Genomic DNA, 54,457 nt, shown 5'->3' on the forward strand with positions numbered 1-54,457 from the left:
TGGCGGTGATCGCGGTCGCGCTGCTTGCCTGGAAACTGCTCCGGCCAACATCGGAACCCGTCGCGGCTTCGGCCCCGACCGAGACAGCGGCGTCTGCCGAAAATGTCGAGGCCGCCCCCGCGTCGGCAACATCAAACCCGGCCGAAGCCTTCACACTCGCCGCGGTGATCGACGATCCCGACGGCTTCACCAATATCCGCGCGGGGCAGGGGACGCATACGCCGATTGTCGGCAAGGTACTCGAGGGCGAGAAGTTTTTGACCTACAAGCAGCCCGGGCAGTGGTGGCGCGTGCGCAAGGCCGACGGCACGACGGGATATATGTTCCACAAATATATCCGACTGGTCGAAGGTGGGGTGGCGTCGGCATCCGAAGGCTATGAAGGGAAGCTGGATGGGCCAGTGGTTATCGCCGACTCCTCGACACGCGAGCTGACGCCTGCGGACGTTGCGCCGCTGACGAAGCAACAAGCCCGTCTGGCGCGGAACGAAATCTTTGCACGAAAGGGGCTTCGTTTCAAAGACCCCGAGCTACGGGAGGTCTTTGGTCGCTACGCCTGGTACAAGCCGACCTCCGATGTGGTCGAACTGTCACCGATCGAGAAGGCCAATGTCGCGCTGCTGAAATCGGTCGAAGACGCGGCGCAATGACCGACCGCGCCGCTGTCGAGGCGGAAGTCGCGTACCGCCTTGGGCAGGGCGATGCGCTTAGCGCCTTCGATTGCGCGGCTGCAGCGCGCCGCGAAGGCGTCGATAGTCCGCGCCTCCGTTACCTGATGGTCCGCGCGCTCGCGGCGTCGGGCGACAGCCTCGGCGCGATGCATCTTTACGAGCAACTCGACCTGGCGGCGACGGGCGACGTCGACAGTCTCGCGCTCGCCGGGCGCATCTGGAAGGATGAGGCGTTCGATCATGAGGGCGCCGAACGGGCGTTGTTTCTTCGCAAGGCCGCAGCGGCTTACGAGAATGCGTTCAAGACGTCGGGCGCCGACTTTCCGGCGATCAATGCCGCAAGCCTTTATGCGATGCTCGGCGAACGCGATCGCGCGGCGGCGCTCGCGGGTCCGATCGCGGCCAATGGCGCGTCCGACAATTATTGGGATCAGGCGACGCTCGTCGAGGCGCTGTTGCTGCTCGGCCGCGGCGAGGAAGCGCTCGCCCATGCCGCCGCCGCCGCGCAGGCGACTGCGCGAGCTGGGGATCGCGCTTCGACCTGCCGCCAGATCGCGCGGCTCGCGGCAAGCGGTGCGATCGACGCCGCCCGCGCGGCGGCAATCGTCGCCTTGCTGCGCCCGCCGCCCGTCGGCGTCTATTGCGGACGTATGTTCCGCGCGGGCGGCGAAGGCGAGGCGCGTGCCGCGCGCGCAATCGCCGAAGCGCTCGATACGCAGCCGCTCTCTGCGCTGATCGGCCCGCTCGCGTGCGGGGCCGACATATTGTTCGCCGAAGCGGCGCTCGATCGCGGTATCGACCTCACCATCGTGCTCCCCTTTGCAGAGGATGATTTCATCGCCCAATCGGTGCAGTCGGGGGGCGAGGCGTGGGTGCCGCGCTATCTTCGCTGCCGCCAGAGAGCAGCGATGGTCCATTTCGCGAGCAACGCGCGCTATGTCAGCGACGATTGCCAGTTCATCCTCGGCTCGCACACTGCGATGGGTCTCACGAAGCTCCGCGCGCGCGAACTCGAAACCGAGGCGATCCAGCTCGCCGTGGTCGATCCCGAATTCGCCGCGCGATCGGGGGCCGAGATTGCCGGGACCAACGCCGATATCGCGCTGTGGCGGGGCAGGGGCGAGCGGACGCTGGCCATCCCGGTCGGCAATCTTGACCGCAATCTCGACTTTCCTCCGGCCCCCAAACCACCCGAAGGGACGCAGCGCGGCCTTTACGCGATTCTCTTTGCGGACTTCGCCGGCTTCTCGAAACTCGGCGAGGCCGAGCTTCCGGTCTTCGCGGCCGAGGTGATGGGCGGGATCGGGCGAATCCTCGACGATTTCGGCGACGCGGTACTGTTCCGCAACACCTGGGGCGACGCGGTTTACGCGGTAATCGACAATCCCGCGACCGCCGCGCGAATCGCGCTCGCGATGCAGGAACGGCTCGACGTCCTGCCGCCCGGCCTCGGCCTCGAAGGGCACAAGGCCGGGATGCGGACCGGCATCCACTTCGGCCCGATCTATCGCGGCGTCGATCCCGTCGTCGGCAACGAGCTGTGGTACGGAACCGAAGTCACGCGCACCGCGCGGATCGAGCCCGTCACGCTGGTCGGGCAGGTCTATTGCACCCAGCCGCTCGCGGCGATGCTGGCGCTTGAAAATGCGCGCGATTTCGACTGCGACTATGTCGGCAAGGTCCGCCTGGCCAAGGATTATGGCGAGCTGGCGCTCTATCGCCTCTCGCGCCGCTCAGCTTGACGGCGCGCGCAGGCGGGCCGCGAAAAAGCCGTCGAGCCCGCCAACATGGGCCAGCATCCCCGGAAGGGTGCGGATGAAGCCGTTCGGGTCGGGAACGATGCCGCCGGGAAGTTCGTGGGCGAGGGCAGGGGCCACGGCCCAGCCCGGATGATCGGCGAGGAAGGCGGCGATCCGCTCTTCCCCCTCGGCGCGTTCAAGCGAGCAGGTCGCATAGACGAGTGTGCCGCCTGGCCTCAACCAGCGCGCCGCGCGGTCCAGCAGCGCGGCCTGCAGCTCCGCCATGTCTGTAATCTGGCGAGCTTCGATCCGATGCAGCACGTCGGGATGGCGACGGAAAATTCCGGTGGCGGAGCAAGGCGCGTCGAGCAGGATCGCATCGGCGGGCGCCGATGGCTCCCAGACGCGGATGTCGCCCTGCACGACCTGCGCCGTCAGGCCGGTCCGGTCAAGATTGTCGGAAAGCCGCCCAAGCCGCTTCGCGCTCGCATCGACCGCGACGACGTCCCAGCCCGCTGCGGCAAGCTGCATAGTCTTGCCGCCCGGCGCGGCGCAGAGGTCGAGGACACGGCGGCCATCGCCCGTTCCCAGCAGGCGCGCGGGAAGGCTGGCCGCGAGATCCTGCACCCACCAGCCGCCTTCGCGATAGCCGGGGAGACTTTCGACCGCCTGTCCGCGCGCAAGGCGAACATGACGCGGCGCGAGCGCAACGCCATCGGTCCATTCGCCAGACACGGGGTCGGCCGCGAAGCTGAGATCGACGGGCGGCGGCACGCTCCACGCCTTCGCCGCCGCGTCGGCTACGCCATCACCCCATTGCGCCGCCCAGCGCTCGGCAGCGTCGTGCGGCAGGCTTGCCTGGTCCGGCAGCGCCCATTCTTCCTGCTGCGCGCGCGACAGCAGCGCGTGTACCAGCCGCCGCGGCCCACCGGCGACGAGCGGCAGCGCGGTCGAAACCACCGCGTGCGGTGGGCTCTTCAACACGAGCAGCTGTGCAAGCGCGATGCGAAGCACCGCGCGGGATTTCACGTCGCCGGGCAGTTGCTGCGCCGTCGCGCTATCGATCAGCGCATCGATAGCGACCATCCAGCGCAGCGTTTCGGACACGATCGCGATCGCAAAGGCACGATCGGCACTGCCCAGCCCCTGCGTCGCAGCATGGGCTGCGAGGTCGAGCGGATCGCCGCGGCGCAGGATCGCATCGATCAGGCGTAGCGCGGCGCGGCGCGGTGCCGTGCCGGGCGGGTCGGGTTCATTTGCGCCGCGCCGGCGGTTTGGACGCCGTTCAGCCATGCGGGCGATCACTCTTCTGGTTGGCGGCGGACATATCAAGGCCTATGTTGCGGCGATCATGGCCGACAATAGCAAATCGATGATGGGCGGTACGCCGCGCGCGACGAAACGCCCCGCGCATGTGAAGCCGCCCGAAGGCTGGACGAACGAGCCCGTTCCCGCGCCCGAACCCTTGCTTGAGGACAAGGCCGAGGACCAGCCCGGCGGACGCAATCCGGTGCGCTACGGCGATTGGGAACTCAAGGGACTTGCCATCGATTTCTGAATCGCAGGCTGTAAAGATCAAAAGGGATTCATCCGCGAAAGAAGCCGGTCACGGTCGATGAACTGATGCTTCAGCGCCGCCGCGATATGCAGGACGACCAGCGCCAGCATGGTCAGCCCAAGCATTTCGTGCCGTTCATGAAGAACATCGGCGACCTGCTTGTCGGGCCCGACGATGGAGGGAATGGCGAACAGTCCGAAGAAATCGATCGGACGATCCGCCGCCGACATCCAGACCCAACCCGAAAGCGGCAGCAGGATCAGCAGCACATAGAAAAGGAAGTGCGCGAAGCGGCTGGCCCGGCGTTCCCACGCGCGCATCGTTTCGGGTGGCGGCGGCGCCTTGTTGACCAGGCGCCACAGGATGCGGATCAGCGTCAGCGCCAATATCGCCATGCCCAGCGCCTTGTGGGCGTTCATCGCGGCGCGATGGGCGTCGCGGGGCAAACCTTCGGTCAGCATGGCGAGGCAGATGTTCGCGATCACTGCCAGGCCGATGAGCCAGTGAAGCCCTATGGCCACCCTCGAATAGCGCGATCGGGCGTTGTCGATGGTGGCCATGGAAATATGCTCCTTAGACGGCAGGAACCTGGATCAGTTCCGGAACCTTACCCGAGCGGACCTGCTCGGCAAAGATTTCGCGCATCAGCTGCAGCGAGAAGAGGTGGGCAAAGATCAGCGCGAGAATGCCGTTCTGCATCATCTTGCGAAGCACGTCACCGCGCAGCTCGCGCAGCTTGTTCTCGTCGACCATCTGGAAGCCGCGATAGATGAATGGCTTGTCGTTTCCTTCGGGCTGGATCGCCACTTCGCCGTCCATCAACAGGTCGGCCTTTTTCAGTTCTTCGACGAACATGCTGGTGCGCTGACCCGCTTCCTCGAAGGTGCGGCAGAATTCGAGCACCGAATTCACCGGCTCGGTCGGCTGGCCATCGGCGAACAGAGCGTCGCCTTCCTCGAACTTGCCGATCGCGGGCGAGGTCGGGTCGAAGCACAGCGACAGATCCTCGCTGTCGGGGTTGAGCCGCGCGAGCATGAAGGGATAGCGGCGGACATAGGCCGGGACATAGACCGGATTGATCAGCTTGCCCTGGTCGTCGACGAAGACGTTGACGCCCTCGTTCAGGCCCATCAGCGCCAGCGGGACCGGGTTTTCGCCGGACGAGAAGACGATGGGGAAATAGCGGCCGGCCGACACGAACTCGTCCGACGTCAGCGGAATGGCGTGCTGGCCGACCAGGAACTCCGCAGTGTCGAGGCTACGTGCGTGATAATCGGCGTGATCGACGCTCGAGAGCGGAACGAGATCCTTGTAGAAAAGCGGCAGGTTGTTTGCGGGCGCAGTGGCCATGATCGAACTCCGGCTACATGCCCCGGACCGTTCGGGGCAATGAATAATGGCGCGCCTTATTGGCCCGCGCCGCGCGGCGCAAGGGCGTTTGCACGGGATGCCCCGGCTATCAGCCGATCAGTTTCCCGGGATTGAACAGGCCGGCCGGGTCGAGACCCGCCTTGACGGCCCTTAGCGCATGCAACCGCGCCGGACTGTCGAGCTCGGCCAAAATGTCGCGTTTCATCTGTCCGATCCCGTGTTCGGCGGAAATCGACCCGCCGAGCTCGATGACATGCGAATAGACGGCGCGGCTGAGCGCCGCGCCATGCTGCGCGAGCCACGCCTGGCCGTCGACGCCGGCGGGCGGCTGGACATGATGGTGGATATTGCCGTCGCCGAGATGGCCGAACGACGTCGTGCGAACCCCGGGGAACTCGGCGGCAAGGCGCGCCGGATTGTCGGCGATGAAGCGCGGCATGAGGTCAACCGGAACGCTGACGTCATGCTGGAGCGCCGGTCCTTCCGCACGTTCGGCCTCCGAGATGGAATCGCGGAGCTTCCAGAAATCTTCGCTTTCGCGCTCGTTCTTCGCGAGGGCGACGTCGTCGATCAGGCCGGCGTCGAGCGCGGCCGCCAAAGTCGCCTCGAGCGGAACCGCAAGCGCCCCTTCATCGTCGCCCGCCAATTCGATCAGCGCATTCCAGGGCGCCGGATTGGCGAGCGGCGCACGGGTCTGCGGAATGTGGCGCAGCACGGCGTCCAGGCTGCTTTTCGGCACGATCTCGAACCCTTCGAGCGCGTCGCCAACGCCGTCGTCGAGTTTGCGCAGCAGCGCCAGCGCGGCCTCGGGCGATTTGAGTCCGACCCACGCGGTCTGGCGCGCCGCGTTGGCGGGAATGAGATGCAGGCAAGCCGCGGTAACGATCCCCAAGGTCCCCTCGGCCCCGCAAAGCAGGTGGCGCAGGTCATAGCCGCGATTGTCCTTCTTCAGCGGCGCCAGTCCGTCGAAGATGCTGCCTTCGGGCAGGACGGCCTCGATCCCCGCGACAAGCGCGCGCATCGTGCCGTGGCGCAGGACCTGCGTGCCGCCGGCGTTGGTCGACACGAGCCCGCCGATCGTCGCCGATCCCTTGCCGCCGAGCGTCAACGGGAAGCGCAGACCGACGTCGAGCGCCGCATGATGAAAATTCTCCAGAACCACGCCCGCTTCGGCGACGGCCGTCCGCGCCGCTGCATCAATCGAACGGATGCGGTTCATGCGCCGGAGGCTCAGCAGCAACTGATGTCCGCTGGCATCGGGCGTCGCGCCGCCCACCATGCCGCTGTTGCCGCCCTGCGGAACGATCGCGGCGCCCTCGGCGGCGCAGAGACGGACGATTTCGGCCACTTCGTCGGTCGATACCGGCGACAGCATCGCCGCAGCCTGTCCATGATATTTGCCGCGCCAGTCGGTAAGCCAGGGCGCCATGGCATCGGCATCGACGCTGAATCCCTTCGGTCCCAGCAGATCGGCCAGGGCTTGAAGCAATCGGGGGGAGGGTGGGTGGCTCACTTGCGCATATTTCCCGAAAAACGCCGTCCGACCGCCGGTCGGGGTCGACAGCAATTCATTTGATGTTCAATCATGGGCGCTAAAGGGGCGATGGACGAAGAAAGGCTTTTCGTCCAGCATCGATGCGGGAGACGCGGGTGAATGACAGCTTCGATCGGGGCGCCGGAAGGGCGGCAGTACGTTCGTGCTGACCCTTGCCGCCCTGTGGACGATGATGATGGCGCCCGTCGCCGAAGCCCCGGGACCGGGGCCCGAGCCCCTCTCGGTCGTCGCGATGCCGTCACCGGAAGATTCGACCGCGTCCTTCTGGCAGATGGTGATCGAACAGCAGATCATCATCCGCGTTCCGGCGCAGCGATCTTCGCTCAACAATTTCTCGGCGCCCCCCGCCCCCGAAATGCGGCTGCGGCAGGCGCCCGTCGAGTGGAAGGAAAAGAAAGCGCCCAAATGCGTCGCGATGCGCAACATCCTCGGGATGCAGGGGGCGCAGCGTGACAGCATCGACCTGATCACGAGGCAGAAACAGCGGCTTCGCGCGCAGCTTAACCGCGGTTGCCGTGCGCTGGACTTCTATGCCGGCTTTTACATGCAAGGCTCGAAAGACGGGCAGCTCTGCGAGGATCGCGACCAGATTCATGCCCGCACGGGCGCCAAGTGCGAGATCGACAAGTTTCGCCTGATGGTCCCCGTCGCGAAAAACGACGACTGATCAGCCGAATTGTCGGCCTTTTCTTGACTTTTCGCTGCTGTTTCCCCATTGGCCCCGCAGGATCGGCTGGCGTGGGACGCCGTGCTGAAACATTTTTCCGGACAGTTTGACCCTATGAAATTTGCCGACCTCGGCCTTTCCGATGAACTTTTGCGCGCCGTGACCGAGTCCGGCTACGACGAACCTACCGCGATTCAGGCGGGCGCGATCCCGTCGGTTCTGATGATGCGCGACATGATCGGCATCGCCCAGACGGGCACGGGCAAGACCGCGTCCTTCGTGCTGCCGATGATCGACATCCTGGCGCACGGCCGCGCGCGCGCACTGATGCCGCGCTCGCTGATCCTCGAGCCGACGCGCGAGCTCGCCGCGCAGGTCGCGGAAAACTTTGAAAAATACGGCAAGTACCACAAGCTGTCGATGGCGCTGCTGATCGGCGGCGTCCAGATGGGCGACCAGATCAAGGCACTCGAAAAGGGCGTCGATGTCCTGATCGCAACGCCGGGCCGCCTGATGGACCTGTTCGAGCGCGGCAAGATCTTGCTCACCGGCTGCAACCTGCTGGTGATCGACGAAGCCGACCGGATGCTCGACATGGGTTTCATTCCGGACATCGAGAATATCTGCACGAAGCTGCCCGCGAATCGGCAGACTCTGCTTTTCTCGGCGACGATGCCGCCGCCGATCAAGAAGCTCGCCGACAAATTCCTGTCCAACCCGAAGACGATCGAGGTCGCTCGTCCTGCGAGCCGGAACGAGAATATCGAGCAGTTCGTCGTCAAGACGTCCGAACGCGGCAAGCGCGATGCGCTCCGCGGCCTGATCGAGTCGGAGGACATCGGCACTGCGATCATCTTCTGCAATCGCAAGACGACGGTGCGCGAACTCGCCAAGTCGCTTCAGCGTCACGGCTACAAGGCCGGAGAAATCCATGGCGACATGGACCAGTCGAGCCGCATCGCCGAGCTCGACCGCTTCAAGGCCGGGACGATCAACATCCTCGTCGCGTCGGACGTCGCCGCGCGCGGTCTCGACGTGAAGGGCGTCAGCCACGTCTTCAACTTCGACGCGCCCTGGCATCCGGACGATTATGTCCACCGTATCGGCCGCACGGGCCGCGCCGGGGCGAAGGGGCGGGCATTCACGCTGATCACGCCGTCGGACGACGAGGCGATCGACAATATCCAGAAGCTGACCGGCTATCAGATCCCGGTTCACGATACGGGCGCGCCTGAGGCCAGACCGGAACGGAACGCCGAAGAGCGCGAGCCGCGCCGCGGCCGTTCGGAACGCGGCGGGCGCCGCCCGGCAAAAGCCGACAAGGAACCCGCGCGCAGCGAAGAGAAGCGTGCGGCGCCGAAGAAGGAAGCAAGCCGGAAGCCCGCGCCCGCGTCGCGTCAGGATGACGATGGCCCCGACGACGGCTGGAACGGGCCGATGCCGGGCTTCCTGTCGGTGGGTTTCGGTAGCTGATCCGCACGCCGAGCGGCAACCTGCCGCTTTTTCGGTGGATTCGTCCGACTGACCTGGATTTCAAAGTTCAGGAAAGTTCAGCCTCTTGCAGGTCCGACTTGCCTTGCTTCACGGACGCGTCGCGCCGGCCCCTGCACATCTGCGTAGACCGGGCTGCGATCGCGGCGTCCACATAGTCAAACAGCTGAGAGAAAAGCTGACACAGCGGGATAATGTAGGACAGCGTTTTTTTTGCGCCGCGAATGTCCGTTTCGGGGTGGCAAGTAGACGACTCACGCCCTAAGCTGAGATCATGGTCAAACAGGACCCGGAATACCTAAAAAATCAAAGCCGCCGAGGGCATGCGAAGTATCGCTGGTATCGTGCGTGTCTTAATGCGATCGCCGCCCTATGGGCGGGGTTATTCATTGTCCTATTCCTCGTCGCACTTGTCGATAAGGTGGCTACCTATGATTGGGGATTCGCCACTCACATGTGGAGCTTCTTGGGCTTTCTGACCATCGGAGTTTGCTTGTGGGCCGTTCAAAGGCTCATTTTAAAGCTTATGCTGGCCTACATTCGGCACACCTACGGCGCAGAGCCGACCAGCTAGCGCCGACAGCTTCCGGCCGTTTCCGGACACAGGAACCTACAGCCGGACCAACATCTTGCCGATATTCGCGCCCGAGAAGAGTCCGAGGAAAGCCTCCGGTGCCGCTTCGATTCCGTCGTGCACGGTCTCGCGGATCGTCACTGCGCCGCTGGCGATCAGCCCGCCCATGTCGGCGTAGAATTCCTCCATGCATTCGATGAACTGGTCGGTGTAGATGAAGCCTTCCATGCGGATACGCGCGGGGATCGAGCGGATGATGTACTTCATCTCCTGCGGTTTGCCGTCATTATAGACGTCGATCATCCCGCAGATCGCGAAGCGTGCGAAATCATTGGCGACCGCAAAGGCCGCGTCGAGATGCTCGCCGCCGACATTGTCGAAATAGACGTCGATCCCCGGCTTTCCGAGCTTTTCTAGTGCCGCTGCGAGTTGGGGCAGCACTGGCCCCGCCTTGTAGTCGATCACGGCATCGGCGCCGAGATTCGACACCCATGCGCATTTCTGCGCGCCGCCCGCCGAGCCGATCACCGTCATTTCACGCGCCTTGGCGATCTGCACCACGGCCGAGCCCACCGCGCCTGCCGCGGCGGACACGAAAACCGTATCGCCCGGCTTCGCGGCTGCAACGCGGAGCAGGCCGATCCAGGCGGTGCCGCCGGTGAGGCCCATGTTGTGCAGGAAGGTCTGCGGCGACATGCCGCCCGCCAGCAACTCTGCGGGCAATTTGTTGGGCATCATGTCGAGCCCGATGATCCCGCCGTCGCGCCAGCCGCCCATGTGGAGGATCAGGTCGCCGGGCACGAAGCCGTCCATCGTGCTTTCCAGCACCTCGCCGATTGCGCCGCCGGTCATCGGCTGATCGATCTGGAAACTCGCGGCATAGCTTTTGGCGTCGTTCATTCGCCCGCGCATATAGGGGTCGACCGACAGCCACAGGTTGCGGACGCGCAGCTGGTCGGCATCGAGCGGACCGTCGGGCAGCGCGCGGAGCGCGAAATTGTCCAGCGTCGGCAGCCCAATCGGACGACTGCTCAAATGCCATGCCCTGTTCATTGGAAATTCCCCAATTCCCCAATTTCATTCACGCCATGCGGGCAATCGTCAGAAAAGCCGTTGCCACTGTCAAGTCATGCCGTTAAGAGCCGCCCGTCGCGGGGCCGTAGCTCAGATGGGAGAGCGCTGCAATCGCACTGCAGAGGTCAGGGGTTCGATTCCCCTCGGCTCCACCAGCGACCCTTTCCCCCGTCATTCGTCCTCCCTTGCCGCACCGACGGACGTCGCTCGCGCCTCACGCTCCTTGCCATGCGCGAAGGAAGCAGATCGCGGCGAGCGATCGCCCGCCCTGCGGTCAACCGGCGGGTGGAGCCGATGATTCGGTCCGCCTGGCATTCGCGCGCATCTGCTGACGCACCGCGGTCATGAAGCGGCTGCGCCAGAAGGCCAGGGCCAGGGCGAAGAGGATGCCCCAGGGGAGAATCGCCGCGCCCAGCGTCAGGACGAAGGTGAGGGCGGTGCTGCCGCTCCGCATCAGCGTCTCGCCCGCATTGGCAAAGGGATTTTCGTGGCCGATACCCGGCAGCCCGCCGTCGCTGACATAGTTGAATGCAACGCTCGTCCACGCAATGCGGGCCTCGCCGGTGCGGCGGCTCTGGCGTTCGTCGCCGATCTGGCCGCGTAGCTCGCTGATCTGCGCAAGGATTTCGGCGCGCTCGGCCTTGCCAAGACCGCCCGCTTTCAGTCGCTCCTCCAGGCGGGAAATTTCAGATTCGGAGCCTGCACTGCGCTGCTGGGAGGCGAGAATTTCGGTGCCGACGTCCTCGCCCGCGACGCTGGCATCGGCGAGGACGCCCTCGGCCTTTTCGACGCTGGCGATCGCATCGGCGCCAAATTTGCGCGCAATGCCGGGTTCCAGCTTGAACCGGGTTTGCGCCTCGACGAGCTTTTCATCGCTGAGCTGGTATCGCACGTCGACGATACGGCAGCGCTGGACCCCGAGCGTCTCGCAGGCGGCGGCATGCTCTTCCTGAACTTTCGAGATGGATTTGTCGGCAAGGCGGAAGGTGTAGGTGTAGTCGAATGCGACCCCGGGCGCGGCTTCGACGCCGATACGGGGGGTGCTGGCGGCGTCGGCGGAACCGCCTTCTGCGACGACGCTTTCGGCGGCGGGGCTGTCCGTCGTGGCGGCATTTTCGGCAGCCTCTTGAGAACAGCCGGCCAGGGCGAGCGCCATCGCGCCCGCTAAGAGCTTATTTCGCATGCAAATTCTCCCAAAACGCGACTCGTTGATCGCAGGAGATGGCATATCATAACTGATAAAGTTGACAATAGAATTCAGGCTGCGCGGACGAAGCCGTCGAGAACCTTTTTGCTGCCTGCCTGGTCGAATTCGACGTCGAGCTTGTTGCCTTCGATGTCGACGATCTCGCCATAGCCGAATTTCTCGTGGAACACGCGCATGCCGATCGCGAGGTCCGAGCGCGGTTTGGCGCCGACCGAAGCGGCGGGCCCCTTTTCGCTCGGGGCAGGGGCGCGCGTGATGGTCGATGACGACGCGACGGCGCGTTGCCACGCGGGGCCGCGCGTCATCGTCCGTGCGGGATTGCGGTCTGCAACATGCGCGAAGGGATCACCCTGCGCCGACCAGTTGGCACGCCACAGGCTTTGTCCGCCGCCGAAGCTGTTCTCGCTTTCGACATGTTCGGGGGGGATTTCGGCGATGAAACGGCTGGGGATGCTGCTCATCCACTGGCCGTAGATGCGGCGGTTCGCGGCGTGATAGATGCTTGCGCGGTGGCGCGCGCGGGTGATCGCGACATAGGCGAGGCGGCGTTCCTCTTCGAGACTGGCGATGCCGCCTTCGTCCATCGACCGCTGCGACGGAAATACTCCGTCCTCCCAGCCGGCGAGGAAGACATGATCGAACTCGAGCCCCTTGGCGGCGTGGATCGTCATGATGGTGACGGTCTCGGCCTGATCGTCATTGTCGCGGTCCATGACGAGGCTGACATGCTCGAGAAAGGCTTCGAGCGACTCATAGTCTTCCATTGCCCGGACGAGTTCGGAGAGATTCTCCAGACGCCCCGCAGCCTCGGCGCTGCGGTCGGCTTGCAGCATCGCGGTATAGCCCGACTCGTCGAGAATGAGCTGGGTCAGCTCGGGGTGCGACAACTCGTTCGCCTTACCCTGCCAATTTCGCATCTGCGCGATGAAATTGGCGAGCTGGCGGCGGGCTTGCGGGGTCAGCTCGTCGGTTTCGGTGATCCGCGCCGCGGCATGGAACAGCGGTGCGCGCTCGATCCGGGCGAACTGGTGGATCCGTGCGAGCGCCTTGTCGCCAAGCCCGCGTTTGGGCACGTTGACGATGCGTTCGAACGCCAGATCGTCTGCCGGCGATTGCACGAGCCGCAGATAGGCGAGGGCATCGCGGATTTCGGCGCGTTCGTAGAAGCGGAAGCCGCCGACGATCCGGTAGGGCATACCGATCGCGATGAAGCGGTCTTCGAATTCGCGGGTCTGAAACTGTGCGCGGACGAGGATCGCAGTGCGATCGAGGCTGACCTTGCGATGCTGGAGCGTTTCCAGTTCCTCGCCGATCCGCCGCGCCTCTTCGGGGCCGTCCCAGACACCGACGACACGAACCTTGTCGCCCGCATCGAGATCGGTCCACAACGTCTTGCCGAGCCGGTCGCTGTTCTGCGCAATCAGCGCCGAGGCGGCGGCGAGGATCTGCGGCGTCGAACGATAATTCTGTTCGAGCCGGATCACCGTCGCGCCGGGGAAGTCCTTCTCGAAACGGAGGATGTTCGCGACCTCGGCGCCGCGCCACGAATAGATCGACTGGTCGTCGTCGCCGACGCAGCAGATATTCTTGCGCGCCTGCGCGAGCAGCCGCAGCCACAGATACTGGCTGGCGTTGGTGTCCTGATATTCGTCGACGAGAATGTATTTGAACCGCTGTTGATAGTGTTCGAGCACGTCGCGGTGCGTCTTGAGGATCACCAGCATGTGGAGCAGCAGGTCACCGAAATCGCAGGCGTTGAGCGTTTTCAGCCGCGCCTGATAGAGGGCGTAGAAATGCCCCCCCTTGCCGTCGGCATAGGCCTCCTTGTCCGCCGCATCGAGATCGGCGGGGGTAAGGCCGCGGTTCTTCCACTTGTCGATCAGCCCCGCGAGCTGGCGCGCGGGCCAGCGCTTCTCGTCGAGCCCTTCCGCCTGGATGAGCTGTTTGAGCACCCGAAGCTGGTCGTCGGTATCGAGGATGGTGAAATTGCTCTGGAGGCCGACCAGTTCGGCGTGGCGCCGCAGCATCTTCGCGCAGATGCTGTGAAAGGTGCCGAGCCACGGCATCCCCTCGACCGCGTCGCCGATCATCCGCCCGATCCGCTCGCGCATCTCGCGCGCCGCCTTGTTCGTGAACGTGACCGCCAGGATTTCCGACGGCCAGGCGCGCCGCGTCGCGATGATATGCGCCAGCCGCGCGGTCAATGCGGCGGTCTTGCCCGTTCCGGCGCCCGCCAGCATCAGTACCGGGCCTTCGGTCGTCAGCACGGCCTGCCGTTGTGGGCCGTTGAGTCCCTGCAAATAGGGCGGATCCGACGGGTCGTGGCGGGTCAGGTCGGGCGTCGAGGCGGGGAGGTCGGTCACGCGCGAACGATTAGGGAACAGCGACCGCGCTGTCCAGTGCGGGGACGCTCAGGCCAACCGGTCACGAAGAGCAACGAGGTCGATGCCGGCGCCGGTCCGTTCGAGTTCATCGACCGTGGCGAGCGCCATCGCGCGATAGGCCGGGAGGAGCGTCGGACAATCGGTGGCAAGCGCCGCGAGATGGCCTTCGATCGTCCGCCCGTCGCCGCGCAGCAGGGGGCCCGACAGGGCATCGAAACCGCGATCGAGGCCATTCTGCAGCGCCGCGCGGACCAGCGGCGCGAGCAGCGATGCCGGATCGTCGACGCCCGCGCGCACCAACGCGTGCGATGCGCCGGTGAGAAGCGTCACCAGATGGTTCGAGGCATGGCAAAGGGCGGCGTGGTAGAGCGTGCGCTGCGCTTCGGCGATTTCGATCGATACGCCGCCCAGCAGCGCAACGATGGCGCGCGCCTGCTCGGTGGCGCTTGCCGACGACCCCGTGACCGCAAATCGCGCTTGCGCCATTTGCGCCGCCTCTCGCTCGGGATGGCCTGTGAAGGTCATGGCGGGGTGAACCGCTGCGGTCAGGGCACCCCGGTCACGGAGCGGTTCGAGAGTTGCTGCGCCGCTCCGCCCGCTGACGTGAAACACGAAGGTCGAGCTGTCTGCGACCAGCTCCCGCGCCAGCTCCCCGACAATGGCGGGGATCGCATCGTCGGAGACCGCGATGGCGATGACGTCGCAGTCGCTCGCCAGCCGGTCGAGCGACACCGCCACTTCGCTGCCGGTCGCCGCCGAGGCGGCACCGAGTTTTTCCAACGACCTACCCCACATGAGCGGTGGCTCGATCGAATGGCTCGCCAGACCGAAAGCCAGCGCCTGCGCGACGCGTCCGGCGCCGATGACGCCGAACTGTTCGATGCGGGAACCTTCCATGACGATGGTTTAGCGCGGCCGGCGATGCTTCGCCAATATCGATACGCCTTGCGCCGCGGCTGCAAAGGGGCTCAAAGCGCGCCGGCACAGTTGGGGGAGGGACGTGGCCCATGGATCTGGCACCTTATCGGACACATCGGCGCATCCTGACCGCGAGCCTGGTCGGCACTGCGGTCGAATTTTATGATTTCTACATCTACGGGACCGCCGCGGCGCTGGTGTTCGGGCCGCTGTTCTTTCCCACCGAATCGGCGTCGGCGCAGCTCCTGTACAGCTTCATGACCTTCGGCCTCGCCTTTTTTGCGCGTCCCGTCGGTGCCATCGTTTTCGGCCATTATGGCGACCGGATCGGGCGCAAATCGACGTTGGTCGCCTCGCTTATGCTGATGGGCGGATCGACGCTGCTGATCGCCTTCCTGCCGACCTATGCAATGGTGGGCTGGGTCGCGCCGCTGCTGCTCTGCCTGCTGCGTTTCGGACAGGGCTTCGGGCTTGGGGGCGAATGGGGCGGAGCGGCGCTGCTGGCGGTGGAAAACGCCCCGCCGGGCTGGCGCTCGCGGTTCGGCATGTTTCCGCAGCTTGGCGCGCCGGTCGGGTTCATCGCCGCGAACGGGCTGTTCCTGCTGCTCGGGCTCGGCCTCGGCGATGCGGACTTCGCAAGCTGGGGCTGGCGGGTTCCGTTCCTGTTTTCCGCGCTGCTCGTCGGACTGGGGCTGTGGGTACGCCTCAAGATCGGCGAAACGCCCGCCTTCGCCGAAGCGATTGAGCGGGACGCGCCGGTCGCCGTGCCGCTCGGCGAACTGTTCCGCCACCATCTTCTCCCGACGCTGGCGGGAACCTTTGCGGTCGTCGCCTGCTTTGCGATCTTCTATCTCGCGACCAGCTTTGCGCTGGCGCATGGCACCAGCAAACTCGGCTATCCCAAGGAGCAATTCCTGCTGATTCAGCTGGGCGCGATCCTGTTCATGGCGGCGGGGATCGTGTTCGCGGGGTATCGGAGCGACGTGTCGAGCGCGCAGCGCGTGCTGAGCCGGGGATGCGGCGCGACGATCCTCATCGGCTTTCTGTTCGGTCCGTCGCTCGCGTCGGGAAGCTGGCTGGTCATCTTTCTGGGACTCGCCGCCGCGCTGTTCGTGATGGGGCTTGTCTATGGCCCCCTCGGGAGCTGGCTGACCGAGCTGTTTCCTGTTCGCGTCCGCTATACGGGCGCCTCGGTCGCGTTCAACGCGGGCGGCATCCTGGGCGGCGCGATGGCGCCGATCGTTGCGCAGGCGCTCGCCGAATGGCGGGGCACGCCGGTGGTCGGGTTGTACCTGGCCCTCGCCGGCGTGGTGAGCTGGCTGGGCCTGCTGATGGTCCGCCGGTCTAAGCCGGCCTGAGCAGCGTCAGTTTCGCCTTGCCGACCTTGCGTATCGCATCGATTGCAAACCCTGCGACTTCGACGGCCTCCTTGTCGGCGGTCTCGATCGAGATCAGGCTGTCCGCGCCGACCCACCCAAGCCGGTTGAGCTTGTCGAGCGCGACGCTGCCCGCGCCGGTGCCATAGGGCGCGTCGAACAGCAGCAGGTCGAAGGGACGCGGGGCGGGCCCGAGAGCCAGAACCGAACCGGCCCGCACGTCGGCGCGCGGCGCCGCGCCGAGCGTTGCAAGATTCTTTCGGAGCGCATCTATGGCATCGCGATCCTGTTCGCCGAACAGGCAATGCGCCGCGCCGCGCGACAGGGCTTCGATCCCGAGCGCGCCCGATCCCGCGAACAGGTCGGCGACATGCAGCCCATCGAAGCTGCCGACGCGGCTCGCCAGCATCGAGAAAAGCGTTTCGCGCGTGCGGTCGGCGGTGGGACGCGTCGCATCATTCTTAGGCGCGAGCAGCTTGCGGCCGCGCCATTCACCCGAAATCACCCTCATTTGTCGAGGCGCCGCCGGAACTGGAACAATTCGTCGCGCGGGACGATTTCGGCCTGCCCGACGTCGAGGTCGGCGATCGTGAACTGGCCGTACCGTGTGCGGATCAGGCGGCTGACTTGCAGCCCAAGATGTTCGAGGACGCGGCGCACTTCGCGGTTCTTGCCTTCGGTCAGCGTCAGCTCGATCCACTGGTTGCGCCCGGTACGGCGCTCGAGATTGGCGTCGATCTTGCCATAGCGGATGCCGTCGATTTCGATGCCCATGACCAGCTCTTCGAGCTGCTCCTGACTGATGTCGCCGAACGCGCGCGCGCGATACGTCCGCTCGACCCCGCTTGCGGGCAGCTCGAGCTGGCGCTTGAATTCGCCGTCGTTGGTCAGCAGCAACAGCCCCTCGGTATTATAGTCGAGGCGGCCGACCGGCATCAGTCGCGGCAGGCCCTTCGGCAGGATATCGTAGATCGTCTTGCGGCCCTTGGGGTCGCGCGCCGCGGTGAGGCAGCCCGACGGCTTGTGAAAGCGATAAAGGCGCGTCGAAACGGGTTTGGCGACCGGGTTGCCGTCGACGGTCAGCCCTTCGAGCGATGCCAGCAGCGGCGCAGGCTGCACGATGACCTCGCCATTGAGCGCGATCCGGCCCTGTTCGATCATCCGTTCGACATCGCGGCGCGATCCGACGCCGGCGCGGGCGAGCAGCTTCGCAATGCGCTGCGGCCCGTCCTGGCGCTCGGGCTCGGCCTTCAATTTGCGCGGCGGTGCATCGGCGCGCGCGGCGCGGCGGCCGCGGGGGGCATCGGTCTTTGCGGCCGAACGGAGCGCGGAGCGGGGTGGGCGGCGGTCATTCATCGGAACGGGGGCTGCTTTCTTGGCGTTACAGGCCACGCAACTGTGGCTTTGTGATCACGCTCATAGCCGGAAAAGTGTCGCTTCGTCGATGGCAAGCAGAAGCGATCTTGCAGGAAGGGACGGAGCGAGTCATGGCGACCCTAAAGGGAGTTTTTATGCTCTTCGCGTCCCGCCCTACGTGCATCAAGCGCCTGCTGGTCATCGAGGATGATCCGCTGACGGCATTCGACAACGAGCATACGCTGAAACACAGCGGCTATGACGTCGTTGCGACGGTCGATTCGGGCGAAGCGGCGGTCGCGGTCATCGCCTCCGAACAGATCGATGCGCTGGTCCTGGACCTCGGCCTCGCCGGACATATGAGCGGCCGCGAAGTCGCCCGCATCGCCCGCGACCGCGGCATCGCGGTGCTGCTCGTCACCGGCCAATGCCCGGTCGATGCCGAAGAAATGGCGGTCGCCTGCCTCGGCAAGCCGCACAGCGCCGCCGCGCTTGTGTCCGCGCTGAAGGCGGTCGAGACGATGACCTGCAAGAACAAGACCCCCCGCAAGGTGAGCGGCCTGACGACCTTCTGGCGGCCCGAGGCGGCTTAGGATACTCCTCCTTCACCGCGCGCTGGAGAATTAGCCGCTTCCAATTTTTCCGTGACCCTTTAGGCCTTGGCGAAAGGAACGAAGGGCCGCTGACCATGCGGCCGACAAGGGGATCGCGATGCAGCTAGGGCTCGACAGTGCAGTTTTGGTCGCGGTGCTCGCGATCATCGTCGGGCTCGCTTTCGTCATTCCCAGCTTTGCCCCGTATCGCAAGCCGATGCCGATCGTCGCCTTCCTGCTCGGCATCTCGAGCGGCTTTCCGCTCACCCTTCTGCTCGGAACGATGACCTTCTGGCTCTCGAAAGTCGGGATCGAAAAGTCGACCATCGGCTTCGCGATCGGTCTTACGACCCCGTACACGCTGAAATTCCTGTGGGCGCCGCTCGTCGACCGGCTGCCCTTGCCATTCCTCACCAGGACGTTCGGGCAGCGACGCGGCTGGCTGTTCTTCATTCAGGCCTTGCTCGTTGTCGCGATCTGGCAACTCGGGACAAGCAACCCGACGAACGATCATCTCGCGGCCTTCGCATTCTGGGCGATCGTCGTCGCCTTCCTGTCGGCGACGCAGGACATCGTGATCGACGCCTATCGCATCGAGATATTGAGCGACGAGGAGCTGCCGCACGGCACCGCGATGAACCAGTTCGGCTATCGCACCGGCAATTTGATTGCGGGTGTCGGCACGATTGCGCTCGCGTCGCCCGAAGGGTTCAATCTTGGCTGGGCGTCTGCTTATGGCTTTACGGGGCTGGCTGTTTTGCCCGCGCTGCTCGGCGCGCTCTATGCCGGCCCGGGTCGCTTCGACCCGACCCGCGCTCGCGCCGCGGGACAGAGTTTCGGAAGCTGGCTGCAGGAGACGGTGATCAATCCGTTCCGCGAGTTTTTCAGGCGCCACGGTGCCGTGCTCATCCTGCTGTTCGTTCTCGTTTACAAGGTCGGCGACGCGATGGGGCAGGGGATGCTCAATCCGATGATTGTCGAACTCGGCTTCACCGACACCGAATTCGTCGCAATCAACAAAGGCGTCGGCTTTGTTGCGCTGATCGTAGGATCGGCGGTCGCCGCGCCCTTCATCGCGTGGCTCGGGATGGGTCGTGCGCTGCTCGTCTCGGGGCTCATGATGATGCTCAGCAACCTGCTCTTCGCCGTTCTGGCGGCGGCTGGCCATTCGCCGCTGATGCTCGCCGTCGCAGTCGGGACCGAGAATTTCACGAGCGGGATCGGGCTCACGGTCTTCGTGACCTATCTGTCGGGCCTCTCCAGCCTTGCCTACACGGCCACGCAATTCGCGTTGCTGTCGTCGTTCGCAGCCGTCGGTCGCACTTGGCTGGCGGCGCCCGGCGGCTATGTCGCGGAAGGGTTGGGCTGGGTCGGTTTCTGGCTGTTCACAGTGGTGATCGCAATTCCCGGGATGCTGCTTTTGTGGATACTCTGGAAGAAGGGCTTCGTCGTCCAGACGGTGCGCCAGCCCAGCACCGAGGATGACGGGCATGAGTTGGCACATCCCGAGCCGGACAAGCCGAAACCGGCTTGAGAGTGAGGGCAGGAATGCACCCGAATTGCGCTAGTCGGGGCGCTCGTCGTTGAGATCGAGCACAACGCCGGCAAGATACAGCGAACCGCAGATCAGGACGTTCCCGGTCGCGCGATGGTCGGCGATGTAACGAAGGGCTTCCGCGACGCCGCCGCACGGCTGCACATCGGTAATGCCGAGAGCCGACTGCGCCCAATGGCACAGATCCTCTGGTTCATGATGCTCATGGCCGGGGATCGGTACCGCCTGGAATGACGAAATCTTGGGGGCGAAGGGACGAAGGAAGCCCGCCGCATCCTTGTTGCGAAGCAAGCCGCACACAATGTGCAGCGGCGCATGGGGTTCGAGCGCGCGCGCCAGTGCGACTCCCGCGTCGGGATTGTGGCCGCCGTCCAGCCAGACACCCGCTCCGTCCGGGAGGAGGCTCGTCAACGGCCCCTCGCGAAGCCATTGCATGCGCCCTGGCCAGAAGGCAGCGCCTACGCCCTTCGCAATGTCCGCCGCGCTCGGGCGGGGAGGCGGCGCGACATGAAGCATCGCTATCGCAAGGCCCGCGTTGCGCATCTGATGCGGGCCGGCCATTCGGGTCGCCAGAGGCGCGTCGACCGAACCCGACGACGATTGCCAGCGGAATCCATCGTCACGAGGTTCCACCGACCACGCGTCGCCCTCCGAGAAGAGCACACCGCCAACCGCGGCTGCGCGTTCACGGACGATCTGCATGACGGTCGCCGGATAGCCGAGCGTAGCGAGAGCCGCGCCACGCTTGAATATCCCGGTTTTTTCCCAGGCGATGCGCTCGATCGCTTCCAGCGGCACACCATCCTCGGGCGCCAACAGGAACGCCTCATGGTCGATACCGAGTGACGCGACGCCACAGACGGCGGGAGCGGGGATGATGTTGGTGGCGTCGAGACGGCCGCCGAGACCAACTTCGATGATGCAATCGTCAGCAGGAACGCGCGAGAAAGCGAGAAACGCGGCCGCAGTCGTGACCTCGAAGAAGCTCGCCTGCAACCCTTCGGCCACGTCGAGCACCTCGGCGAGCAACGGCGCGAGCAGCGCGTCGTCGATCAGGGCCCCCGCAAGGCGGATACGCTCGTTGAAACGGACGAGATGCGGGCTGGTGTAGGCGTGGACGCGGCGCCCCTGCGCCTCAAGGATCGCGCGCAGAAAGGCGCAAGTCGACCCCTTGCCGTTGGTGCCCGCGACATGGAAGGTTCGCGGCAACCGGTTCTGCGGATCCCCGAGCCGACGGCAGAGTTCGGCAATGCGTTCGAGGCCCAGGACATCGCGGCCCGGCGACAATGCCCCAAGGCGGTCCAGCTGCGCCTGAACCGCAGGGTCGTCGGACCGGGCGAAGTCAGCCATCGGAAGGGCCGTTTGAGGCTCAGGCGGCCTTTTCGGGCGCCAGATAGCCGATCAGGCGACCGAGCGTTTCGGGCAGGTCCTTGCGGTGGACCACCATGTCGATCATCCCGTGGTCGAGCAGATATTCGGCGCGCTGGAACCCTTCGGGCAGCTTTTCGCGGATCGTATTCTCGATCACGCGCTGGCCCGCGAAGCCGATCAGCGCGTTGGGTTCACTGATCTGGATGTCGCCGAGCATCGCATAGCTGGCGGTCACACCGCCGGTCGTCGGGTCGGTCAGCAGCACAATATAGGGCAGGCCCGCCCGGCGGAGGCGCTGGAGCGCGACGGTCGCGCGCGGCATCTGCATCAGCGACAGCGTGCCTTCCTGCATTCGCGCGCCGCCCGCAGCGGTGATCGCGATATAGGGAACCCCGCGTTTGATCGCCTGTTCGACGCCCGCGACAAAGGCTTCGCCGACCGCGACGCCCATCGAGCCGCCCATGAAGGCGAAATCCTGGACGCCGATCACGACGCCTTGGCCCGAAATGCGACCGAACGCGTTCTTGTATGCGTCGCGGTCGCCGGTCTGCGCGCGCGCCGCCTTGATGCGGTCGACATATTTCTTGGTATCGCGGAACTTCAGCGGATCCTCGGGCGCAGGTGGCGAGGCGATCGGTTCGTGCACGCCGCCGTCGAACAGCTGTGCAAAGCGCTCTTTCGCGCCGATGCGGTCGTGATGGTCGCAGCGCGGGCAGACGTTCAGATTGTCTTCCCATTCCTTGACGAACACCATCTGCTGGCACTGGCGGCATTTGTGCCAGAGATTGTCGGCGGTATCGCGCTTGGCGGTGAAGGGCAGGGCGTTGCGGACGCGGTCGAGCCAGCTCATGCGGCGATCTCCTTTGCGCCGTGGATAGCATCGGCGAGGGTGCGGGTGAAAGCCTCGACATGCGGCGCCGCGGCGTCGCCATGCTCGGCGATGATGTCGATGAGGGCCGATCCGACGACGACGCCGTCGGCGACGCGCGCGATGGCGGCCGCCTGCTCGGGGGTGCGGACGCCGAAGCCGACTGCGACGGGAAGATCGGTCGCGGCCTTCAGCCGCGCGACGGCATCCTCGATGCTGGCTTGTGCCGCCTGCTGCTGGCCGGTGATGCCGGCGACCGAGACATAATAGAGGAAGCCGCTGGCGCCGCTGAGCACATCGGGCAGGCGCGCGGCGTCGGTTGTCGGCGTGGCGAGGCGAATGAGGTCGACGCCTGCCGCACGAAGCGCAGGGCCGAGTTCGGCATCCTCCTCCGAGGGAATATCGACGCAAATGACGCCATCGAACCCGGCCTTCGCGCATTCGGCGGCGAACCATTCCGCGCCGCGGATCGTCATCGGGTTGGCATAACCCATCAGGACAAGCGGCGTGTCGGGGTGGCGGCTGCGAAAATCTGCGGCGATCGCGAACAGGTCGGCGGTCGTCGTGCCCTTCGCCAAACTGCGGAGGTTCGCGGCCTGGATCGCGGGACCGTCGGCCATCGGATCGGTGAAGGGCATGCCGAGCTCGATCACATCGGCCCCGCCCGCGACGAGCGCGTCGAGGTTCGCCGCGGTGTCGCCGTCACCACCGGTGATGAAGGTGACGAGCACGGGACCTTTTGAAAAGGCCGAGGCGAAGCGAGTCATATAGCCCTCTCCCCTTCAGGGGAGAGGGTTGGGAGTGGGGCACGACCGACAAACAGCGCAAGCTGTTCCAGCACGCCTTCCATGTTCGTCATCACGTCCAAATTTGCAAATCTAATCACCCTGTAACCCTGTTCCTCGAAAAATACCGTCCGCGCCCGATCATAATCTTCCTGAAATCCATGCGTATCGCCATCGACCTCGACAACCACCATCGGATCTCTCGCCGAGACATCCGCGATATACCGTCCAATAACCTTTTGTCGGCGAAACTTGATGCCGTGAAAGCGCTCGGCGCGGAGCTGGAACCAGAGGCGGAGTTCGGGTTCAGTCTGCTCGCGCCGCATCTTCTTCGCGAGTTCGATCAGCCGCCAGTCCCGCATTCGTTCCCCTCTCCCACCCCTCTCCCCTGAAGGGGAGAGGGCTATTATAGTGCCACCCCCAGCGCTTCCGCCACCGTGAAGATATCCTTGTCCCCCCGACCCGAGCAATTGACGATGATGATCTTGTCCTTGCCCAGCGTCGGCGCGATGCGTTCGGCGGCGGCGATCGCGTGCGCGCTTTCGAGCGCGGGGATGATGCCTTCGAGCTTGGTCAGCTTCTGGAAGCTCGCCAGCGCCTCGGCGTCGGTGACGGGTTCGTAGCGGACGCGGCCGATGTCGTGGAGCCAGCTATGTTCGGGGCCGATGCCCGGATAGTCCAGGCCCGCCGAGATGCTGTGCGCCTCGGTGATCTGGCCGTCCTCGTCCTGCAGCAGATAGGTCTTGTTGCCGTGGAGAATACCGGGGCGGCCGCCCGCGAGGCTCGCGGCGTGCTTGCCGTCCAGCCCTTCGCCGGCGGCTTCAACGCCGACAATCTCTACCTCGGCATCGTCGAGGAAGGGGTGGAACAATCCGATGGCATTCGATCCGCCGCCGACGGGGGCGATCAGCATGTCGGGCAGGCGGCCTTCGGCTTCGAGAATTTGCGCCTTGGCTTCGTCGCCGATCACCGACTGGAAATCGCGAACAAGCTCGGGATAGGGGTGCGGGCCCGCGACGGTGCCGATGATATAGAAGGTGTCGTGGACGTTCGCGACCCAATGGCGCAGCGCCTCGTTCATCGCGTCCTTCAGCGTCTTCGCGCCGCTCTCGACCGCGACGACTTCGGCGCCGAGCAATTTCATGCGGAACACGTTCGGCTGCTGCCGCGCGACGTCGACCGCGCCCATGAAGATGGTGCAGGGCAGGCCGAACAGCGCGGCGACGGTCGCGGTCGCGACGCCATGCTGCCCCGCGCCGGTCTCGGCGATGATCTTCGTCTTGCCCATCCGCTTCGCGAGCAGAATCTGGCCGATGCAATTGTTGATCTTGTGCGCGCCGGTGTGGTTCAGATCCTCGCGCTTCAGATAGATTTTCGCGCCGCCGAGATGGTCGGTCAGCCGCTCGGCGAACCACAGCGGGCTGGGACGGCCGACATAATGTTTCAGCAGATAGTCGAACTCGGCCTTGAACGCCGGATCGGCCTGTGCCGCACGATAGTGACGCTCGAGGTCGAGGATCAGCGGCATCAGCGTTTCGGCAACATAGCGGCCGCCGAACTGGCCGAAATGGCCGCGCTCGTCGGGTCCGGTGCGAAAGCTGTTCGGGAGGGTCGTCGTCTCAGTCATGATCATTTCCATCGGCAAGGTTGGAGCACGCGCTTCGAGATAGTCTCAAGCGATCAGCGCCATCGTTTGCCGATAGCCGTAACGGAGGCGAGCCGTGTCAACATGCGGCGACCGCTTTAAGGAAAGCTGCGATCTTGTCCACATCCTTGACGCCCGGTGCACTTTCGACGCCCGAGGAAACGTCGACGAGCGGCGCGCCGGTCTCCGCGATCGCTTGTCCGACATTGTCCGGGGTCAACCCGCCGGCAATCCCCCAGTCCATGTTATGGCGGTGGTTCGCGAGCAGCGACCAGTCGAACCGCGTTCCCGTGCCACCCGGCATCGCCGCCGCAGGGGCGTCGAAGAGGATGCGATCGGCGATGCCGCGATATTTCTGCATGCGATCCAGCGTGTCGGCGTCCTTGAGGCCGATCGCCTTCCATATCTGTGCCGGAACGAGTTGCTTCACGCGCGCGAGCCATTCGGGGGTTTCGGTGCCGTGGAACTGGATGATGTCGGGACGAACCTTGGACAGCGCCTCGCCGGTCAGCTGTTGCGAGGCGTTGACGAGCAGCAGCGCGACCTTGACCTTGCCCTGCGCGCGCTGGCGTAATTGGGCCGCGAGATCGAGCGCGACATGGCGCGGGCTCGGCTCATAATGGACAAGGCCGATATGGGTCGCGCCGAGGCGAATGGCGGCATCGACCGTTTCGGGCGTCGACAGCCCGCAAATCTTCACCAGCGGCGGCATGGGATACTTTCTAGAGCGTCGCTTCAATCTCGCGCGCGGCGAGGTCGGGGTCGGCCGACTGGCTGATCGGGCGGCCGACGACGAGGATCGAGGCGCCATCGGACATGGCCTGGGCGGGCGTGACCACCCGTTTCTGGTCGCCGACCTTGCCGTTCGCCGGGCGCACGCCGGGGACGACGAAGAAGCCGCCGGGCCAGACCTTGCGTGCCAGCTTCACCTCGCGGCCCGAGCAGACGATGCCGTCGAGCCCGGATTCGCGCGCCAGCCTGGCCAGGCGGACGACCTGATCGTCGGGGCTGCCTGCGACGCCGATGTCTTCAAGATCGGGGGCGTCGAGGCTGGTGAGGACGGTCACCGCGACAACCTTGGTGTTGAGCCCCGCCACGGCCTTGGCCTCTTCCATCATCGCGCGGCCACCAGAGGCGTGAACGGTCAGGATCGCGGGCTCGAGCGGTCGCAGCGCCTGGATCGCCTTGGCCACGGTGTTCGGAATGTCGTGCAGCTTGAGGTCGAGAAAGATCGGCAGCCCGAATTTCGCCATTTCATGCACGCCATGATGACCGTTGGCGCAGAAGAATTCGAGCCCCAGCTTGAGCCCGCCGACATGATGCCGCACCTTTTGCGCCAGCGTCAGCGCGGCGTCGAGATGCGGGGTGTCGATCGCGAGGTAGATCGGGGAGGTCATGGAATATCCAGTGGCAGGGTGGGGGAGTTGGTGCCGCTTGCCGGGGGTGTCGCAGCGGGGGCCGGCGCCGGTTCGACCGGTCGATTGGCGAGCGCGCGCATGTCCGCAAGCTGCCGCTCGCTCGTGTCGAGCCGGCGCTTCATCGACCAGCGCGTGGTGCGAAGAGCGATCCACATCGGCACGCTGCCGATCAGGAAGGCGGCAAGGATCAGGACGGGGAGTTTCGTATCGAGCACCTGGCCCGGCCAGATCGTGACCGTCACCGGGATCCAGTTCGCCATCGCGAATATCACCAGCACTGCGGTCAGCAGCACCCAGATGATCGTCCGCAAGGTCCCCATTCGCTTCGCTCCTTCGCTGGCCTGTCCCGACCCTATGACAGATTGCCGCGGGTTTCCAGTCCCTCGCCAAGCATCGTCATCGCGGCGAAGGGCTCAGCCGAATACCCGGTCAAAGATCGTGTCGACCTGTTTCATATGATAGCCGAGATCGAACAATTCGGTCAGTTGTTCGGCCGACAGGCGGGCCGTCACATCGGCATCGGCCTTGAGCAGTTCGAGCAGCGAAAGCTGTCCGTCCGATTCCCAGACCTTCATCGCGTTGCGCTGGACGAGCGCGTAGCTGTCCTCGCGGCTCGCGCCCGCCTGCGTCAGGGCGAGCAGGACACGCTGCGAGTGGACGAGGCCGCCCATGCGGTCGAGATTCTTCTGCATCCGTTCGGGATAGACGAGCAGCTTGTCGACGACCCCGATCAGGCGCGCGAGCGCGAAGTCGAGCGTGATCGTCGCGTCGGGACCGATGAAGCGCTCGACCGACGAGTGGCTGATATCGCGTTCGTGCCAAAGCGCGACATTCTCCATCGCGGGGATCGCGGCGCTGCGGACCATGCGCGCAAGGCCGGTCAGATTTTCGGTCAGCACCGGGTTGCGCTTGTGCGGCATTGCGGACGAACCCTTCTGGCCCGGCGAGAAATATTCCTCGGCCTCCAGCACTTCGGTGCGCTGGAGGTGGCGGACCTCGACCGCCAGACGCTCGATCGACGAAGCGATCACGCCGAGCACGGCGAAGAACATCGCGTGACGATCGCGCGGGATGACCTGCGTCGAGACGGCCTCGATCTCAAGACCGAGCTTCGCGGCGACATGCGCTTCGACGCGCGGGTCGATATTGGCGAAGGTGCCGACGGCGCCCGAGATGGCGCAGGTCGCGATCTCGGCGCGCGCGGCGACGAGGCGGGCCTTGCAGCGGGAGAATTCGGCATAGGCCTCGGCGAGCTTCAGCCCGAAGGTGACCGGTTCGGCGTGGATGCCGTGGCTGCGGCCGATCGTCGGCGTGAGTTTGTGCTCATAGGCGCGGCGCTTGATCGCCGCGAGCAGCGCGTCGAGGTCGGCGAGCAGGATGTCGGCCGCCTGGCTGAGCTGCACCGCGAAGCAGGTGTCGAGCACATCGCTCGAGGTCATGCCCTGATGCATGAAGCGCGCTTCATCGCCGACATTTTCGGCGACCCACGTAAGGAAGGCGATCACGTCATGCTTGGTAACGGCCTCGATCGCGTCGATCGCCTCGACGTCGATTTTGGGATTGGTGGCCCACCAGTCCCACAACGCCTTGGCGGCGGATTTCGGAACGGTTCCCAGTTCGGCAAGCGCGTCGGTGGCATGCGCCTCGATCTCGAACCAGATGCGAAAGCGATTCTCGGGCGACCAGATAGCCGTCATGTCGGGCCGAGCGTAACGCGGAACCATTGAAATTCCTTCCCTTTATGTCGCTTCGTCGCAAATCGGCAGCGGATCCGCGACGGGGCGCCCCCTAGCAGGGCCGGGGCGTTTAGCCAATCGCGGCGGCCGCGCAACTTCCCCGAAGCCCGCGCGGTTAATCCTGCGCCCCTTCCCAAAGGCGCTCGATCGCACCCGCTGGTCGGCCGCCGCTACAGGAGAATCATCATGTTGAAGCAAGCCCTTTTGATCGGCGCTGCCGTGGTCAGTTTCCCGGCGCTGGCCCAGAATACGCCCCCTGCCGACCCCACAGCGCCGCCGCCGACCGAGCAGACGGATCCGGCCGCGCCTGCTCCCGATAGCACTCCGCCCGCCGGTGAGGCCGCCAAGCCCGCACCATCGGGCACGGCCGCGACGCCCGCGCAGATAGCGCAGATCGTCGATCGCGAGTTCGCGTCCTATGACGGAGACAAGAGCAGTGACCTCAACCAGTCGGAATTCGCGGCCTGGATGAAGAAGCTGCGCACCGCGACCGAACCGTCGATCGATCCCGAATCGGAGCAGGTCAAGACCTGGATCGGCCAGGCTTGGGCAGCGGCGGATGCCGACAAGTCGGGCGCAGTCAGCAAGGAGGAACTGACCGGTTTCCTGTCGCGCGGCGCCTGATTTTCAGAGCGGTTAGCGATGGAGCGTTGCAGCCGTCGGAGAGATCCGGCGGCTGCTTCGCCCTGGGCAGGTCATGCCGCGCGCGGCGGCTGCAGGACTGCACGGATGGTGAGCGCGCGTTCCTGTCCATCGCGGTCCGGCCAGAGGATCGCGCTGCCGGTACGCAATCCGATCAACCCGGCGCCGACCGGCGTGAGGATGGAAATGCGCCCCGTCGAGATATCGGCATCGGAAGGATAGACGAGGCGCACGCTGCGAACGGCGCCGCTCGCCGCATCGACGAAATCGACCTCGCTGTTCATCGTCACCACGTCGCGCGGGACGTGACGTTCCTTGTGGATTGTCGCGCGGCCGATCTCGCGGAGCAGAAGCTCGCTGACTTGCGGCATGCGCTTTTCGACCCCGATCGCGAGGTCGGTGAGCGCGTCGGCCTCACGATCGATCATGTGGACGGGCGGCTTTCTGACGGCCTTTGCGTTGGTCATGGGGATGCTTTCAGCAGAATGGATGACGGGCGCCCGGAAGGCGTCCCATCTGGAAATCTCGGAATTTTCACCCCGGGCTGCCGGGGCGTGGCGCGCCGGAACCCGGGGCTAGATGCCCGCGAGAAGCTGTCCCCCATGGTGGCGGAAGCGAAGATGGTGCTGCCGAATCTGCATGGCCCGATGATGTGCCGCCCGCGCGGACAAGTAAAGCCTGCTGGCTATAGCAGGCCGAGCCCGCGAAGGCTGCGATGTTCGGCGCCGCCGATGATGATATGATCGTGCAGGACGATTCCGAGCTTGCCCGCGGCCCCCGCAAGCTCGCGCGTGATCGCGATGTCCTGTCGGCTCGGCTCCGGATTGCCGCTCGGATGATTGTGGACCACGATGATCGCCGCCGCGCCGAGCTCGAGGCCGCGCTTCACGACCTCGCGGACATAGATCGCCGACTGGTCGATGGAGCCCTCGCTCGCCACCTCGTCGCGGATCAGCATGTTGCGCGAGTTGAGATAGAGTATGCGTACGCGCTCGATATCGATCGGCCCCATGTCGGCGCGCAGCCAGTCGAGCAGGGCGTCCCAACTGGACAGCAGGGGTTTCTCGCGGAACTCGCCCTTCAGCATCCGCAGGCTCGTCGCCTGGACGATTTTCAGCGCAGCGACGGCGGTGTCGCCCATGCCGCTGACACGGCGAAGCGATTCGGGATCGGCGCTTGCCAGCTGGGCCAGCGAACCGAATTCATGGAGCAGCGCTTTGGCCAGCGGCTTCGTGTCGCGGCGCGGGATCGCGAGCGCGAGCAGATATTCGACCAGCTCGTAATCGGCCATGCTGTCCGGATCGTTCAGCAGACGGGTTCGCAGGCGCGCGCGGTGGCCGCTGTGGTCGGGACGGGGTGCGGGTGCATCGGCCATGGCGCGGGCATAACCAGCTTGTGGGGCGCACTCAACGGACATAAGGTTCGCGGTCTATGGCTACGTCCCGATTATTGCAGCCAATTGCGCCATTCTGGCGTTATCTGGCGGGCAGGGACGGGCCTGTTGGGGCGCATGAGGAAAAGAGCATAAGCGTCGTGACGTCATCCGCCACCATAGCCGCTCCGGTTTTGGCATGACCGCCGGGGAAGCGGCGCCGCGACGGCGGCTGCATATCCGCAGGATTCTTTTCAAGAAGCGCTGGATGACGACGGGCGCCGTCGTCGCGCTTGCGGCGGTGGCGTGGATGGCGCGCGAACCGATCGCCGACAGGATCATTCGCGACCAGTTCGACAGTCGCGGCATTCCTGCCCGTTACACGATCGACAGGATCGGCTTCGGCTCCGAACAATTGTCCCATCTGGTTATCGGCGATCCGGCGCATCCCGACCTGACGGCCACCCGGGTGGAGGTGCGTATCGGCTACGGCTGGTCGGGACCCTATGTGTCGGGCGTCGTCGCCGACGGCGTTCGTCTCTATGGTCGCTTCGTCGACGGGCAATTGTCGCTGGGTTCGCTGGACAAGTTCCGCGACCCGACCGACACCACGCCCTTCGCCTTGCCCGACCTGCGGGTGAGCGTTGCCGATGCCCGCGCGCGGGTCGAAACCCCGTGGGGCAATGTTGGCGCCGTGCTGAACGGCAGCGGCAACCTGCGCCGGGATTTTTCGGGCAAGCTGGCCCTCGTGGCGCCGCGGATCGCCGCCGGCGGCTGTTCGGCGCGTGATGCGAGCTTTTATGGCACGGTCGACGTGCGGAATGTGCGACCGCGGCTCAACGGGCCGTTGCGCGGCGCCTCGCTCAGCTGCGCCGACGGCCGCGTCAGCGCCGTGTCGCCGCAGATCGCGCTCGATGTGTCGCTCTCCGAAGACCTGCGAAGCTGGCGTGGCACGGCGGACGCGAGCATCGCGAAACTTGCGGCAGGGGCGATTGCGGCCGACCGGCTCGGCGTCAACGCCGCGTTCAGCGGCACCACCGACCGGACCACAATCGACGTCGACGCAGCGATGGCCGGGCTTCATGGCGAAGCGTTTGCGGCGCGCGGCGTCACGCTGACCGCGAAGGGCATCGTCGGCAAACAGGCTCCGACGATCGAAGGCCGCGTCCGCTTTTCAAAGGCAAGCGGCAGCGCCGCGCTTCGCCGGTCGATCGTCGATCGCGCCGAAGAATGGTCCGGAAGCCCGGTCGGCCCGCTGGCCAGCCGCGCGGCAAAGGCACTTGCGGCCATGCTCGCCGATACGAGCGGCGAAACGGCCTTCGCATTGAAGGGGGCAGGCGCCGAGGCGCGAATCGACCTGCTGGCGCCAAGGCTGACGAGCGCCAGCGGCGGGCGCTTCATCGGCAGCGAAGGCAGCCGGATCGGCTATCTTTTCGGGGCGCCCAAACCCGCAGTGATCGCAAAAGGGAGCTGGACCTTCGGCGGCGGCGATCTGCCGTCGGGGTTACTGACGCTCGATCGGAGCGCCGACGGGACGGTCAGCGGTCTCGCGCGCTTCGACGCCTATGCGGCCGAAGGCGCCCGGCTTGCGCTCGACCCGGTCCGCTTTTCCGGGAAGCCCGGCGGTCCGTTGCGCTTCGCGACACGGGCGGAGCTTTCGGGGCCGATCGGCGATGGCCGCGTCGACCGGTTGAGCATCCCGCTCGCCGGTGCGCTCGCTCCGACAGGCAATTTTGCGCTCAACCGAGGCTGCACTCGCATCGGCGCCGACCGGGTTGCCCTATCGGGGTTCCGGCTCGACAAGACGATTATGGACCTGTGCAGCCGCCCGGACGCGCCGCTCCTGAGCGCCGGTCGGGGCGGCCTGCGCGGCGCAATCCGCCTTCCGGGAATCAGGCTTCGCGGGGCCAGCGGTTCCTCTCCCGTCGCCTTCGATGCCCGCAGTGCCGAGATCGATCTCGCCACGATGCGCTGGGCGGTCGCACTCGCCGACGTCCGGCTCGGGCAGGGCGACAGCGTGACGCGTTTTGCGGCGCGGCGGATTGCCGGACGGAGCGCGCCACACGGCATGACGGGAGAATTGACCGGAGCGAGCGGGAAAATCGGTGCTGTCCCGCTCGAAATGAGCGAAATCGACGGTCGCTGGCGCTGGGCCGGCGGCGCGCTGACGCTAGACGGCGGGCTGGCGCTTGCCGACGCCGAAGAGGTCGACCGGTTCGAGCCGCTCGTCAGCCGCGACGCCAGTCTGCGGTTCGCTGGCGGCGTGATCGATGCAACCGCGGGTTTCAGCGAACGAAGGACGGGGACGAAGATACTCGACACCGTGATTCGGCACCGACTGGGCGATGGCACCGGCTCGGCCGATCTTCTGGTGCGCGAGCTCCGCTTCGGCGACGGTTTCCAACCCGACCAGCTCACGCATCTGGCGCTGGGTGTCGTTGCGAATGTCCAAGGGGCGGTCGTCGGGGACGGGCATATCGAATGGACCGCCGACGGTGTGAAGAGCCGCGGTACCTTCGCCACGGCGAATACCAATCTGGCGGCCGCCTTCGGTCCCGTCACCGGCCTGACCACAACCCTGACCTTCGACGATCTGCTCGGCCTGAAGACCGCGCCGCGACAAAAGGCGCAGGTGAGGGAGATCAATCCCGGTATTCCCGTAATCGACGGCGAGATCGAATATGAGCTGCTCGGCGACAACCGGGTGCGGATCGAGGGCGGCCGCTGGCCCTTTGCCGGCGGCGAATTGATCCTCCATCCGACGACGCTGAATTTCGCCGCCGACCAGCCGCGGCGGCTGTCGTTCGACGTCGTCGGCGTAGAGGCCGCAGTGTTCCTGCAGAATTTCGGTTTCGACAACATCAACGCGACCGGCAAGTTCGACGGCACGCTGCCCGTCGAATTCGACGGGCTCGGCGGACGGATCGTCGACGGGCGGATCGACGCGCGCGACGGTGGCGGCACGCTTGCCTATGTCGGCGAGCTGTCTAACCACAATCTCGGTACGATCGCGAATTTTGCCTTTGGCGCGCTGCGCAGCCTCAAATATGACGATCTGACGATCACGCTGAACGGAGACCTCGACGGCGAAATGGTGACCGATATCCGTTTTGGCGGTTTGGGGCAGGGCGCGGGGGCAACCCGCAATTTCCTGACCAACCAGATCGCCAAAATCCCTCTCGTGTTCAACGTTAAGGTAACGGGCCCGTTCCGGCAGCTCGTCACCTCCGCCAAGGGACTCTACGATCCCACGGTTTGGATCGAACAGAATCTGACCCAGTTGATCCAGCAACAGGAAGCGGCCACGGCAGGTCAACCGAACCCTGTTCAGCCCCCAGAAAGCGAGCCCGTGCAATGACGATGATCGAAAATGACAAAAGGAGGCCGATGATCGGGCGGCGGTTCGTTGCGATGTTGATGGGAGCGGCGGCGCTTGGCGGCTGTGTCCAGATCGAAACGCCCGACAAGCCGATCGAAATCAACCTCAACATCAACATCAAGCAGGAAATTGTGTACAAGCTTGATGGAGATGCCAAAAAGCTGATTGAGCAGAATAGCGGAATATTCTGACGAGATAGGAATGACGATGCTGAAACTGGGACAACCGGCGGGATGGGCAACGGCGGCATTAGCCGTGACGGCAGCGGTGGCGCTGGCGGTGCCTTCCGCCATGGCGCAGCGCGACCCGGCTTATGAGGCGGCGCGTTCGGCGGGACAGATCGGCGAGCAGCCCGACGGCTATCTGGGCTTTGTCACCAGTCCGACCCCCGCAGTGCGCGACATGGTCAACGACATCAACATCAAGCGCAAGGCGGCCTACACCAGCGGGGCGCCGGCAGGCAGCACGGTCGAGCAATTCGCGTTCGTCACCGGTTGCAACCTGATCGCCAAGACGCGCCCGGGCGAAAAGTACAAGGCGCCCGATGGCCGCTGGCTGACCCGCGACAGCGGCGCGCCGGTGCGGGATTCGCGCTGCCCGTAAGATGATGGATTGCAAGGCGGCCTGCGGGCCGCAGATGCCGCCGCGCCCCTAAACGCGGCGGCATTTTTGCGCGTGACAGCCAAGCATTGACTTAATCGGGCGGCGTTCCTAAACGGACCGCGCCTTAGGGGTCTCCCGAATTTTCGGGCCTTTTTTTGTAGGCAGAGGCGAAGGATTTCGCCTCTGTTTCAGGAGGATGGCGGAGAATGACGGAGAATGTCAGCGATCCGGAACCAGCTTCGGAGGATTCGCGCCTGGTCTCGCTCGAAGAGCGATTGGACCGGGCCGAAGCCGCAGAAGCGAAACGGACCGCGGTGAACGCCGGACCGGAATCCGATGCCAATTACCGGCTCGGCAACCGCGTTCTGGCCGAACTGCTGGGCGGATTGATCGGTGGCGGGCTATTCGGCTGGCTGATCGATCGCTTCGCGGACACGTCGCCCTGGGGTTTGTTGGTGATGCTGTTCCTCGGGATCGTCGTGGCGTTCAGGAACATCATTCGCCTGACATCGACGCCCCGCAAATAGCGGGTCGCAAACGGAAATTTCCGCGGGACGGCCGAATGCGCCGCCCCGCAATGCGCGTGGAGTGAAGAGTGGCGGCGGAATCCGGCAAGATCGACCCGATGCACCAGTTCGAGGTGACCCCGCTCGGCGGCGGTTTCAACCTTGGCGGGCATGAAGTGTTCTTCACCAACAGCGCGCTGTGGATGGTGATCGCGGCGGTCGTTCTGGGCCTCTTCATGTGGGGCGGGATGCGCCGCCAACTGATCCCGGGCCGCTGGCAGGTCGCAGTCGAAAGCTTCACCGGCTTCATCTCGAACATGATGACCGCGAACATCGGAACCGAGGGGCGCAAATATACGCCTTACGTCTTCTCGCTGTTCATGTTCATCCTGTTCTGCAACCTGCTCGGCATGTTGCCGCTCGGGGTGCTCGGCGTGCATCCCTTCACGGTAACGAGTCACATCGCGATCACCGGCGTTCTGGCGCTGTTGTCCTTCTCGATCGTCCTCGTCGTCGGCTTCTGGCGCCATGGCCTGCACTTCTTCTCGCTGTTCGTGCCGCACGGTACGCCGCTGCCGATGATTCCCTTCATCGCGGTGATCGAGTTCATCTCCTTCATGATCCGTCCGTTCAGCCTCGGCCTGCGTCTTTTCGTCGCGATGACCGCGGGCCACGTGCTGCTGAAGGTGCTGTCGGGCTTCGTGATCAACGGTTTCAACGCTGACAATCTGGTGATCGGTTCGGTCGTGTCGGTGCTCAGCTTCACCCTGATGATCGGCATCAGCGCGCTCGAACTGCTCGTCGCCGGCATCCAGGCCTATGTTTTCGCCCTGTTGACCTCGCTGTACATCAACGACGCGGTCAACCTTCACTAATTTCGTTTATCAACAAACGCTTACACCCAAGGAGTAGTAAAATGGACGCAGAAGCAGCAAAGCTGATCGGTGCAGGTCTCGCCGCTATCGGTGCCGGCATGGCCGCCATCGGCGTGGGTAACGTCTTCGGCAGCTTCCTCGAAAGCGCACTGCGCAACCCCGCGGCGGCCGACGGCCAGCAGGGCCGCCTGTTCATCGGCTTCGCCGCTGCCGAACTTCTCGGCCTGCTGGCGTTCGTCGTCGCGATGATCCTGCTGTTCGTCGTCTGATTTCGACGATCGGGTGATGCCGGCTCTTCGGGGTCGGCGTCTCCATCTTGCAGGTTTTCAAATTCTAAGGTTCGCCTTCCATGCCCCAGATAGCCCAGCTCACCGCTGACAATTGGTATCTTGCCTCGCAGCTCTTCTGGCTGCTGGTCGTGTTTGCCGGCATTTATGCCGTGATCGGCCGTGGCATGCTGCCCAAGATCGAAGCGACGGTTGACGCGCGCGACCGCAAGGTTGCCGACGATCTGGCGGCGGCGAAGGCGGCCCATGCCGCTGCCGACGCGCTGGAAGAAACCTATCGCCAGCAAAGCGACGCCAGCCGCGCCGCGGCGCAGAAGGCGGTTGCCGACGCGAAGGACAAGGCGGCGAAGGACGCCGAAAAGCGCCTCGCGAAAATCGACGCCGAGCTTGGCGAGAAGCTCTCGGCAGCCGAAACCGAGGTCGCCGCTGCCCGCACGTCGGCGATGGCGGAAATCGAATCGGTCGCGGCCGAAGCAGCAAGCGACCTCGTCGCCAAGCTGTCGGGTACGAAGGTCGCGGCGGCGGATGCCAAGGCGGCAGTGAAGGCGGTGCTTCATGGCTAATTTCAGTCTCATCCTGTCCGAAGCCGCAGGCGAAGCACACGCCGATCCGACGGCGTTCGGGCTGGACGCGACCGTCTGGGTTTCGATCGCGATGCTCGTATTCCTGGGCATCCTTGTCTGGAAGAAGGTGCCTGCCGCGCTCGGCGCCATGCTCGACGGCAAGATCGCCGAGATTTCCAAGCAGCTGAAGGAAGCCGAACAGCTCCGCCTCGACGCGGAGTCGCTGAAGGCCGAATATGAAGCCAAGCTCGCCCGCGCGGCGAAGGAAGCCGACGAAATGCGCGCCCGCGCGGACGCCGAAGCCGAAGCGCTGGTCGCCAAGGCGAAGGAAGACGCGACTGCGCTGATCGCGCGCCGCAAGCAGATGGCCGAAGACCGTATCGCCGCGGCCGAAGCCAATGCCCTCGCCGAAGTTCGCACCGCAGCCGCAAAGGCAGCGACCGACGCAGCGGCGAAGCTGATCGCGGACAAGCATGATGCGAAGGCCGATAAGGCGCTGATCGACGACGCGATCGCGGCGGTCGCGAAGGGCTGAGCCTCTCGATATCGCAGAGACAAGGCGCCCGCGGATTTCCGCGGGCGTTTTCTTATACCTGTCGTGCGGCCACTTCGGCGGCCCATGCTTTGGTTCCCGGGCAACCGTCCATCGCGCGCGCATAAGCTTTCCGCGCCGTGGTACGGGCCACATAGGCCTTTTCGGGGTCCGAGAGCGTGAAGCAGCCGGTACGCTGAGCGAATTCGAGGGCGTAGGTGATCGAAATATCGGCGGCGGTGAAGCTGTCGCCCGCGATATAGGCCGATCGCGCGAGCTGGCGCCGCACCAGATCGAGGCGACTCTCGAACGTTCCCAGCGCCCAGCCAGTGGTCCAGTTCGTCTTCTCGGCCTCCGGGGCCAGGATATTGGTCGCGACGATGGCGTTGATCGCACCGGCCAAACCCGCTTCGCCCATCACAAGAAATTGCAGATAGGCCGGATAATCGGGATCGGACGGGGCCGGCGCGAGTGGCGACGGCCCATGCCGCGCGAGCAGATACTCCATAATGGCGATGGATTCGACCATCACCGTGTCGCCGTCGACGATTGCCGGAATGAATCCGGCGGGATTGATCGCCAGGAACTCGGCGTCATTCTCGATGCCGGAGAGCAGGTCGACCTGTCGCACGCGATAGGGAAGGCCCATTTCCTCGAGGAGCCAGACGACCCGAAACCCCCGGCCTTCGCCATAGACAGTGATCATATCTTATGTCCTCAGAACCGGATCATGATCCGCCGGGCCAGCGCCGGTGAGACGCTGTGGACCAGTTGTAATATCTTCACCATCCCGGCGTTGACCTCGCTTTTGCCGGTGCGAATGCCGTGGACGATCTCGGCGGCGCAGTCGGCGGCGCTCATCTTCTTGCCGCTGCGCCCCGCGGTCATGTTGGTTTCGACGACGGGCGGCAGGGCCTCGATCACGCGGACATTGCTGTCCTTCAGCAGGTGCCGGATCGCCTGTGTGTAGCTGCGCAGCCCCGCCTTGGTCGCGCAATAGATCGAACCGCCCGCGCGCGGCGCGATCGCCAGACCCGACGTGACGTTGACGATCGCCGCTTCGGGCTGCGCACGCAATATTGGCAGCAACCGGGTGCAGAGCGCGATCGGTGCATCGAGGTTGGTGCGGATACAGTGCGCGGCGCTGTCGAGCGTGTCGGGCCGGTCGAGCTCATAGTCGCTGCCGACCCCGGCGTTGTTGACGAGGACCGCCAGCGACTTGCCCGCCACGCCGTCGACGGCCGCATCGACGCCTTCCGTAGTCGACAGATCGCCCGCGATCGTCCCGAAGCCGAGCGACGCCATCGCCTGCAATTTCGCGGCCGAGCGCCCGGTGACGATCACCTCGGCCCCCGCCCCCTGCAATTGCAGCGCGATCTCGCGCCCGATCCCGTCGCTGCCGCCTGTAACCAAAGCGATTTTGCCGCGAACATCCATTTGCCCCTCCCGCGCTGTTTTACCTTGGACACTATGGCGGGTCGCATCGTCCTCGCCTACATGCAAAATCATGGTTCGCCCGAACGCTCCCGACCGATTCAACGAAGAGAAATCCGCCTATGTCGTCCGCGGCGACGGCGAGGGGGCCGACAAGCCCGACCTCGAACGCGGCGCCGAGGTGATCCGCGGCGTCGTGCGTAAGCTGCCGGTCCGTCCCGGCGTGTATCGGATGCTCGATGCGCGCGGCGAGGTGCTGTACGTCGGCAAGGCGCGCGCGCTCAAGAACCGCGTCACCAACTATACGCAGGTCGCGCGGCTACCGCAGCGGCTTCAGCGCATGGTGGCGCAGACGCGCGCGATGGAGATCGTCACCACCAACAGCGAGGCCGAGGCGCTGCTGCTCGAGGCGCAGCTGATCAAACGCTATCGCCCGCCGTACAACGTTTTGCTCCGCGACGACAAAAGCTTCCCCTTCATCCTGCTCCGCACCGACCATGATTTCCCGCGCGTCCAGAAGCATCGCGGCGCGCGGCGGGCCAAGGGGCGCTATTACGGCCCGTTTGCGAGCGCCGGATCGGTCGGGCGCACGCTCAACGCGCTCCAGAAGACCTTCCTGCTGCGAAGCTGTACCGACAGCTTCTTTGCGAACCGGTCGCGCCCCTGCCTGCTCTACCAGATCCGCCGCTGCTCGGCGCCGTGCGTCGATCGCATCTCCAAAGAGGATTATGCCGGGCTGGTGAGCGACGCCCAGGATTTCCTCGAAGGCCGCTCGACCGCGGTGCAAAAGCGGCTTGGCGATGCCATGACCAAGGCGGCCGAGGCGATGGATTTCGAGCAGGCGGCGGTGCTTCGCGACCGGCTGAAGGCGCTGACTTTCATTCAGGGAACGCAGTCGGTCCACGCCGACGGATTGGGAGACGCGGACGTCTTTGCGCTCGCGGCGAAGGGCGGACAGCTTTGCATCGCGGGCTTCTTTATCCGCGGCGGCCAGAATTGGGGGCATCGCAGTTTCTTCCCTGCGCACATCGCGAGTGTGCCGGAGAGCGAGGTGCTCGAAAGCTTTTTGATGCAATTCTATGAAGGCGTGCCGCCGCCGAAGCTGATCCTCGTCGATCGTGAACCCGACGAGGCAGATCTGCTGGCCGAGGCGCTCGGTGAAATCGCCGGCCGCAAGGTCGAGATCAGCGTACCGCAGCGCGGCAACCGCAAGCGGCTGCTCGAACAGGCTGTGCGCAACGCGGGCGAGGAACTCGACCGGCGGCTTGCCGAAAGCAGCACGCAGGCGAAGCTGGGGCGCGAGCTGGCAGAGCTGTTCGACCTCGACGAGCCCCCGCAGCGCATCGAAATCTATGACAACAGCCATATCCAGGGCACCAACGCGCTCGGCGCGATGGTCGTCGCGGGGCCGGAGGGCTGGATCAAGGGCGCGTACCGCAAGTTCAACATCAAGCGCGCGGAGACGCAGCCGGGCGACGATTTCGCGATGATGCGCGAGGTGTTCCAGCGCCGCTTCGCGCGGGCGATCGAGGAAGACCCCGAACGTTCCAAGGGCGAATGGCCCGATCTGGTGCTGATCGACGGCGGCAAGGGGCAGGTGTCGGCGGCGGGGTCGGTCCTCGCGGAGCTTGGCATCGACGACCTGCCTTATGTCGGGGTGGCCAAGGGGCCGGACCGCAATGCCGGGCGCGAGACCTTCTATTTGCCCGATGGGCGCGAATTCACCTTGCCGACGAACAATGCCGTGCTTTTCTATATCCAGCGGCTGCGCGACGAGGCGCACCGCTTCGCGATCGGCGCGCACCGCCAGAAGCGGGCGAAGGCGATGGGCAGTTCGCCGCTCGACGAGGTGCCGGGCATCGGCCCGGCGCGCAAGAAGGCGCTGCTGATGCACTTCGGCACCACGCGCGCGATCCGCAGCGCGAGTCTGGAGGATCTGCAGAAGGCGCCGGGCGTGAGCGCCGGCGTCGCGCAGGCGGTCTATGATTTTTATAATCCGGGAAGTTGAGGGAGAGAGGCATGGATTTCGCCGCAACGATGCCGCTCGCGGGAACGCTGGGCGTCTCGATCCACGAAGGCAGCAAGGACCGGGTCGCGGGCAAACTCCCGGTGAGGCCGGAGATCTGCACCGCAGGCAACATCGTCCACGGCGGCGCGATCATGGCCTTCGCGGACTGCCTCGGTGCGGTCGGGGCGTTCCTGACCCTGCCCGAGGGTGCCACGGGGACGACGACGATCGAGAGCAAGACCAATTTTCTCGGCGGTGGTCCGGTTGGCGCGGTCCTCGTCGGCGAGGCAATCCCGGTAAAGATCGGCAAGCGCCTGTCGGTCTGGCAGACCCGCATCCGAACCGAAGAAGGCGCCGAGGTTGCGCTGGTGACGCAAACGCAGATGGTGCTTTGGCCAGCCTGACCGCCGATGCGATCGTCTGCGCGGTGCGCGCGCATGGCGAGCATGGCGCGATCCTGCGCGCGCTGACGCAGGAGGCGGGGCTCGTTGCCGGTTATGTCCGCGGCGGGCGGTCGCGGCGGCTTCGACCGATCCTGATACCGGGCAATCTCGTTGCGCTCGATCTTCGCGCGCGAACCGAGGAACAGCTTGGCGGTGCGACGGTTGAACTGCTGCAGAGCCGTGCGCCCCTGCTGGCCGAACCGCTGGCGGCGGCGTCGATCGATTGGGCGACGAGCCTGACCGCCGCGACGCTGCCCGAAAGCCAGCCCTATCCCGTGCTCCATGCGGCGCTTTCCGCGCTTCTCGATGCAATCGGCGTGGCGTCGTCGGCCCGCCAATGGGCGGCCGCCTTGGCGCGGTACGAGCTGTTGCTGCTCGCCGAACTCGGCTTTGGCCTCGACCTTGAACAATGCGTGGTGACGGGCGCGCTCGACGACCTCGCCTTCGTAAGCCCCAAGTCGGGCGGGGCGGTCAGCGTCGGCGCGGCGCAAGGCTATGAAGGGCGACTTTTTCGACTGCCACGCTTCCTGCGCGGCGTCGACGCCAGCCCTTCGATGGCCGATGTGCTCGACGCGCTGACCATCACAGGCCATTTCCTCGCCCGCGACGTCCTCGACGGGCGCAACCGTGACTTGCTGACCGTAAGAGAAAGATTGGTCGACCGGCTGGGCAGGGCGGTTGCGTGAGGCGTCGCCGCTGTCTAAGCGGCTGGCGGGACACGAAAGGGCGAAGCATTGAAAATCCTGCTGTTGGCCGGCGACGGTATCGGCCCGGAAATCATGGCGGAAGCCGAGAAGGTGATCGCGGCGCTTGCCCTGCCGGTGATGCTCGATCGCGCGCTTGTCGGGGGCGCTGCTTATCAAGCGGTCGGCCATCCGCTGCCGCGCGAAACGCTGGCGAAGGCGAAAGCTGCCGACGCGATTCTCTTCGGCGCCGTCGGCGATCCGCGCTTCGACGCTGTGGAACGCCACCTGCGCCCCGAACAGGCGATCCTGGGACTGCGGTCGGAGCTTGGGCTGTTTGCCAACCTTCGCCCCGCGAAACTGTTCCCGGGGCTGGAGGGCAGTTCGGCGCTGCGTCCCGAAATCGCCTCGGCGATCGACCTGCTGATCGTTCGCGAGCTCAACGGCGACGTCTATTTCGGCGAGAAGGGCACGCGCAAGACGGCAAGCGGCGAGCGCGAAGGCTATGACGTCATGTCGTACAGCGAGAGCGAAGTACGGCGCATCGCGCATGTCGCCTTCCGTGCGGCGCAAGGACGCCGCAAGCGCCTGTGCTCGGTCGACAAGGCAAATGTGCTCGAAACCTCGCAGCTGTGGCGCGACGTCGTGATCGAAGTCGCGGAGGACTATCCCGACGTCGAGCTCAGCCATATGTATGTCGACAATGCCGCGATGCAGCTGGTGCGCAATCCCGGCCAGTTCGATGTGGTCGTGACCGGCAATCTGTTCGGCGACATTCTGTCGGATCAGGCGTCGATGTGCGTGGGGTCGATCGGGCTGCTCGCATCGGCGTCGCTTGGTGAAGGAACGAGGGGGCTTTACGAGCCGATCCACGGCAGCGCGCCCGACATCGCGGGGAAGGGGATCGCCAACCCGCTGGCGATGATCCTGTCGCTCGCAATGCTGCTCCGCCATTCGGGCGACGACGAAGCCAATGCCGCACGGATCGAGTCCGCGGTGGCGAGGGTGCTTGCCGACGGCTGCCGCGGCGCCGATCTGGGCGGCAATATGGGCACCGCGGCCCTGGGTGACGCGGTCGTTGCCGCGCTGACGAACTAGTTTTACGGACGAGGACATGAAAAAGACCACGGGTTTCGATCGCAGCAAGACAAGGAACTGGCATCCGGCAACGCAGGCCGTGCGCGGCGGCACCTGGCGCAGCGAACATGGCGAGACGTCGGAGGCGCTCTTCCTGACGTCCGGCTACACTTATGACAGCGCCGAAGAGGTCGCGGCGCGCTTTGCCGGCGAAGCGCCGGGCATGACCTATTCGCGGCTGCAGAACCCGACCGTTGCGATGCTCGAGGAACGGATCGCGCTGATGGAGGGCGCCGAGGCGTGTCGTGCGCAGGCGACGGGGATGGCGGCGATGACGACGGCACTGCTGTGCCAATTGTCCGCGGGCGACCATATCGTCGCCGGCAAGGCCGCGTTCGGATCGTGCCGCTGGCTGGTCGACAGCCTGTGCCCGCGCTTCGGGATCGAGACGACCGTCGTCGACGGCCGCGACAATGATGCGTGGGAAAAGGCGATCAGACCGAACACCAAGGTCTTCTTTTTCGAGACTCCGGCCAATCCGACGATGGATATCGTCGACATGAAGCATGTCTGCGCGCTCGCGAAGGCGCATGGCATCACGACCGTTGTCGACAATGCGTTCGCCACTGCCGTGCTCCAGCGGCCGCTCGAGTTCGGCGCCGACGTCGTCGCTTACTCGGCGACCAAGTTGATGGACGGGCAGGGCCGTGTTCTCGCCGGCGCCGTTTGCGGGAGCGAGAAGTTCATCAACGATGTGCTGCTGCCGTTCCAGCGCAACACCGGGCCGAACCTGTCGCCGTTCAACGCGTGGGTGGTGCTGAAAGGACTCGAGACGCTCGATCTTCGCGCCCGGCGCCAATCGGAAAACGCGCTCGCGGTCGGCAAGTTCGTCGAGAGCCGCGTTCCGCGCATCCTGCACCCCGGCCTGGCCAGCCACCCGCAGCATAATCTGGCGATGAGCCAGATGGAGGCGTGCGGCCCGATCTTCTCGTTCGTCCTTGAAGACCGCGCGCAGGCCATGGCGATGCTCGACGCGCTCGAACTCGTCGATATCAGTAACAATATCGGCGACGCGGTCAGCCTTTGCTGCCATCCCGCATCGACCACCCACTATAGCGTCAGCGCCGAAGCACGCGCGGACATGGGCGTCGTCGAGGGAATGCTGCGCATCAACATCGGCCTCGAAGATCCGCGCGATGTGATCGCCGATCTGGACCAGGCATTGACCAAGGTCGGGCTTTAGGCGACTTTGTGATGGAGATGATCGACTCCTTCTTCCCTTTCTCGGCCACCACGGGGCCGATCACCGTGCGGGTGTCGGTCAGCTATCTGCCCGAGCAGTCGCACCCGGCGCTCAGTCGCTGGTTCTGGGCCTATCATGTCCGGATCGAGAATCATGGCGAGGTGGCCGCCCAACTGCTCACCCGTCACTGGCGGATCAGCGACGGGCGCGGCCAGATCAGCGAGGTCGAGGGGGAGGGCGTCGTCGGTGAACAGCCGCTGATCCTGCCCGGCGGCGCGTTCGACTATGTTTCCGGTTGTCCGCTGCCGACCCCCGATGGGTCGATGGTCGGCAGCTATACGATGGAGATGGGCGACGAATCGCAGATGCTCGTTGCCATTCCGCACTTTCCGCTCGTGGCGCCTGCGACCGCGTCGTGAAGCGCACCCACCTGCCACTCAACGCGCTTCGCGTTTTCGACGCCGCTGCCCGGCATCTGAGCTTCACCCGCGCCGCCGACGAGCTTGCCGTGACTCCTGCGGCCGTCGGCCAGCAGATCAGAGCGCTCGAGGATATGCTTGGCGTGGTGCTGTTCCGCCGCACGCCGAAGGGGCTCGAGCTGACGGGTGAGGCGAATGCCGGCCTCGACGCGCTGCGCCAGGGCTTCCTGCAGTTCGAGGAATCGGTGCGCGCCATGCAGGCCGGACAATCGTCGCAGTCGCTGACGATTGCGGCGCCGCGCGACCTCACCGCAAAATGGCTTGCGCCCCGGCTCGCGCGCTACAGCCAGCAGGCACCCGATGTGCGCTTCACGCTCGTGTCGGCCGATGGCGGAATCGATTTCACCGAAGCCAACCTCGACCTTGCAATCTTCTGGACCGACGGGGCCGGCGACCATGAGGGCGTGCCGCTCGCCGACGCGTTGATGGTGACTGTCGCCGGGCCCGGCAGCGACAGCGACACGCGCATCGCCTGGCCCGGATGCCCGGTCGACGAGGGCGAGCCGGCGTTGCGCCTCGGCGATGCGGGGCTTGCGATCGACGCGGCAGCCAACGGTCTGGGTTATGCCAACGTCCCGGCGATGCTGGCCGAGGGCGATATCGCGGCTGGCCGCGTCCGGCTGGTGCGCGAAGCCTTTGCGGTCAAGCGCGGCTATTGGCTCGTCGCCCCGACCCCGCAGTGGCGCCAGACCAAGGTCAAGGCGCTCGTCGCCGCGCTGACGTCCTGATCATTTGGCGGCGAGCGCCAGCAGGCGCGTCACCAGTCCGACCAGCCGGTCGGTTTCGACATTGGCCTCCGGATTGTTCCAGCTGGCGGTCACGACGAGCCATTTGCCGTCCGACTTGCGCTGGCCGAGCAGGCTCATCGACAACACGCCGTTTTCGGATCCGCCCTTGTAGCCGAGGTAGCGCCACGGCTCTGCCGCGACCGGCCCGACGCCGTTGTTGATCGCCATCGCCGCCATCACCGGCGCCGAATTGCGCCGGCGCAGATCGGCCATCAGCCGCGCGATGTCGCGCGGCGAAGCGAACCATTCCAGTTCGCCGATGAATCGCGGCCCCGCCGTAAAGCTGACGCCGTCGACATTGGCGAGGGTCAGCCGGTCCGCATTGGCATCGATCAGCCTGCGCTGCGCCTTGTCGTCCGCGCCGATGAAGGCTGCACGTTCGACAGCGAAATTATTGCCCTTGAGCGCAAAGGCCTCGACGGTCGAGAGGAAGGGGATATTGCGCGAGGGTTCGCTGTGCCCCGCCGCTCGCATCCGCGCCTCTATCGCGTCGCGGCCGAGAAGATGGAGCAAGGTATCCGCCGCGCCATTGTCGCTCACCGAAATCATCCAGTTCGCCAGCGTCTGCAGCGTGACGGGCGCGTCCTTCGGCCAGTTCGCCGTGGCGACCGAGGAGAAGCTGGGATGCGAGAGGGGGACGACGTCGCTCCAGCGCCGCTTGCCCGTCGCGATCTGGGCGGCAAGCTCATTCAGGATATAGAGTTTGAAGGTCGAACCGACCGCATATTGCCGGTCGGCGTTCGCGCTCGCGATTGTCCGGATGGCATCGCCGTCGATTTCGGCGACCAGAAAGCCCGTGGCGCCCGGCAGGCCCGCAAGATCGGCGGCAATGCGATGGAAGTTGTCACCGTCGACCGCAAAGCCCGTAATCAGCAGGCCGGTAACGCGCTCGTCGGCGCTCGCCCCGACATCGAGCCTGACTGTCGCCGTCCCCTTCTCGAACCGAAGCTGGAGCGTTCCCGAGCGGCCGTCCGCCGATTGCACGGACTCGACGCTTAGGGCGCGCCCATATTGCGCGATGAGGCTCCCGGTGATCGCTGCGAACCGGGACTGTGGAACCTCGGCCCGGAACGCGGGTGCAAAATAGTCGTCATATGCCATGTTGCCGGCGACAACATCGGGCAATTGCGCGGCCCGGCGCTCGAACGCGGTGGTCGTCGGAGCGGTCTGCTCAGCCGCAGTCTGCGCCGATGTTGACAGCGGCAACAGCGCGCAAGCCAGCGCCGCCGTCGCAAGGGAAAGGCGGCGATGCAGCGACGCGCGCATTTCAGGCGTCGATCGACGCCTCGTCCAGCGTCGCGGCATTCGCCTGGATGAACTGGAAGCGATGCTCGGGATGCTTGCCCATCAATCGGTCGACGAGATCCTTCACGCCCTGACGCTCCTCATACTCCTGCGGAAGCGTGACTTTGAGCAGCGAGCGCGTTGCCGGGTCCATCGTCGTTTCCTTGAGCTGGTTCGGATTCATCTCGCCAAGACCCTTGAAACGTCCCACGTCGACCTTTTTCCCTTTGAAAATCGTCGCTTCCAGCTCCGCCCGGTGTGCGTCATCGCGCGCGTAGGCCGAAGTCGCTCCCGCCGTCAGCCGATAGAGCGGCGGCTGCGCCAGATAGACATGCCCATTGCGCACGATGTCGGGCATTTCCTGGAAGAAGAAGGTCATCAGCAAGGTCGCGATGTGGGCGCCGTCGACATCGGCATCGGTCATGATGACGATCTTGTCATAGCGGAGCCGGTCGGCGTCGCAATCCTTGCGCATTCCGCAGCCAAGCGCGAGCGCGAGGTCGGCGATTTCCTGATTGGCGCGGATCTTGTCGGCGCTGGCGCTGGCGACATTCAGGATCTTGCCACGGATCGGCAGGATGGCCTGCGTCTTGCGGTCGCGCGCCTGCTTGGCGCTACCACCCGCGCTATCGCCTTCGACAATAAATAATTCAGTGCCTTCCGGTCCATCGTTCGCACAGTCGGTGAGCTTTCCGGGCAGACGCAGCTTGCGGCCGCTCGTCGCGGTCTTGCGCTTGACCTCACGCTCGGCCTTGCGCTTCAGGCGCTCGTCCATCCGTTCGAGGATCAGCCCGAGCAACGCGCGGCCGCGATCCATATTGTCCGACAGGAAATGGTCGAAATGGTCGCGCACCGCATTTTCGGTGAAACGCGCGGCTTCCGGGCTCGAAAGCCGGTCTTTCGTCTGGCTCTGAAACTGCGGATCACGGATGAACACCGACAGCATCATCTCGCCGCCGTTGAACACGTCCTCGGCGGTGATCTGCGCCGCTTTTTTCTGCCCGATCAGCTCGCCGAAAGCGCGCAGCCCCTTGGTCAGCGCGGCCCGCAACCCCGCCTCATGCGTGCCACCGGCAGGGGTGGGGATCGTGTTGCAATACCAGCTATAGCTGCCGTCCGACCACAGTGGCCAGGCGATCGCCCATTCGGCGCGCCCCTGCTCGCCGGGAAAATCCTGCCGCCCGACGAAGGGTTCGGCGGTCGCGCATTCGCGCGTCCCGATCTGCTCCTTCAAATGGTCGGCAAGGCCGCCGGGGAACTGGAATATCGCCTCGGCCGGGGTGTCATCGCCGATCAGCTCGGGCGCGCATTTCCAGCGGATCTCGACGCCCGCGAACAGATAGGCCTTCGACCGCGCCATCCGGTACAGGCGCTGCGGCTTGAAGCGGCCATGCTCGCCAAAGATCGCGGGGTCGGGGACGAACGACACGCTGGTGCCGCGGCGGTTCGGGGTAGGGCCGAGCTCCTCGAGCGAGCCTTGCGGAACGCCTTGCGAAAAACACTGTCTGTACAATTGCCTGGATCGCGCAACTTCGATCGTGGTTTCAATCGACAGCGCGTTCACCACACTGACCCCTACCCCGTGGAGACCGCCCGACGTGGCATAGGCCTTGCCCTCGAACTTGCCGCCCGAATGGAGCATGGTCATGATGACCTCGAGCGCCGATTTGCCGGGGAATTTCGGGTGCGGGTCGACCGGCATCCCGCGGCCGTTGTCGATTACCGTCAGGCGGTTGCCGACATCGAGAATGACCTCGATACGCGTCGCATGGCCGGCGACGGCTTCGTCCATGCTGTTGTCGATGACTTCGGCCGCCAGGTGGTGGAGCGCCCGCTCGTCGGTACCACCGATGTACATGCCCGGACGGCGGCGGACAGGTTCGAGCCCTTCCAGAACCTCGATCTGCGAGGCGTTGTAGCTTTCGGTCGCGGGCTGGTTGCTGTCGAACAAATCGTGACTCATGACATGGCTATACGGGTCCATAAAGGCCGCTGGCAAGCGCGCTTTTCATGGCGCAACGGCCCGATTTCGAGGGCTCGGTTCATCGCGTTTTCGACACGGCGATGAAACCGGTGCATCCTCCGCGGGTTTCTCCACCGACTGCAAAGTCATTCAAAAAGTGGAGAATAATATGAAATCTACAGCTCTCCTCGCTGCTTCGGCGGCGGTTCTGATGGCTGCGCCCGCCATGGCGCAGGAAACCGGCGGCCGTGACAAGGCGCAGGACTTCAACGGCGCCTATGTCACGATCGGCGGCGGTGCCACGCTGCAGGGCAGCGATCGCGGCGAGACGCTGGTCTTCGACACGGATCGCGACGGCGCCTACGGCGATACGGTCACCACGGCGGCTGGCGCAAACGCATTCTCGCCGGGTTTCTGCAACGGCGCCGCGACCGGCACCGCGAACATCGGGTGTCGCAACGACAAGGACGGGCCCGGGTTCTTCGGCCGCATCGGTGTCGACCAGCGCATGGGCAATTTTGTCCTGGGCGCGCTCTTGGAGGGCGGCCACAGCGTCGCCCGCGATAGCGTCAGCGGCTTTTCGACGACCCCCGCCAGCTATACCATGAGCCGTGAGGCCGACTATCAGGGCAGTCTCCGCCTGCGGGCGGGTTATACCCCCGGCGGCGGTGCGCTCTTTTATGTGACCGGCGGTCCGGCTTATGCGCGGCTGGACAACAAGTTCGCAACGACCAACGCGGCAAATAGCTTCGCAGACAACGGAAAGACCAATGGCTGGGGTTATGCCGCCGGCGGCGGTGCCGAAATCATGGTCACGAACAACATCGCGGTCGGCCTGGAATATCTCTACACCGACCTCAAAGACGATGATTATATCGTGAATGTCAGCCCCGGCACCGCACCGCCGACAAATCCCTTCCTGCTCGATAGCGGCGGCACGGACATCCAGCGCAGCGGTTCGCATTTTCGTACGCACAGCGTGCGCGGGACGTTGAGCTTCCGCTTCTGATCCCTCGGAAAGCGGATAGGGAGGCGCCGGATCGTGTGGGCTCCGGCGCCTTTCGCTTGTTCAGGACTGGTTCGGCGCGGCGAAAATCGCGAAATTGCCATTTGCGCTGCTGACCAGCTTGCCGTCCTGATAGAGCCGGGCATCGATATTGGCGACGCGCTTGCCCCGATGCAGCACCTCGGCCTCGCAGGTCAGCCGCCCCTCGACGACGCGCGCATGGTAGTTGAACTTGATTTCCAGCGTTGCGCACCATCGATCGTCGGGGAGCAGGCTGGTGATCGCACCGCCCATCGCTGAATCCGCGAGGCTATAGGCAACCCCGCCGTGCGCCGCGCCCTGCGGGTTGAAGTGCCGCTCGCGGTCGATGTCGATCGCCATCACGCAGCGGCCGTCGCCGCGCTCGACCAACTCCAGGCCGAGCGCGCGCGCGAAGTGGAAATCCTGCCCGAACGGCTTCACGGGTACCGTCTTAACGAACCCGGGGACCACCGAAGGGGGCAGGCGGGGGCGGACGGCGCGTGCCGCGCGGCAGTTGCGCCTGATAGGCGCGGCCGCAATGCTCCACGCAGTAGGGGAAGCCGGGGTTCACCGCGACGCCGCAGAAGTGAAAGTCGGGCTCGCCCGGATGCCCCATCGGCCAGCGGCAGATGCGGTCATTGAGGTCGAGCAGGCTCGTCTTGTCCGCGATCTCGGGGCTCGGCTTCGCGGGCACCAGTCGGCGCGGCGGCGCGGGCGGGATCGGCGCCTGCTGGTCGCCGGGGCCCTGGCGAATGAAGCCGCCGGGGCCGATCGAGACGATGCGCGGCGCATCGGGCTTCGGCGGCGCTTCGGAGCTATCCTCGTCCGATGCCTCGACGACGGGCTTTGGTTCCGGCTTCGGCATCGGGGCGGCCGGACGAGGCGCGACAGGCGCAGCAGCGCGGGGCGCAGGCGGCGCGGGCGAGGCAGGCTTGGGTGCGGCGGGCGCCTTGACGGGCTTCGCGACCTTTTCGGTCGCCTTCACCGGCGACGGGCGCGACTTCAGGCCCAGACGATGCGCCTTGCCGATCACCGCATTGCGGCTGACCCCGCCGAGTTCATCGGCGATCTGGCTGGCGGTCAGACCCTTTTCCCACATGCTGCGCAGCTGCTCGATGCGCTCATCGGTCCATGACATGTTTCAATTCCTCATCATTCCACGCAAAGGGCGTCGGGCGATCCGTGGCGCCGATCCTTTTGGGGACCGTTGCCCGTCGCTGCCCAGCTTGCGGTAAGATCGGGGAGGCGATAGGCGAGAACGCCATGAACGACCAGCCCCAAATTTCGCGATCCGACTCGAACAACAACGCCGCAGCACCGGCCTTTGCCGAACCCGGCGTCCCGCATATCCGGACGCTGAACGTGCCCGGCCTGCAGGCTCTATATGTCAAGGAGGTGCGGCGTTTTTTCAAGGTCCAGCTCCAGACAATCTGGGCTCCGGCGGTAACGACCCTTCTTTTTCTGGTCATTTTCACCGTTGCGCTGGGCGGCGCGGGGCGGAAAGTCATCGGCGTTCCCTTCGCCGACTTCATTGCGCCGGGGCTGATCATGATGGCGATGCTGCAGAACAGCTTCGCCAATTCGAGCTTCTCGCTGCTCGTCGGCAAGATACAGGGCACGATCGTCGATTATCTGATGCCGCCGCTCGGCGTCGGCGAGCTGGTCACCGCGCTGATCGGCGCCGCAGTCACCCGCGCGATCCTCGTCGGCTTTGCGCTGTGGCTCGCGATGCTCCTCTGGCCGGGGGTGCATGTCGGACCCGACCACCTGTGGGCGGTCGCTCTGTTCGGCGTACTCGGCGCGATGATGCTCGGTTTTCTGGGCCTCATCACGTCGGTCTGGGCCGAAAAGTTCGATCACGCCGCTGCGGTGACCAATTTTGTCGTCACGCCGCTCGCGCTGCTGTCGGGCACTTTCTATTCGGTCGATCGCCTCGCGCCGTGGTTTCAGGGCGTCGCGCACGCAAATCCCGTCTATTATGCGATCATGGGTTTTCGTTTCGGCTTCATAGGGACCGTCGACTCGACTCTCGCCCATCCCGTGCTGACCGCAGCGCTGGTGCTGGTCGCGACGAACATCGTGCTGGGCGTGATTACCTATCGCCTGCTCGTGTCGGGATGGAAGCTGAAGGCCTGACGCGCCTCCAATACCGCTCGATCAGTGCCGGTGGATCGAACGGACGCGGTAACGTCCCTTCGCCATCCCGTCGAACAGCACCTCGATCTGCGGATGATCGACCGGACCCTGTTCGGAATCGCCGACCAGATTCTGCTGGCTGACATAGGCGATGTAGGATGAATCCTCATTTTCGGCGAGCAGGTGGTAAAAGGGCTGCTCCTTCGCCGGGCGGATCGCCTCGGGGATAGCCTCATACCATTCGTCGCTGTTCGAAAAGACCGGATCGACATCGAACACGACGCCGCGAAAGTCGAACAGGCGGTGACGGACGATATCGCCGGGGGCGAAGCGCGCGCGTTCGATGAGCGGGGCGGCAACGAGAGGGGGAATCTGGCCCGGCGAACCGGAAGGTGTCTTTGACGTCATATCGTCAATCTATGGCTATTCACGGCCGTTTCAAGTCCGTTACACGGGCAGGTACCGCGGCGGGCCGATTCCGGCCCTGTGACGGGGACTACAGATGCGTTGGCCGTTCGGGCTGGCTTGCTCCCTCGGCCTTCGCCCGACCGGTTCGGGTTTGCGGGCCGTCTTGACCCAAAGGCTGCACCCGCCGTCCCGGTGCATCCGGGGCGGCGTTGGCGATTGGTCAAAAACAGGGAAAAATGGAGGAGAGTGAGGGAACCTAACTCTCAGTCCGCCATGTATTTTGACAGACCGCGATAGCATAGGCTTGTAAGGGATTTTTGCCGCCCTATACTCCGTGACAGTCCGCGACGGTCGCTCACAATCCGAGCGATAATGTGGGAACGATTGGGGTAACGATGGCGAAGCTGACAGCCAAGACGATCCAGACGGCAAAGCCGGGGCGCCATGCCGATGGCAGCGGCCTGTATCTGCTCGTCAAACCGACAGGCGCCCGATCGTGGGTGCTTCGCGTTCAGGTCAATGGCCAGCGTCGGGACATCGGCATGGGTGCGGTTGAACTGTCCCCGCTCGCGCTGCGCTCCGACATCGGCGACGACATACCGCTGGAGGAAAAGGCGAGGCTCACGCTGGCCGAGGCCCGCGAGCTGTCAGCCCGGTTACGTAACGCGGCCAAGGCGGGACGTGACCCGGCCGCCGAACGTAAGAAGGATCGCAAACCGCCGCCGTCGTTCAAAGACGCGACCATCGCGACCCACAAGGCACAGAAGAAATCGCACAGCTGGTCCGACAAGACTGCCGACGCCTTTCTGTCGTCGCTCGAAACCCATGCTTACCCGACGCTCGGCAAGATGCGCGTCGATCTGGTCGAGGCTGAGCATGTCGCCAACGCGCTCGCACCGATTTGGACGACGAAGCCCGATATGGCGAAAAAGGTCCGGCAGCGCATCGCGACTGTGCTGGACTACTCCAAGGCGATGAACTGGCGAACGACCGAGGCCCCGCGCAAGGCCGTCGGGGCGCTTACCGGCAAGACGAAGAAGGGCGGCAACTTCCCGGCGATGCCTTACGCCGACGTGCCTGCCTATTTCCGCAGCCTGATGGACGACACGCCGACCAAGGGGCGCCTCGGGCTGATGCTCGCGATTGCGACTGTCGCGCGCTCTATCGAGGTCCGAGAGGGGTGCTGGGGGCATGTCGCGGCAGAAAAGAGAAACTGGAATCGGCCCGCCGAGCTGATGCGAAAGAACAACGAGGCCCATACCGTCACGCTCAACGACGCGGCGCTGTGGGTTCTGGAGCGCATCGCAGAGGTTTCCGACTCGTCGAAGCCCGACGCGCTGCTGCTGCCGAACGGGAAGGGCAAGCCCATCTCGGACATGACGATTAGCAAGGTCATGCGCGATGCGGGCCTGACTTATGTACCGCACGGCTTCCGCTCCAGCTTTCGGGATTGGGCCGCCGAGCAGCATCCCGAGATACCGGACCCGGTTGCCGAGGCCGCGCTATCGCATAGCGTCCCCGATGCCGTGATTGCCGCCTACAAGCGAACCAAGTTTCTCGAAATGCGCCGAACGCTGCTGGACCACTGGTCCGCTTTCATTCTCAGCGATCGGACAAACGTCGTTCAGCTTGCCGACCGGCGAGCGTGAGCAGGCGAGGCGGCTAGGGTCGCTCCCGAACGGCTGGCTTCCGCCCGGCCTGCCGCCTCGTTTCAGCCTGCGGACACCCTACGGAGGGGTGCATGAGTGACGACAGTGATTGGGTGCGTTCAAGGGCCGCGTTGGCATTGCTGCTGGCCGCGGGCCTTGAGCAATGGGTGATCCTGCAAAAGCTGCGCTTCGCGCTCGCGAATGGCGTCGTGCGAGGCCGTGCCCAAGTCGCCATCATGGGGCCGGATCATTTTCATGACTGGGATGCTCCGCCGGGAGCGTGGGGCGCGGACATAATGGTCAGCACGCTAAGTCTGCGTCTCGACGAATACTCTGCGCAGACCGGCGCAACGCCGGGTTTCACGGGTGCCGTAAAGCTAGCTGGCTTATCGTTTCACAGCGGCGATCTTCGCTCATTCTTCGAACTTGCCGACACCGTGGCGACCACCAGCGCCGCGCGTCCAGCCAGGGGGCAAAGTCGCGCTGGCCGAAAGGCGGGGCAGTTTACCTATTTGAGTGACGCCGGTATCGTTGAGAGGGCCATAGCGATTTGCGATCAAGAGCGCCTGCCGCTGGCTAAGGCCATCACGCGCCTGCTTCCGGAAATCGAGCCGCGCCACTTGGAGGACGCTTCCAAAAAGCGCCGCATCCGCAATAAGGTCTTGGAAATCCGCCCCGATCTTAGCGGAGACTGATTTCTTTCCATTTGTTTCTATTTCCCGCTCTGTGGCGGGATTCGCGCGCCGCCTAACTCCATGAACGACCCGCACAGACCGTGTCGGGCCACATGGAGATTGTCATGCAAGACACGTTGGCTATCAAGCCGCTCGCCGTCGCGCCAAAAGACGGCTTCGCGATGATCGGCGTCAGCAAGTCGAAGGGTTGGGACATGATCGCCAATCGCGAGCTTGAGGCGTTCAAGGTCGGTCGCGTCACCCGGATCACCGTTGCCAGCATCGAGGCCTATATTGCCCGCCAGCTCGCCGCCCGCGCGGTAGCAGCGTGAACAATGATGCATCCGCAAGGGCGACGGCCCCCTAAACGATTGAGCCGCCCCGATAGCGCGGGACGGCTCGAAACCCTAAAGCTGGCAGGCGTTGGGTTCCATCCGAATAGCTGTTCCGAAGCGTGGTTGCAACGGTTCTCGCATGGCTGGCGCCGGTC

The 54,457-nt window shown here is 65.1% G+C and carries 58 protein-coding genes and 1 tRNA gene (1 of these 59 only partly in view); 31 read left to right on the plus strand and 28 right to left on the minus strand.

From position 1 onward, the window contains the following. Together J1N50_RS05830 and J1N50_RS05835 are read left to right on the plus strand one after the other, a co-directional pair. A protein-coding gene (locus J1N50_RS05830) for a TIR domain-containing protein (RefSeq protein WP_215350995.1) crosses the window boundary here: on the plus strand, positions 1–650 show its 3' portion. Its footprint begins 502 nt before the window's first position; 650 of the gene's 1,152 nt are visible here — the last part of the coding sequence; its start codon lies off the left edge, out of view; the stop codon is at positions 648–650. Continuing rightward, complete coding sequence (locus tag J1N50_RS05835; protein ID WP_215350998.1) at positions 647–2,413, plus strand: adenylate/guanylate cyclase domain-containing protein; 1,767 nt, start codon at positions 647–649, stop codon at positions 2,411–2,413. Before J1N50_RS05830 ends, J1N50_RS05835 begins: the two co-directional genes overlap by 4 nt. Here J1N50_RS05835 and J1N50_RS05840 read toward each other — a convergent pair. After that, positions 2,405–3,703: an RsmB/NOP family class I SAM-dependent RNA methyltransferase gene (locus J1N50_RS05840; RefSeq protein WP_215351001.1), complete on the minus strand. Its 1,299-nt coding sequence runs from the start codon at positions 3,701–3,703 to the stop codon at positions 2,405–2,407. The two genes, J1N50_RS05835 and J1N50_RS05840, sit on opposite strands and share 9 nt — an antisense overlap. Here J1N50_RS05840 and J1N50_RS05845 point away from each other — a divergent pair. Beyond that, positions 3,702–3,968 carry a DUF1674 domain-containing protein gene (locus tag J1N50_RS05845; RefSeq protein ID WP_343227847.1) on the plus strand — a complete coding sequence of 89 codons (267 nt, stop codon included), beginning with the start codon at positions 3,702–3,704 and terminating at the stop codon, positions 3,966–3,968. The two genes, J1N50_RS05840 and J1N50_RS05845, sit on opposite strands and share 2 nt — an antisense overlap. A 17-nt stretch (positions 3,969–3,985) precedes the next feature. On the opposite strand, the gene J1N50_RS05850 is transcribed toward J1N50_RS05845, so the two are convergent. From J1N50_RS05850 to J1N50_RS05860, 3 genes are all read right to left on the minus strand, one after another. Further along, positions 3,986–4,528, minus strand: coding sequence for a cytochrome b (locus J1N50_RS05850; protein ID WP_215351004.1), 543 nt, complete (start codon positions 4,526–4,528; stop codon positions 3,986–3,988). A gap of 13 nt (positions 4,529–4,541) precedes the next feature. Beyond that, a complete protein-coding gene (locus J1N50_RS05855) occupies positions 4,542–5,318 on the minus strand; it encodes a SapC family protein (protein ID WP_215351007.1) in 777 nt (258 codons plus the stop codon). Between the two features lie 109 nt (positions 5,319–5,427). Continuing rightward, on the minus strand, positions 5,428–6,768 hold the full coding sequence (locus tag J1N50_RS05860) for an FAD-binding oxidoreductase (protein ID WP_215351010.1): 1,341 nt from the start codon (positions 6,766–6,768) through the stop codon (positions 5,428–5,430). Positions 6,769–7,036: 268 nt separating this feature from the next. Here J1N50_RS05860 and J1N50_RS05865 point away from each other — a divergent pair, with 268 nt between their 5' ends. From J1N50_RS05865 to J1N50_RS05875, 3 genes are all read left to right on the plus strand, one after another. Beyond that, complete coding sequence (locus J1N50_RS05865; RefSeq protein ID WP_215351013.1) at positions 7,037–7,561, plus strand: hypothetical protein; 525 nt, start codon at positions 7,037–7,039, stop codon at positions 7,559–7,561. A gap of 114 nt (positions 7,562–7,675) precedes the next feature. Next, complete coding sequence (locus J1N50_RS05870; protein ID WP_215351016.1) at positions 7,676–9,034, plus strand: DEAD/DEAH box helicase; 1,359 nt, start codon at positions 7,676–7,678, stop codon at positions 9,032–9,034. Positions 9,035–9,326: 292 nt separating this feature from the next. Next, complete coding sequence (locus J1N50_RS05875; protein WP_215351020.1) at positions 9,327–9,626, plus strand: hypothetical protein; 300 nt, start codon at positions 9,327–9,329, stop codon at positions 9,624–9,626. A 36-nt stretch (positions 9,627–9,662) separates the two neighbouring features. Here J1N50_RS05875 and J1N50_RS05880 read toward each other — a convergent pair whose 3' ends face one another. After that, positions 9,663–10,679: an NADP-dependent oxidoreductase gene (locus tag J1N50_RS05880; protein WP_215351023.1), complete on the minus strand. Its 1,017-nt coding sequence runs from the start codon at positions 10,677–10,679 to the stop codon at positions 9,663–9,665. A gap of 100 nt (positions 10,680–10,779) precedes the next feature. Here J1N50_RS05880 and J1N50_RS05885 point away from each other — a divergent pair. Next, positions 10,780–10,855, plus strand: a tRNA-Ala gene (locus tag J1N50_RS05885). A 119-nt stretch (positions 10,856–10,974) separates the two neighbouring features. Here the strand turns inward: J1N50_RS05885 and J1N50_RS05890 are convergent. From J1N50_RS05890 to J1N50_RS05900, 3 genes are all read right to left on the minus strand, one after another. Continuing rightward, on the minus strand, positions 10,975–11,883 hold the full coding sequence (locus J1N50_RS05890; RefSeq protein ID WP_215351026.1) for a DUF4349 domain-containing protein: 909 nt from the start codon (positions 11,881–11,883) through the stop codon (positions 10,975–10,977). A gap of 74 nt (positions 11,884–11,957) precedes the next feature. Further along, complete coding sequence (locus J1N50_RS05895) at positions 11,958–14,270, minus strand: ATP-dependent helicase (protein WP_215351029.1); 2,313 nt, start codon at positions 14,268–14,270, stop codon at positions 11,958–11,960. A 48-nt stretch (positions 14,271–14,318) separates the two neighbouring features. Continuing rightward, complete coding sequence (locus tag J1N50_RS05900; protein ID WP_215351032.1) at positions 14,319–15,188, minus strand: Rossmann-like and DUF2520 domain-containing protein; 870 nt, start codon at positions 15,186–15,188, stop codon at positions 14,319–14,321. A gap of 110 nt (positions 15,189–15,298) precedes the next feature. On the opposite strand from J1N50_RS05900, the gene J1N50_RS05905 reads away from it, so the two are divergent. Further along, on the plus strand, positions 15,299–16,567 hold the full coding sequence (locus tag J1N50_RS05905) for an MFS transporter (protein ID WP_215351035.1): 1,269 nt from the start codon (positions 15,299–15,301) through the stop codon (positions 16,565–16,567). Here the strand turns inward: J1N50_RS05905 and rsmD are convergent. Then, complete coding sequence (rsmD, locus tag J1N50_RS05910) at positions 16,554–17,096, minus strand: 16S rRNA (guanine(966)-N(2))-methyltransferase RsmD (RefSeq protein ID WP_215351039.1); 543 nt, start codon at positions 17,094–17,096, stop codon at positions 16,554–16,556. The genes J1N50_RS05905 and rsmD overlap by 14 nt on opposite strands. Further along, entirely contained in the window at positions 17,093–17,941 is an 849-nt protein-coding gene (locus J1N50_RS05915) for a pseudouridine synthase (protein ID WP_215351042.1), read from the minus strand. Before J1N50_RS05915 ends, rsmD begins: the two co-directional genes overlap by 4 nt. A 155-nt stretch (positions 17,942–18,096) precedes the next feature. Here J1N50_RS05915 and J1N50_RS05920 point away from each other — a divergent pair, with 155 nt between their 5' ends. After that, positions 18,097–18,534 (plus strand): response regulator, encoded by a 438-nt coding sequence (locus J1N50_RS05920; protein WP_215351045.1) that lies wholly within the window; start codon positions 18,097–18,099, stop codon positions 18,532–18,534. Between the two features lie 118 nt (positions 18,535–18,652). Then, on the plus strand, positions 18,653–20,068 hold the full coding sequence (locus J1N50_RS05925) for an AmpG family muropeptide MFS transporter (protein WP_215351048.1): 1,416 nt from the start codon (positions 18,653–18,655) through the stop codon (positions 20,066–20,068). Positions 20,069–20,098: 30 nt separating this feature from the next. Here the strand turns inward: J1N50_RS05925 and J1N50_RS05930 are convergent, their stop codons facing one another. The 9 genes from J1N50_RS05930 to purB all read right to left on the minus strand — a co-directional run bounded on the left by J1N50_RS05930 (position 20,099) and on the right by purB (position 27,900). Next, positions 20,099–21,439: a bifunctional folylpolyglutamate synthase/dihydrofolate synthase gene (locus J1N50_RS05930; RefSeq protein WP_215351051.1), complete on the minus strand. Its 1,341-nt coding sequence runs from the start codon at positions 21,437–21,439 to the stop codon at positions 20,099–20,101. A gap of 19 nt (positions 21,440–21,458) precedes the next feature. Continuing rightward, positions 21,459–22,310 (minus strand): acetyl-CoA carboxylase, carboxyltransferase subunit beta, encoded by an 852-nt coding sequence (gene accD / locus J1N50_RS05935; RefSeq protein ID WP_215351054.1) that lies wholly within the window; start codon positions 22,308–22,310, stop codon positions 21,459–21,461. Continuing rightward, positions 22,307–23,095 (minus strand): tryptophan synthase subunit alpha, encoded by a 789-nt coding sequence (trpA, locus tag J1N50_RS05940; protein WP_215351057.1) that lies wholly within the window; start codon positions 23,093–23,095, stop codon positions 22,307–22,309. Before trpA ends, accD begins: the two co-directional genes overlap by 4 nt. Beyond that, positions 23,092–23,475, minus strand: a complete 384-nt coding sequence (locus J1N50_RS05945) for an endonuclease domain-containing protein (protein WP_215351060.1) — start codon at positions 23,473–23,475, stop codon at positions 23,092–23,094. The genes trpA and J1N50_RS05945 overlap by 4 nt, the downstream gene beginning before the upstream one ends. A gap of 44 nt (positions 23,476–23,519) precedes the next feature. Then, positions 23,520–24,740, minus strand: a complete 1,221-nt coding sequence (trpB, locus tag J1N50_RS05950; RefSeq protein WP_215351063.1) for a tryptophan synthase subunit beta — start codon at positions 24,738–24,740, stop codon at positions 23,520–23,522. Positions 24,741–24,837: 97 nt separating this feature from the next. After that, complete coding sequence (locus J1N50_RS05955; RefSeq protein ID WP_215351066.1) at positions 24,838–25,470, minus strand: phosphoribosylanthranilate isomerase; 633 nt, start codon at positions 25,468–25,470, stop codon at positions 24,838–24,840. Between the two features lie 10 nt (positions 25,471–25,480). Next, positions 25,481–26,155: an orotidine-5'-phosphate decarboxylase gene (gene pyrF, locus J1N50_RS05960; RefSeq protein WP_215351069.1), complete on the minus strand. Its 675-nt coding sequence runs from the start codon at positions 26,153–26,155 to the stop codon at positions 25,481–25,483. Next, positions 26,152–26,496 (minus strand): lipopolysaccharide assembly protein LapA domain-containing protein, encoded by a 345-nt coding sequence (locus J1N50_RS05965; protein WP_215351072.1) that lies wholly within the window; start codon positions 26,494–26,496, stop codon positions 26,152–26,154. The genes pyrF and J1N50_RS05965 overlap by 4 nt, the downstream gene beginning before the upstream one ends. 93 nt (positions 26,497–26,589) lie before the next feature. Continuing rightward, a complete protein-coding gene (gene purB / locus J1N50_RS05970) occupies positions 26,590–27,900 on the minus strand; it encodes an adenylosuccinate lyase (RefSeq protein WP_215351075.1) in 1,311 nt (436 codons plus the stop codon). A gap of 198 nt (positions 27,901–28,098) precedes the next feature. On the opposite strand from purB, the gene J1N50_RS05975 reads away from it, so the two are divergent. Further along, positions 28,099–28,536 (plus strand): EF-hand domain-containing protein, encoded by a 438-nt coding sequence (locus J1N50_RS05975; protein ID WP_215351077.1) that lies wholly within the window; start codon positions 28,099–28,101, stop codon positions 28,534–28,536. 71 nt (positions 28,537–28,607) lie between these two features. Here the strand turns inward: J1N50_RS05975 and rnk are convergent, their stop codons facing one another. Then, the gene (gene rnk, locus J1N50_RS05980) at positions 28,608–29,021 is read right to left on the minus strand and encodes a nucleoside diphosphate kinase regulator (protein WP_215351080.1); all 414 of its coding nucleotides are present in this window, start codon (positions 29,019–29,021) and stop codon (positions 28,608–28,610) included. Between the two features lie 218 nt (positions 29,022–29,239). Beyond that, positions 29,240–29,929 carry a RadC family protein gene (gene radC, locus J1N50_RS05985; RefSeq protein ID WP_215351083.1) on the minus strand — a complete coding sequence of 230 codons (690 nt, stop codon included), beginning with the start codon at positions 29,927–29,929 and terminating at the stop codon, positions 29,240–29,242. A 265-nt stretch (positions 29,930–30,194) separates the two neighbouring features. Here radC and J1N50_RS05990 point away from each other — a divergent pair, with 265 nt between their 5' ends. The 8 genes from J1N50_RS05990 (at position 30,195) to J1N50_RS06025 (ending at position 36,674) form a co-directional block, all read left to right on the plus strand. Further along, positions 30,195–33,284 carry an intermembrane phospholipid transport YdbH family protein gene (locus J1N50_RS05990; protein ID WP_246553151.1) on the plus strand — a complete coding sequence of 1,030 codons (3,090 nt, stop codon included), beginning with the start codon at positions 30,195–30,197 and terminating at the stop codon, positions 33,282–33,284. Continuing rightward, the gene (locus tag J1N50_RS05995; protein ID WP_246553153.1) at positions 33,281–33,496 is read left to right on the plus strand and encodes a YnbE family lipoprotein; all 216 of its coding nucleotides are present in this window, start codon (positions 33,281–33,283) and stop codon (positions 33,494–33,496) included. Before J1N50_RS05990 ends, J1N50_RS05995 begins: the two co-directional genes overlap by 4 nt. A 10-nt stretch (positions 33,497–33,506) precedes the next feature. After that, positions 33,507–33,908, plus strand: a complete 402-nt coding sequence (locus tag J1N50_RS06000) for a YdbL family probable chaperone protein (RefSeq protein ID WP_215351087.1) — start codon at positions 33,507–33,509, stop codon at positions 33,906–33,908. 206 nt (positions 33,909–34,114) lie between these two features. Further along, a complete protein-coding gene (locus J1N50_RS06005; protein ID WP_215351090.1) occupies positions 34,115–34,435 on the plus strand; it encodes an AtpZ/AtpI family protein in 321 nt (106 codons plus the stop codon). Positions 34,436–34,503: 68 nt separating this feature from the next. Then, the gene (locus tag J1N50_RS06010) at positions 34,504–35,289 is read left to right on the plus strand and encodes a F0F1 ATP synthase subunit A (RefSeq protein ID WP_204992820.1); all 786 of its coding nucleotides are present in this window, start codon (positions 34,504–34,506) and stop codon (positions 35,287–35,289) included. 41 nt (positions 35,290–35,330) lie between these two features. After that, entirely contained in the window at positions 35,331–35,558 is a 228-nt protein-coding gene (locus J1N50_RS06015) for a F0F1 ATP synthase subunit C (protein ID WP_003044110.1), read from the plus strand. 80 nt (positions 35,559–35,638) lie between these two features. Beyond that, on the plus strand, positions 35,639–36,139 hold the full coding sequence (locus tag J1N50_RS06020; protein WP_215351093.1) for a F0F1 ATP synthase subunit B family protein: 501 nt from the start codon (positions 35,639–35,641) through the stop codon (positions 36,137–36,139). Further along, positions 36,132–36,674: a F0F1 ATP synthase subunit B family protein gene (locus J1N50_RS06025; protein WP_215351096.1), complete on the plus strand. Its 543-nt coding sequence runs from the start codon at positions 36,132–36,134 to the stop codon at positions 36,672–36,674. Before J1N50_RS06020 ends, J1N50_RS06025 begins: the two co-directional genes overlap by 8 nt. Positions 36,675–36,726: 52 nt before the next feature. Here the strand turns inward: J1N50_RS06025 and J1N50_RS06030 are convergent, their stop codons facing one another. Continuing rightward, on the minus strand, positions 36,727–37,377 hold the full coding sequence (locus J1N50_RS06030; RefSeq protein ID WP_215351099.1) for a glutathione S-transferase family protein: 651 nt from the start codon (positions 37,375–37,377) through the stop codon (positions 36,727–36,729). Between the two features lie 11 nt (positions 37,378–37,388). Then, positions 37,389–38,108: an SDR family oxidoreductase gene (locus tag J1N50_RS06035; protein WP_215351102.1), complete on the minus strand. Its 720-nt coding sequence runs from the start codon at positions 38,106–38,108 to the stop codon at positions 37,389–37,391. A gap of 70 nt (positions 38,109–38,178) precedes the next feature. Between J1N50_RS06035 and uvrC the strand changes: the two genes are divergently transcribed. From uvrC to J1N50_RS06070, 7 genes are read left to right on the plus strand one after another with little or no spacing between them, the layout of a single operon-like run. Then, positions 38,179–40,113 (plus strand): excinuclease ABC subunit UvrC, encoded by a 1,935-nt coding sequence (uvrC, locus tag J1N50_RS06040; protein WP_215351107.1) that lies wholly within the window; start codon positions 38,179–38,181, stop codon positions 40,111–40,113. A gap of 11 nt (positions 40,114–40,124) precedes the next feature. Further along, a complete protein-coding gene (locus J1N50_RS06045) occupies positions 40,125–40,517 on the plus strand; it encodes a PaaI family thioesterase (protein ID WP_215351111.1) in 393 nt (130 codons plus the stop codon). Further along, positions 40,505–41,242, plus strand: a complete 738-nt coding sequence (gene recO / locus J1N50_RS06050) for a DNA repair protein RecO (protein ID WP_215351114.1) — start codon at positions 40,505–40,507, stop codon at positions 41,240–41,242. The genes J1N50_RS06045 and recO overlap by 13 nt, the downstream gene beginning before the upstream one ends. A 48-nt stretch (positions 41,243–41,290) precedes the next feature. Beyond that, positions 41,291–42,337 (plus strand): 3-isopropylmalate dehydrogenase, encoded by a 1,047-nt coding sequence (gene leuB / locus J1N50_RS06055; RefSeq protein ID WP_215351117.1) that lies wholly within the window; start codon positions 41,291–41,293, stop codon positions 42,335–42,337. A 16-nt stretch (positions 42,338–42,353) separates the two neighbouring features. Next, positions 42,354–43,559: a trans-sulfuration enzyme family protein gene (locus tag J1N50_RS06060; protein WP_215351120.1), complete on the plus strand. Its 1,206-nt coding sequence runs from the start codon at positions 42,354–42,356 to the stop codon at positions 43,557–43,559. Positions 43,560–43,576: 17 nt separating this feature from the next. Next, positions 43,577–43,978, plus strand: a complete 402-nt coding sequence (gene apaG, locus J1N50_RS06065) for a Co2+/Mg2+ efflux protein ApaG (RefSeq protein WP_215351307.1) — start codon at positions 43,577–43,579, stop codon at positions 43,976–43,978. Next, positions 43,975–44,766, plus strand: a complete 792-nt coding sequence (locus tag J1N50_RS06070) for a LysR substrate-binding domain-containing protein (RefSeq protein ID WP_215351123.1) — start codon at positions 43,975–43,977, stop codon at positions 44,764–44,766. The genes apaG and J1N50_RS06070 overlap by 4 nt, the downstream gene beginning before the upstream one ends. On the opposite strand, the gene J1N50_RS06075 is transcribed toward J1N50_RS06070, so the two are convergent. Next, positions 44,767–46,092: a serine hydrolase gene (locus tag J1N50_RS06075; RefSeq protein ID WP_215351126.1), complete on the minus strand. Its 1,326-nt coding sequence runs from the start codon at positions 46,090–46,092 to the stop codon at positions 44,767–44,769. Between the two features lies 1 nt (position 46,093). Next, the gene (parE, locus tag J1N50_RS06080; RefSeq protein ID WP_215351129.1) at positions 46,094–48,073 is read right to left on the minus strand and encodes a DNA topoisomerase IV subunit B; all 1,980 of its coding nucleotides are present in this window, start codon (positions 48,071–48,073) and stop codon (positions 46,094–46,096) included. Positions 48,074–48,242: 169 nt separating this feature from the next. On the opposite strand from parE, the gene J1N50_RS06085 reads away from it, so the two are divergent. Next, positions 48,243–49,082: an outer membrane protein gene (locus tag J1N50_RS06085; RefSeq protein WP_215351310.1), complete on the plus strand. Its 840-nt coding sequence runs from the start codon at positions 48,243–48,245 to the stop codon at positions 49,080–49,082. 60 nt (positions 49,083–49,142) lie between these two features. Here the strand turns inward: J1N50_RS06085 and J1N50_RS06090 are convergent, their stop codons facing one another. Both J1N50_RS06090 and J1N50_RS06095 read right to left on the minus strand, forming a co-directional pair. Further along, on the minus strand, positions 49,143–49,541 hold the full coding sequence (locus J1N50_RS06090; protein WP_215351132.1) for a PaaI family thioesterase: 399 nt from the start codon (positions 49,539–49,541) through the stop codon (positions 49,143–49,145). Positions 49,542–49,551: 10 nt separating this feature from the next. Then, complete coding sequence (locus J1N50_RS06095; protein ID WP_215351135.1) at positions 49,552–50,238, minus strand: GcrA family cell cycle regulator; 687 nt, start codon at positions 50,236–50,238, stop codon at positions 49,552–49,554. Positions 50,239–50,363: 125 nt separating this feature from the next. On the opposite strand from J1N50_RS06095, the gene J1N50_RS06100 reads away from it, so the two are divergent. Beyond that, positions 50,364–51,236: an ABC transporter permease gene (locus J1N50_RS06100; RefSeq protein WP_215351138.1), complete on the plus strand. Its 873-nt coding sequence runs from the start codon at positions 50,364–50,366 to the stop codon at positions 51,234–51,236. Between the two features lie 21 nt (positions 51,237–51,257). On the opposite strand, the gene hspQ is transcribed toward J1N50_RS06100, so the two are convergent. Beyond that, complete coding sequence (gene hspQ, locus J1N50_RS06105; protein ID WP_204992804.1) at positions 51,258–51,644, minus strand: heat shock protein HspQ; 387 nt, start codon at positions 51,642–51,644, stop codon at positions 51,258–51,260. Positions 51,645–52,039: 395 nt separating this feature from the next. Here hspQ and J1N50_RS06110 point away from each other — a divergent pair, with 395 nt between their 5' ends. The 3 genes from J1N50_RS06110 to J1N50_RS06120 all read left to right on the plus strand — a co-directional run bounded on the left by J1N50_RS06110 (position 52,040) and on the right by J1N50_RS06120 (position 54,299). Then, positions 52,040–53,293, plus strand: a complete 1,254-nt coding sequence (locus tag J1N50_RS06110; RefSeq protein ID WP_215351141.1) for a tyrosine-type recombinase/integrase — start codon at positions 52,040–52,042, stop codon at positions 53,291–53,293. A gap of 92 nt (positions 53,294–53,385) precedes the next feature. After that, on the plus strand, positions 53,386–53,988 hold the full coding sequence (locus J1N50_RS06115) for a hypothetical protein (protein ID WP_215351145.1): 603 nt from the start codon (positions 53,386–53,388) through the stop codon (positions 53,986–53,988). Positions 53,989–54,092: 104 nt separating this feature from the next. Further along, positions 54,093–54,299 carry a helix-turn-helix domain-containing protein gene (locus tag J1N50_RS06120; protein ID WP_215351147.1) on the plus strand — a complete coding sequence of 69 codons (207 nt, stop codon included), beginning with the start codon at positions 54,093–54,095 and terminating at the stop codon, positions 54,297–54,299. The last annotated feature ends 158 nt before the right edge of the window (positions 54,300–54,457 follow it).

The sequence above is a fragment of the Sphingopyxis soli genome (assembly GCF_018682675.1).
GTDB lineage: Bacteria > Pseudomonadota > Alphaproteobacteria > Sphingomonadales > Sphingomonadaceae > Sphingopyxis > Sphingopyxis soli.

Bases quoted from the DNA above. Each gene is read 5' to 3' on its own strand.
- J1N50_RS05835 (WP_215350998.1), top strand. From the start codon at position 647: ATGACCGACCGCGCCGCTGTCGAGGCGGAAGTCGCGTACCGCCTTGGG.
- J1N50_RS05845 (WP_343227847.1), top strand. From the start codon at position 3,702: ATGCGGGCGATCACTCTTCTGGTTGGCGGCGGACATATCAAGGCCTAT.
- J1N50_RS05840 (WP_215351001.1), bottom strand. From the start codon at position 3,703: ATGGCTGAACGGCGTCCAAACCGCCGGCGCGGCGCAAATGAACCCGAC.
- J1N50_RS05850 (WP_215351004.1), bottom strand. From the start codon at position 4,528: ATGGCCACCATCGACAACGCCCGATCGCGCTATTCGAGGGTGGCCATA.
- J1N50_RS05855 (WP_215351007.1), bottom strand. From the start codon at position 5,318: ATGGCCACTGCGCCCGCAAACAACCTGCCGCTTTTCTACAAGGATCTC.
- J1N50_RS05860 (WP_215351010.1), bottom strand. From the start codon at position 6,768: ATGGCGCCCTGGCTTACCGACTGGCGCGGCAAATATCATGGACAGGCT.
- J1N50_RS05870 (WP_215351016.1), top strand. From the start codon at position 7,676: ATGAAATTTGCCGACCTCGGCCTTTCCGATGAACTTTTGCGCGCCGTG.
- J1N50_RS05875 (WP_215351020.1), top strand. From the start codon at position 9,327: ATGGTCAAACAGGACCCGGAATACCTAAAAAATCAAAGCCGCCGAGGG.
- J1N50_RS05880 (WP_215351023.1), bottom strand. From the start codon at position 10,679: ATGAACAGGGCATGGCATTTGAGCAGTCGTCCGATTGGGCTGCCGACG.
- J1N50_RS05890 (WP_215351026.1), bottom strand. From the start codon at position 11,883: ATGCGAAATAAGCTCTTAGCGGGCGCGATGGCGCTCGCCCTGGCCGGC.
- J1N50_RS05900 (WP_215351032.1), bottom strand. From the start codon at position 15,188: ATGGAAGGTTCCCGCATCGAACAGTTCGGCGTCATCGGCGCCGGACGC.
- J1N50_RS05905 (WP_215351035.1), top strand. From the start codon at position 15,299: ATGGATCTGGCACCTTATCGGACACATCGGCGCATCCTGACCGCGAGC.
- rsmD (WP_215351039.1), bottom strand. From the start codon at position 17,096: ATGAGGGTGATTTCGGGTGAATGGCGCGGCCGCAAGCTGCTCGCGCCT.
- J1N50_RS05915 (WP_215351042.1), bottom strand. From the start codon at position 17,941: ATGAATGACCGCCGCCCACCCCGCTCCGCGCTCCGTTCGGCCGCAAAG.
- J1N50_RS05920 (WP_215351045.1), top strand. From the start codon at position 18,097: ATGCTCTTCGCGTCCCGCCCTACGTGCATCAAGCGCCTGCTGGTCATC.
- J1N50_RS05925 (WP_215351048.1), top strand. From the start codon at position 18,653: ATGCAGCTAGGGCTCGACAGTGCAGTTTTGGTCGCGGTGCTCGCGATC.
- J1N50_RS05930 (WP_215351051.1), bottom strand. From the start codon at position 21,439: ATGGCTGACTTCGCCCGGTCCGACGACCCTGCGGTTCAGGCGCAGCTG.
- accD (WP_215351054.1), bottom strand. From the start codon at position 22,310: ATGAGCTGGCTCGACCGCGTCCGCAACGCCCTGCCCTTCACCGCCAAG.
- trpA (WP_215351057.1), bottom strand. From the start codon at position 23,095: ATGACTCGCTTCGCCTCGGCCTTTTCAAAAGGTCCCGTGCTCGTCACC.
- J1N50_RS05945 (WP_215351060.1), bottom strand. From the start codon at position 23,475: ATGCGGGACTGGCGGCTGATCGAACTCGCGAAGAAGATGCGGCGCGAG.
- trpB (WP_215351063.1), bottom strand. From the start codon at position 24,740: ATGACTGAGACGACGACCCTCCCGAACAGCTTTCGCACCGGACCCGAC.
- J1N50_RS05955 (WP_215351066.1), bottom strand. From the start codon at position 25,470: ATGCCGCCGCTGGTGAAGATTTGCGGGCTGTCGACGCCCGAAACGGTC.
- pyrF (WP_215351069.1), bottom strand. From the start codon at position 26,155: ATGACCTCCCCGATCTACCTCGCGATCGACACCCCGCATCTCGACGCC.
- J1N50_RS05965 (WP_215351072.1), bottom strand. From the start codon at position 26,496: ATGGGGACCTTGCGGACGATCATCTGGGTGCTGCTGACCGCAGTGCTG.
- purB (WP_215351075.1), bottom strand. From the start codon at position 27,900: ATGGTTCCGCGTTACGCTCGGCCCGACATGACGGCTATCTGGTCGCCC.
- J1N50_RS05975 (WP_215351077.1), top strand. From the start codon at position 28,099: ATGTTGAAGCAAGCCCTTTTGATCGGCGCTGCCGTGGTCAGTTTCCCG.
- rnk (WP_215351080.1), bottom strand. From the start codon at position 29,021: ATGACCAACGCAAAGGCCGTCAGAAAGCCGCCCGTCCACATGATCGAT.
- radC (WP_215351083.1), bottom strand. From the start codon at position 29,929: ATGGCCGATGCACCCGCACCCCGTCCCGACCACAGCGGCCACCGCGCG.
- J1N50_RS05990 (WP_246553151.1), top strand. From the start codon at position 30,195: ATGACGACGGGCGCCGTCGTCGCGCTTGCGGCGGTGGCGTGGATGGCG.
- J1N50_RS05995 (WP_246553153.1), top strand. From the start codon at position 33,281: ATGACGATGATCGAAAATGACAAAAGGAGGCCGATGATCGGGCGGCGG.
- J1N50_RS06000 (WP_215351087.1), top strand. From the start codon at position 33,507: ATGACGATGCTGAAACTGGGACAACCGGCGGGATGGGCAACGGCGGCA.
- J1N50_RS06005 (WP_215351090.1), top strand. From the start codon at position 34,115: ATGACGGAGAATGTCAGCGATCCGGAACCAGCTTCGGAGGATTCGCGC.
- J1N50_RS06015 (WP_003044110.1), top strand. From the start codon at position 35,331: ATGGACGCAGAAGCAGCAAAGCTGATCGGTGCAGGTCTCGCCGCTATC.
- J1N50_RS06020 (WP_215351093.1), top strand. From the start codon at position 35,639: ATGCCCCAGATAGCCCAGCTCACCGCTGACAATTGGTATCTTGCCTCG.
- J1N50_RS06025 (WP_215351096.1), top strand. From the start codon at position 36,132: ATGGCTAATTTCAGTCTCATCCTGTCCGAAGCCGCAGGCGAAGCACAC.
- J1N50_RS06030 (WP_215351099.1), bottom strand. From the start codon at position 37,377: ATGATCACTGTCTATGGCGAAGGCCGGGGGTTTCGGGTCGTCTGGCTC.
- J1N50_RS06035 (WP_215351102.1), bottom strand. From the start codon at position 38,108: ATGGATGTTCGCGGCAAAATCGCTTTGGTTACAGGCGGCAGCGACGGG.
- uvrC (WP_215351107.1), top strand. From the start codon at position 38,179: ATGGTTCGCCCGAACGCTCCCGACCGATTCAACGAAGAGAAATCCGCC.
- J1N50_RS06045 (WP_215351111.1), top strand. From the start codon at position 40,125: ATGGATTTCGCCGCAACGATGCCGCTCGCGGGAACGCTGGGCGTCTCG.
- J1N50_RS06060 (WP_215351120.1), top strand. From the start codon at position 42,354: ATGAAAAAGACCACGGGTTTCGATCGCAGCAAGACAAGGAACTGGCAT.
- apaG (WP_215351307.1), top strand. From the start codon at position 43,577: ATGATCGACTCCTTCTTCCCTTTCTCGGCCACCACGGGGCCGATCACC.
- J1N50_RS06075 (WP_215351126.1), bottom strand. From the start codon at position 46,092: ATGCGCGCGTCGCTGCATCGCCGCCTTTCCCTTGCGACGGCGGCGCTG.
- parE (WP_215351129.1), bottom strand. From the start codon at position 48,073: ATGAGTCACGATTTGTTCGACAGCAACCAGCCCGCGACCGAAAGCTAC.
- J1N50_RS06085 (WP_215351310.1), top strand. From the start codon at position 48,243: ATGAAATCTACAGCTCTCCTCGCTGCTTCGGCGGCGGTTCTGATGGCT.
- J1N50_RS06095 (WP_215351135.1), bottom strand. From the start codon at position 50,238: ATGTCATGGACCGATGAGCGCATCGAGCAGCTGCGCAGCATGTGGGAA.
- J1N50_RS06100 (WP_215351138.1), top strand. From the start codon at position 50,364: ATGAACGACCAGCCCCAAATTTCGCGATCCGACTCGAACAACAACGCC.
- hspQ (WP_204992804.1), bottom strand. From the start codon at position 51,644: ATGACGTCAAAGACACCTTCCGGTTCGCCGGGCCAGATTCCCCCTCTC.
- J1N50_RS06110 (WP_215351141.1), top strand. From the start codon at position 52,040: ATGGCGAAGCTGACAGCCAAGACGATCCAGACGGCAAAGCCGGGGCGC.
- J1N50_RS06115 (WP_215351145.1), top strand. From the start codon at position 53,386: ATGAGTGACGACAGTGATTGGGTGCGTTCAAGGGCCGCGTTGGCATTG.
- J1N50_RS06120 (WP_215351147.1), top strand. From the start codon at position 54,093: ATGCAAGACACGTTGGCTATCAAGCCGCTCGCCGTCGCGCCAAAAGAC.